The sequence below is a fragment of the Janthinobacterium sp. JF4 genome (assembly GCF_059617925.1).
In genome coordinates, this window is sequence record NZ_JCAQAV010000001.1 from 57,672 (window position 1) to 115,342 (window position 57,671).

The window sequence follows — 57,671 nt, forward strand, 5'->3', positions numbered from 1 at the left end:
GCGAGCGGCAGGACTTGCGCAGCATCTTCCAGGTGGTGGTGCGCAGCCTGGAAGACCAGCTGCCCATCGATTTCAGCTGCATCTGCCTGTACGAGCCGTCCCAGCACGCGCTGCAGGTGACGTGCGTGGGCGTGCGCAGCGAGGCGCTGGCGCAGTCGTTCATGATGAGCGAACACGCGCACATTCCCATCGACGAGAATGGCCTGTCGAGCTGCGTGCGGGGCAAGCTCGTCTATGAAGCCGACATCGCCGAGGTGGCGTTTCCGTTTCCGCGGCGATTGGCGCAAGGGGGGCTGCGCGCCCTCGTCATGGCGCCGCTGCTGGCCGAAAACACGGTCTTCGGCATCCTCATCGTGGCGCGCCGCGCCGCGCGCAGCTTCACCAGCGGCGAGTGCGAATTCCTCAGCCAGCTGAGCGAGCACGTGGCGCTGGCCGCCAAGCAGGTGCAGCTCTACGGCGCGCTGCAGCGCGCGTATGACGATTTGCGCCAGACGCAGCAGTCGGTGATGCAGCAGGAGCGCCTGCGCGCGCTGGGGCAGATGGCCAGCGGCATCGCGCACGACATCAATAACGCCATTTCCCCCGTCGCCCTGTATACCGAGTCCTTGCTGGAAACGGAAACCAACCTGAGCCCGCAGGGCCGGCATTGCCTGGAAGTGATCGAGCGCGCCATCGACGACGTGGCCGCCACCGTGGCGCGCATGCGCGAATTCTACCGCCAGCGCGAACCGCAGCTGGCGCTGTCGCCCATCAACGCCAACCTGGTGGTGCAGCAGGTGCTGGACCTGACGCGCGCGCGCTGGAGCGACATGCCGCAGCAGCGCGGCATCGTCATCGCCCTGCGCACGGAGCTGGCGGATGCGCTGCCCATGCTGCCCGGCAGCGTGGGCGAACTGCGTGAAGCGTTGACCAACCTGGTCTTCAACGCCGTCGACGCCATGCCGGAAGGCGGCATCCTGACCGTGCGCACGGCCAGCACCGGCGCACCGGGGGGGCGGCAGGTGCGGATCGAAGTGGGCGACACGGGCGTCGGCATGGACGAGAACACGCGCCGCCGCTGCCTGGAACCGTTTTTTACCACCAAGGGCGAGCGCGGCACGGGCCTGGGCCTGGCCATGGTGTACGGCATGATGGAGCGCCACGGCGCCAGCATCGACATCGTCACGGCGCCGGGGCAGGGCACGGCGGTGCGCCTGGATTTTCCCGCCTGCGCGGTGGGCGAGGGCGAGCCAACGCCCGACACGGCCCACGCCGTGCCGCCGCGCCTGCGCATCCTGGTGGTGGACGACGACCCGATGGTGCTCAGGTCGCTGCGCGACATCCTGGAAATCGATGGCCACGAGGTGGTTTCCGCGGATGGCGGCCAGGCCGGCATCGATTGCTTCCTGGCCGCGCACGCCAGCCACGCGCCGTTCGCGGTGGTCATCACGGACCTGGGCATGCCCCACGTGGACGGGCGCAAGGTGGCCGGCGCCGTGCGCCAGTGTTCGCCGGCCACGCCCATCATCATGCTCACGGGCTGGGGCCAGCGCCTGGCGGCCGACAGCGACTATCCCGAACACGTCGACTGCGTGCTGGGCAAGCCGCCCCGGCTGAAGGAATTGCGGCGCGCCTTGAATGCGGTCATATCGACGGGCTAGGGCTGCGTATCGTCAGAACCGGTACGTCAATGTCCCACTGACGCTGCGCGGCGCGCCATATGTGCCTTGCGCATAGGTATTGATGTTGATGTTGATGTTGATGTACTTCTTGTCGAGCACATTTTCCACGTTCAGCTGGGCTGTCAGCTGGCGCGACCACTGGTGCGTGGCCGTCGCAGGTCCCTCATAAATACGAATGGTTCTCATTTTGCATTGGCGTGCCTGAATGTCAATGCGGCAGCTGCGTTGGCAGGACAATCATGGCCTTTCCGCTATACTGGCCGCCCGGCATTGCCGCCATCCTCCGAAAATCACCATGGACCTGAGTACCCACGCCGCCGTCGTCAATTGCGAAGCCTATCGCGATGGCAGGAAGATCGCCCATTTCGACATCGACAAGGTGGGCGACTTCCTCGGCGACCCCGATTGTTTCGTCTGGATCGGCATGGCCAGCCCCGACGTCACGGCGATGCAGGCGCTGCAGTCGGCGTTTGGCTTGCATGAACTGGCCGTCGAGGACGCGCAGGGTGCGCACGAGCGGCCCAAGCTGGAAGAGTACGGCGACACCCTGTTCATGGTGATGCACACGGCGACCCTGGACGGCGAGGCCATCGTCTACGGCGAAACCCACGTCTTTCTCGGCCCCCGCTTCATCATCACGGTGCGCCACGGCGCCTCGGCCGGCTATGCAAAGTTGCGCGAACGCAAGGAAAGCGTGCCCGAGAAACTGGCCAGCGGCCCCGGTTACGTGCTCTATTCCATCATCGACTTCATCGTCGACCAGTACCAGCCCTGCATCGACCATTTGCAGGCCCGCTTCCAGCACCATGAACTGCAGCTGTTCAAGCCGAGTCTCTCCGAAGACAAGCTGCAGGATTTCTACCAGCTCAAGACGGAGCTGCTCAAGCTTGACGCGGCCGTCAATCCCCTGCATGACATCTGCACCCAGCTGATCCGTTTTCATGGCGACATCGTGCCGAAGGAAAACCGCATCTATTACCGCGACATTCTCGACCACGTCAAACGGGTCACGCACACGGCGGGGCAGATGCGCGAACTGGTCAATTCGGCCATGCAGGTGGCGCTGGGGCAGATTTCGATCCGCCAGAACGAGGTGGTCAAGCGCCTGGCCGCCTGGGCCGCCATCCTGGCCGTGCCGACCATGGTCTTCAGCCTGTATGGCATGAACTTTGAATTCATGCCGGAGCTGAAGTGGCGCGGCAGCTATCCGGCCGTGATCGTTGCCATTATCGCCGGCTGCTACTGGCTGCACCGGCGCCTGAAGCGCGAGGGCTGGCTGTAGGCAGCCGGCTGACGCGCCGGCGCTGAACGGCAGGCTGAACGGCGGTGCGCGCTACAGCATGCGCTGGAAGACGCCGTCCTTGTCCAGCAGCAGATGCTTGAGACCCGCCAGCACGTGCAGCACGATCAGGCCGGCCAGGGTCCAGGCGCCCAGTTCATGCAATTCGAAGCACTGTTCGGCCAGCGCATGGCTGGGCGCGAACCAGCGTGGCAGGGCCAGGCCGAAGAAGGCCACGCCGCTCTTGCTCAGCAGCGCGCCCGCCAGGCCGGTCGCCGGCACCAGCAGCATGCCTGCGTACAGCAGGGCGTGGCCCAGGCGCGACAGGCGCGCCTGCCACGGCGCCACGGACAGGGGCAGGCTTGCCGGCCTGTGGCCCAGGCGCCAGGCGGCGCGCGCGGCGAGCAACAGCAGGAGCAGCAGGCCCAGCGATTTATGCAGATTGAAATACACCTCGCTGCAGGGCTCATCCTCGACCTCCATCATGGTCCAGCCCAGGGCCAGCATGGCGGGGATCAGCACGGCCATCAGCCAGTGCAGCAGGCGTGCCGGCGCCGCATAGCGCCAGCCTTGCGTCGTCAATTTCTTGGTGTTCATGCTGTTTCCTTCTCGGTCAGTCGCGTGGATGAATCGTGTTGGCGCCGCCTCAGTCGATGGACCAGATGGCGTGCGCGTCGAGCTGCAGGCGCGCCTGGGCCGCCAGCGCCTCGATCTGCGCCGTCTGCGCCGTCAGTGCCGCGTCGAGCGCCTGCCGCCTGCCGGCCAGCGCTACGGCCAGCGTGCATTCGCCCGCCTGGTAGGCGTGTTGCATCAGCTCGGCCTGGCGGATGGTTTGTTGTTGCACCTCTTGCAATGTCGTCCATATCGCGTGGCTATGCACGCTGTCGCTGGCGGCACGCCGGGCCGCCAGGGCGACGCGCAGCTGCGTCTGCGCCACCCGTTCGCGCGCCATCGAGGCTTTGATGGCCGCCGCCGACCTGTCCGCCGCGCGTCCGGCGCCGGGCAGGGGAAACGACAGGCTGACGCCGAATACCCGTTCCTGGCCATCGCGCTCGCGCGCGGCGCGCAGGGCCAGCGTCGGGTCGGGCATGGCGTCGCTGGCCAGTCGGCTGGCGCGCATGGCGTACAGATCCGCTTCCGCCTGGGCCAGCTGCAGTTCGTGGTTGTCGTGCACGATGCGCTCGGTCCAGCTCGATACGCTCTCGCCATCGGCCTGCGGCAGGGGCAGCGAGTCGGCCTGCGGACGCGGCAAGCCGGGGTAGCTGATGGCCAGCAGCGCGAGTGTCTGGTCGCTGCGCTGGCGTGCCTGTTGCAGCAGGGCCAGCACGCGCCGCTGTTCCGTGTCGGCCTGCAGCAAGTCGAGCGCGGCGCCGTCGCCGGCCTGCACGCGGCGCGCGGCAATCGCTTGCAGGCGCTGCGTCACGGCCAGTTGCTCTTCCAGCCGCGCCACGCCGGCCAGGTCGCGCAGCGCGTCGAACCAGTCGCGCAGCAGGGCGCGCCCCGCCTCGTGCCAGGCGTCGCCATGCAGCGCACGCGCGACAGTCATGCCTTGCTCGCCCAGCGCCTGGTCCAGGCTGGCCTTGCCGAACCAGCGCAGGGGCCGCTCCAGCGCCACTTCCTGTTCCAGGTAGCGTTCCGCGCCGGGCGCGGTGCGCCGGCTGGCGCCCGCGCGCACCGTCCACTCATAGGGGCCGGTGGCCAGCTTGTCGCGTTCGGCGCCGGCCAGTTGCGTATTGAGCACACCCTGGCGCAGCGCCGGCAGGCTGGCCAGCACGCGCCGCACCTCGGCGTCGGGCGGCAGCGCGGACGGCGTACCAGGCGCCGCCTGCGCTCCTGCCGCGAGGAGCAGCAGCACCACGGCGCGCGCCCTCATGCCAGCCTCCCGTGGCACAGCACGGGGCTGATCCAGTAGGCGATGTCGGGCTTGGGCAGCTGTGCCGCCAGTGCCTGCACGAGCAGGCGCAAGTCGGCGTCGATGCCGGCGATCAGCACCAGCTTGCGCCGCCCCCGTCCCCGCACTTGCTCCAGGCTGGAGGGGTAGGCGGCGCCCGGTCCCATGCCTTGCGCCTCGAGCACGGAAAAACCGGCCGCCCAGGCCGGGTGCAGCAGCAGGAAATCGAGGACGTCCTCTTCGAGGGCAGCAGGAATGGCCAGCGTCAGCATGGCGTCGCAGGGAGAGTGGTCAGGGTGCTGCATGGTGGGCTCCAGTCAGGGCAATGGCAGGGACAGATGGCTGCGCCACGCCGTAGCGGCGGAACAGCAGGGGCAACAGCACGAGGGTCAGCACGGTGGCGCTGAGCAGGCCGCCGATGACGACGATGGCCAGCGGCTTCTGGATTTCCGAGCCGGGACCCGTGGCCAGCAACAGCGGCACCAGGCCCAGGCCCGTGATGCAGGCCGTCATCATGACGGGGCGGAATCGCCGCACGGCGCCTTGCAGCACCAGTGCGCCGACCGGCACGCCGCGCGCATGCAGGTCGTTGAAACAGGTGATCATCACCAGGCCATTGAGCACGGCGATACCCATCAGCGCGATGAAGCCCACCGAGGCGGGCACGGACAGGTATTCGCCCGTCAGGGCCAGCGCATACACGCCGCCCGTCAGCGCGAACGGGATGTTGACCAGCACCAGCAGGGTTTGCCGGATGCTGCGCAAGGTCGTATACAGCAGCAGGAAGATCAGCGCCAGCGCGATGGGCACGACCAGCGCCAGGCGGGCGGCGGCGCGCTGCTGGTTCTCGAACTGGCCGCCCCAGGCGATGCGGTAGCCGGGCGGCAGGGGCACCTGGCGCGCCACCAGGGCCTTCGCTTCGTCGACGAAGCCGACCAGGTCGCGCCCGCGCACAGTGGCGCGCACCACCACCAGGCGAGCCGCGTTTTCCCGTTCCACCTTGACGGGGCCGTCGACCGTGCGCAGGCTGGCCACCTGGCTCAAGGCGATGGCGGGGCCGTCGGCCATGGGCAGGCGCAGCTGGCCGAACAGATCGGCCGACAGCTGCAGCTGTTCGCCGCCGCGCAGCAGCAGGGGCAGCCGCTTGCCGCCTTCGATGACGATGCCCGCCTGGCGCCCTTCGATGAGGGTGCGCAAATCGCCCTGGATCTGTTCCACGGAGAGGCCCAGGCGGGCGGCCGCCACGCGGTCGATATCGACTTGCAGGTATTGCACGCCGGAGTTTTGCGTCGTCAGCACATCCTCGCTGCCGGCCAGCATTTGCAGCTGGGTCACGATGCGCGCGGCCAGCGCGCCCAGCGTCTTGTTGTCCGGGCCGTAGATCTTGACGGCCACATCGCCGCGCACGCCGGACAGCATCTCCGAGGTACGCATCTCGATGGGCTGGGTAAAGCTGATGTTGACGCCTGGAAAGCTTGCCGTGGCGGCCCGCAAGGCATCGACCAGCGCTTCCTTGTCCGCGCTGCGCCATTGCGCGCGCGGCTTGAGCACGAGGAAGGAGTCCGTTTCGTTCAGGCCCATGGGATCGAGTCCCAGTTCATCCGACCCCAGGCGCGCCACGATGCGCTGCACCTCGGGCACCTGTTCCAGGATGCGGCGCTGGATGGCCTGGTCCAGACGCGCCGATTCCTGCAGGTTCACGGAAGGCAGTTTTTCAATCTGCATGATGATGTCGCCTTCATCCAGCGTGGGCATGAACGATTTGCCCACGTGCAAGAAGACGCCGGCGGCCAGCAGCAGGGCCGCCACGGCCACGCCGCCGACCAGGCGCTCGCGGCGCAGGGCGCTTCCGAGCAGGGCCAGGTAGGCCGCTTCCATCTTTTGCACCAGGCGCGGCGTGCCAGCGTGGCGCTCGGACAGCAGCAGCGAGGCGAGCACGGGGATGACGGTCAGCGACAGCAGCAGCGAGGCGGCCAGCGCGAAGAGGATGGTCAGCGCCACGGGGGCGAACAGCTTGCCTTCCAGGCCCTGCAGGGTCAGCAGGGGCAGGAAGACGATCATGATCACCAGCATGCCGGCGCTGACGGGCAGGGCAACTTCGCGCACGGCCCGGTAGATGCGGTGCAGGCGCGGCACGCCCGGCTGGGCGTGGGCGCCATGGGCTTCGATATTTTCCACCACCACGACGGCTGCATCGACCAGCATGCCGATGGCGATGGCCAGGCCGCCCAGCGACATCAGGTTGGCGCTCAGGCCATATGCCTGCATCAGCAGGAAGGTGCCGAGCGCCGCCAGCGGCAGGATGCAGGCGACCACCAGCGCCGAGCGCAGCTTGCCCAGAAAGACAGTCAGCAGCACGATCACCAGCACGGTGGCTTCGGCCAGCGCGCCCGTGACGCTGGCCACGGCCCGCTCCACCAGCTTGCCGCGGTCGTAGAAGGTGCTGATGCGGGTGCCTTTGGGCAGGCTGGGGCCCAGCGCGTCGAGGCGCGCGCGTACCTGCTGCACCACTTGCTGCGCATTCGCGCCACGCATGGCCAGCACCAGCGCCTGCACGGCTTCGCCACGCCCGTCCTGGGTGACGGCGCCATAGCGCGTCAGCTGGCCGATGCGCACCGTCGCCACCTGGCCCACGTTCACGGCCATGTCGCCGCGCCGCGCGATGCCGATGGCGCGCACGTCGGCCAGCGTGCGGATGCCCGCGTCGCTGCGGATCAGCAGCGCCTCCTCGCCGCTGCCCAGGCGGCCCGCGCCGTCGCTGCGGTTGTTCGCTTCCAGCGCCTGCTGCAATTGGGCCAGCGACAGGCCGCGCGCGGCCAGGGCGGCCAAATCGGGCACCACTTCGAAGCTGCGCACCATGCCGCCGAGCGAATTGACGTCGGCCACGCCGGCGATGTTGCGCAGCTGGGGGCGGATGGTCCATTCGAGCAGCGTGCGTTTTTCCATCAGGCTCAAGGGCCCTTCGATGGTGAACATGAAGATTTCACCGAGCGGCGTGGTGATGGGCGCCAGGCCGCCGCTGACGGAGGCGGGCAAGTCCTTGAGCACGCCGGCCAGCCGTTCGCTCACCTGCTGGCGCGCCCAGAAGACGTCGGTGCCTTCCTGGAAGTCCAGCGTGATGTCGGCGATCGCATATTTGGACTGCGAGCGCAGCACGGCCTGGCGCGGGATGCCCAGCAGTTCCTGCTCGATGGGGGCGACGATGCGTGCCTCGACTTCTTCCGGCGTCATGCCGGGCGCCTTCAGGATCAGCTTGACCTGGGTACCGGAGACATCGGGGAAGGCGTCGATGGGCAGCGTGCGGAACGCCTGCACGCCGGCCGCCGCCATCAGCGCGGCCAGCACCAGCACCATCAGGCGCTGCGACAGCGACAGGGCGATCAAACGGGCCAGCATCACTTGCCTCCCTGGGGGCGCGCGTCTGCAGCCGGTCCCAGGCCGCTCCAACTGCCCTTCAGCGCCGCCTGGCCGCGCACGGCCACTGCATCACCTGCGGATAGTGCGCCGCGCACCCAGGCCATGCCGCCGCCGGCCGGCGTGGCTTGCACGGGAATGGCCACGAAGCCCCTGGCATTGGCGACAAAGACATAGTCCTGCCGCGCCTCGCCCGTGCCGCGCACCAGCGCCACGGCCGGTACGGCCACGCCGCCCGCCGCACCCGCCTGCTGTGTCGGGCGCAGCAGGCGCGCTTCGACAAAGGCGTTCACCTTCAGGCACGGGTCCTGGCCCACTTGCTGCGCACGCAGCTGCGCGCTTTGCGTGGCGGCGTCGACGACGGGAGAGATGGCCGCCACGCGCAGCTTGGCGCAGCCGTCTACCTGCAGCAGGTCGCCCACGCGCAGCAGCGGCAGTTGCGCGCGCGTCGCCTGCAGCTGCACCCACAGGGGGCCGCTGGCGGCCATGCGGGCCAGCGGCGCGCCCGCTTCGACGTGCTGCCCCGCTTCAACCGGCAAGGCCAGCACGGTCCCGGCCCGGCTGGCGCGCACCGTCAGCAGGGGCGACAGCGTGCGTTGCTGGCGCAGGCGCCGCAGCGCCACGCCATCGAGGCCGGCGCTGCGCAGCGCCTGTTCGTGTTCGCTGGCCGCCAGCGTGGCCAGCTGCGCCGCATCGCGGCTTTCATCGAGACGGGCGCGGGCGATGATGCCGTCACCGTACAGCCCTTCGTCGCGCGCCAGTCTGGCTTGGGCCAGGCGCGCCGCGCTGGTCTTTTCCAGGTAGGCGCGCTGCCACTCCAGCCAGCCCTGGCTGTACAGGGTCAGCAGCGGCATGCCGGCGCGCACCTGCTGCAGCGGCGTCACGTGCACCTGCTGTACCACGCCGTCGAGCAATGCGCTGGCCACGGCGCCCGAGCCGGGCGGCGCCACCACGGTGCCCGACAGGACCAGGTCGTTGCCCGCCGGCGCAGCGTTGCCGGCCAGCGTGGCGACGGCCGGCGTGGTGGCGATGCCGGCACGGCTGATTTGTTGCGGACTGAGCAGCAGTTGCTGCGGCGCGGCGGCCGACAGCAGCGGCCAGCCGAGCAAGGCCAGTATTGGCCAGCAAGGCTGGCAGCGGTTAAGATGGGGGGAAGCGGGCATGGGAGGCAGCCGGAAGTGGACGATGGACGGATGGTCGCCAGCAGATGTTAAGAAGTTCTTAATGTCCGGCGCCTACGCTGCGGGCATGAAATCAGGACAGGACTAGCCACGATGCGCATATTGCTGACAGAAGACGACCCCCAGCTGGGGCGCGCCACGCAGATGGGGCTGGAGCAGGCCGGCTATGCGGTCGACTGGGTGCAGTCGGCTGAACGCGCGCACATGGCCGTACGCCTGCACCGCTATGGCTGCCTGTTGCTCGACCTGGCCCTGCCGGGCGAGGATGGCATGCAGGCGCTGGCAACCTTGCGCCGCGGCGGCTATGACGGGGCGATCCTGATCGTCACGGCGCGCGATCAGATCGTCGACCGCGTGGCCGGCCTGGATGCGGGCGCGGACGACTTCATCGTCAAGCCATTCGACCTCGATGAGCTGGCGGCGCGCATGCGCAGCGCCTGCCGCCGCGCGGCCGGGCGCACGCGCGAAGAACTCGTGCATGGCGATATCGTCATCGATGTCGCCGCGCGCCAGGTGCGGCAGGCCGGCGTGGCAGTGCCCTTGACGGGCAAGGAATTCAGCATCCTGCTGATGTTGGTCGAACAGCGCGGGCGCATCCTGAGCCGCGTGCAGCTGGAAGAGGGCGTCTACAGCTGGGGCGAGGAAGTCGACAGCAACGCGCTGCAGGTGCATATCCACCATTTGCGGCGCAAGCTGGGCAAGGCGCTGATCCGCACCGTGCATGCGATCGGCTACAGCATCGACAGGCTTGATACGCAGGCGCGTCCATGACGGCGCCCGCCCCGCGCGCCTGGTCGCTGCGGCGCACCTTGCTGGCCGTCCTGCTGGGACTGACGTTCACGCTATGGGGCTTCAGCGCGGCCATCGTGTATCTGGAAGCGGGCCGCGAAAGCCAGGAGCTGTTCGACCAGTCGCTGGCCGAGACGGGGCATTTGCTGCTCTCCCTGGCGGAACACGAAGTGCAGGAGCATGGCGCGAGCGCGTCTCTGGTGATGCCGGTGGCGCAGAACCGCAACCACCGCCAGTATCTGCTGTTCCAGGTGTGGGATGCGCAGCGGCGCCTGCTGTACAAGAACGCCGGCGCGCCGGACCAGGCGTTCGCCGCGCCGGCCGCTGTCGGCTACAGCTGGCGCGACAACGATGGCCGCCTGTGGCGCATCTACACGAGCTGGAATCACGACGCGCAGCTGCAGATCCAGGTGGCGGAACCGGCCAGCCACCGCCAGGAAATCAGCAGCCGGTTTGCCCTCAAGCTGCTGGCCATCGGCTTGCCGATGGCGGCCCTGGCGGCGCTGGCCATCTGGTGGAGCATCAACCGCGTGTTTCGCGCCCTGCGCCGTAGTGCCGATGAAGTGGCGCTGCGCACGCCCGACGATCTGGCCAGTGTCAGCGTGACGGGCGCGCCCGTGGAAGTGCAGCCGCTGCTGCAGGCCATCAACCGCCTGTTCGTGCGCGTGCGCCAGACGCGCGAGCAGGAGCAGCGCTTCACGGCCGATGCCGCGCATGAATTGCGCACGCCGCTGGCGGCCATCAAGACCAACCTGCAGGTGTTGCAGCGCGCCCGCAGCGATGCGGAACGCAGCGAGTCCGTGACGGGCCTGGGCCTGAGCGTGGACCGCGCCACGCGGCTGGTAGGACAGTTGCTGACCTTGTCCCGGCTCGACCCGCAGTCGCAGCCGCCGCCCGACCTGCCCGTGCTGGACCTGGCCGCCGTGCTGGCCGAACAGCTGCCCGCCTGGATGGCGCAGGCCCAGCGCCAGGATCTGCAACTGCAGGCCGACCTGGCCACGGCGCCGTGCCGCCTGCAGGCGGATCATGTGCTGATCCTGGCGCGCAACCTGATGGACAATGCCATGCGCTACACCCCGTCCGGCGGCACCTTGGCGCTGGCCTGCCGCACCGAGGCCGATGGCGTGCTGCTGCGCGTGAGCGATACGGGGCCCGGCATTGCCGAGCCCTTGCGCGAGCGCGTATTCGAACGCTTTTTCCGCGCCGCCGGCGCGCACCAGCCAGGCAGCGGCCTGGGTTTGTCGATCGTGCGGCGCATCGCCGAAACGCACGGCGCCAGCGTGCAGCTGGCCGCCGGGCCGGATGGTGCTGGCCTGGTGGTGACGGTGCGCTTTCCCACACCCTCCAGTCCGTCCATTCATGCATAAAGGAGTCTGACCATGCCATTGCGACACCGCGAGTTTCACCGGATGGACAATGTGGGCTGGCTGCGTGCCGCCGTGCTGGGCGCCAATGACGGCATCGTCTCGACGGCCAGCCTGGTGCTGGGCGTGGTCGCGGCCCATGCCACGCACGACAGCATCCTGGTCGCCGGCGTGGCGGGCCTGGTGGCGGGCGCCATGTCGATGGCCACGGGCGAATATGTCTCGGTGCAGTCGCAGGCTGATACGGAGCAGGCAGCGCTGGAGCGCGAGGGCGGCGAGCTGCTCGACGATCCCAAGGGGGAGCTGCGCGAGTTGACGCACATTTATGTCGAGCGCGGCCTGGCGCCAGCCCTGGCCGTACAGGTGGCCACTGCGCTAATGGCGCATGACGCCATCGGCGCGCATGCGCGCGATGAACTGGGCATCACGGAGAGCATGCGCGCGCGCCCGCTGCAGGCGGCACTGGCTTCGGCGCTCAGCTTTGCCATCGGCGCGGCCCTGCCACTGCTGGTGGTGCTGCTGGCGCCCCTGGCCATGCTGGCGCCGGCCATCGTGGTTACCTCGCTGCTGTTCCTGGCACTGCTCGGCGGCCTGGCGGCCAGGACGGGCGGCGCGCGCGTGGGCCGGGGCGTGCTGCGCGTGGTGTTCTGGAGCGCGCTGTCAATGGCGGCGGCGTCGGGCATCGGCGCCCTGTTTGGCACCACGGTGGGCTAAGTCTGTCAGTGCGACACCAGCACCGGCAACGTCATCTCCTGCAGCACCGTGCGCGTGACGCCGCCCAGCAGGGCTTCGCGCAGGCGCATGTGGCCGTAGCAGCCCATTACGACCAGGTCGCAGTGCCGCTGGGCCGCCATGGCCAGCAGGGCCGTGCCCACGTCCTGGCCCGGCGGCGTGTCGTGCTGCAGCACCTCGACGTTGACGCCATGGCGCGCCAGGTACAGGGCCAGGTCGGCGCCCGGCTGCTCGCCGTGCGCGGCCGGCTGGGCGTGCGAATTGACGACGGCCAGGGTAACCTGCCGCGCGCGCTGCAGCAGCGGCAGCGCATCGGTGATGGCGCGCAGCGCTTCGGCGCTGCCATTCCAGGCCAGCAGCGGATGCTGCGCGGCGCCCGCTGGCGCGGCGAAAGGCGCGTGCGGCACCATCAGCACGGGGCGGCCGCAATGGAGCATCAGGTATTCGGCCGTGCCGGCGATGACGCGCGACGGCGTATCCTGCGCGTCCGTCTGCCCCAGGATCAGCAAGTCGCAATAGCGCGCCTGCAGCAGCAGCGCGCCTTGCGCGTCGTCGTCGACGAAGCGCGTTTCGTAGGTGCCCAGGCCTTCTTCGCGGGCGATGCGCTCGAAGTCGTGCAAGGCCTCGCTGGCCTGGGTGCGCAGCGCCTGCATCTGCGCCGGCGCGAATTGCAGCGCGTTGACGCCGCCGCCATACGCGTAGCGCGAGATGCCGCTCATGGCCGAGCCGATCAGGTGCGCCCCTTCGGCGAGGGCCAGGCGCACGGCCAGGCGGATGCGCTGGGCACAGTGGCGGGAATTGTCGACGTGGACTAGCAGGGTAGTGTAGGGCATGGCGTTTTCCTCGGTTGTCGGTGGTCAGGTTTGCAGCACGTAGCTGCCCGGCGCGTCGCCCAAGGCAGCCCCCATGGCGGGCGGCGCCACTTGCGCGCCCGCGCGTTCTATGAGCCAGGCTTGCCAGGCGGGCCACCACGAACCGTCATGGTGCGGCACGTCGCGCTGCCAGCTGTCCGCGTCGATGTAGGGCGCTTCGTGGCGCTGCGTGGCCAGCTGGTAGCTGCGGCGCGGCTGGCCCGGTGGCGAGACCACGCCCGCATTGTGGCCGCCCGAGGTGAGCAGGAAGGTGACGTCCGTGTCGGTCAGCAGCTGCAGTTTGTATACGGAGCGCCACGGCGCCACGTGGTCCGTCAGGGTGCCGACGGCAAAGAGGGGTGCGTCGATGTCGGACAGGGCGATGTGGCGGCCCGCCGTGCGGTAGCGGCCTTCGGCCAGGTCGTTGTGCAGGAACAAACGGCGCAGGTATTCCGAGTGCATGCGGCAGGGCATGCGCGTGGCGTCGCCGTTCCAGGCCATCAGGTCGCTGCCCTGCTCGTCTTCGCCCAGCAGGTAATGGCGCAGCCGGCGCGACCAGATCAGATCGTTCGAACGCAGCAGCTGGAAGGCGCCCGCCATCTGCTTCGTATCGAGATAGCCCTGCTTCCACATGGCCGCTTCCAGGAAGCTGACCTGGCTTTCGTCGATGAACAGCGACAGTTCGCCCGGCTCCTTGAAATCGACCTGCGAGGCCAGCATGGTGAGGCTGGCCAGGCGCGCATCGCCATCGCGCGCCATGCTTGCGGCGGCGATCGCCAGCAGGGTACCGCCCAGGCAGTAGCCAGTCGCGTGCACCTGCGGCGCGCCCGTGATGCGGGCAACGGCGTCGAGCGCGTCCATCACGCCCAGCTGGCGGTAGTCTTCCAGCGACAACTCGCGGTCTTCTTCCTGCGGGTTTTTCCAGGAAATCATGAACACCGTGTGGCCCTGGTCCACCAGGTAGCGCACCAGCGAATTGTGCGGCGACAGGTCGAGAATGTAGAACTTCATGATCCAGGCGGGCACGAACAGCAGCGGCGTCGCATGCACCTTGGCTGTGGTGGGCGCGTACTGTATCAATTCGATCAAGTCATTGCGGTAGACCACCTTGCCCGGCGTGACGGCCAGGTTCACGCCCACCTTGAACGCTGCTTCGCCGGTCGCGCCAGTTCCCAGGGCGGCGCGCTGCCAGTCGCCGGCCGCGTGGGCCATGCCGCGCGCCAGGCTGGCGCCGCCGCTCTCGAGGGCCGCCTGCTGCACCACGGGGTTGGTCAGCAGGAAGTTCGACGGCGCCAGCATGTCCAGCCATTGGCGCACGGTGAACGTGACGACATCCTCGTGGTGCGGCGAGACGCCGCGCACGCCCGTGGTGGCGCGGTGCCACCATTGCTGCTGCAGCAGGAAACCCTGGTAGACGAGGTTGTACGGCCAGCGCCGCCAGGCCGGGTCCTCGAAGCGCCGGTCCTGCGGCAGCGGCGCGATGCACGGCGGCTCGGTGGCGCCGCCGGTCAGGGCCGACTGCATCGCGTAATGTTGCCAGCGGCCGATCTTCTTCCACGCTTCCTGCAGCAGGGTTTGCTGCTTCGATGGCGCCAGCGCCAGATGGCTGAGCCAGTCGGCATAGGCGTTGCCCAGCGCGGCCGGCGAAATGCCGCCCGTGAACTTGCCCAGCCAGGCGTGCAGCAGCAAGTCCAGGCTGGCGCCTTCCGGCGCGCTCTCCGGATAACCGTGCGCCGGCGCGCCTTGCCAGGCGCTGCCCAGGCGCTCATGTTCCACTTGTTGCTCAGCATTGTTCATCCAGGGCTCCTGTCATTTTTTTACAGGATAGCAAGAGCTTGTTCAAAAAATTATGATCTACATCAAGTTTGCCCGGATGCGTGCAGCATGGCGCACGTCGCCTCAATGGACGGGCCCGTTTCGCGCACAAACAGCCGCAACTGCGCTTCCAGCGCATCTTGCCGGGCCAGCAACGCGCCCTGCGGGGCCTCGGCCGCTTCGCGCTCGATGGCGGCGGCGATGGCGACGGCGGGCACGGCATGGAAATTGGCCAGCAAGCCGGCCAGGGTATGCGCCTGCCGGCCCGCGCCGGGCCGGTCGCCCGCCTGCAGGGCCGCGCGCAGGGCGGCCAGCTGCGCCGGCAAGCCGGCCAGGAAGGATGCGCCGATGATGGCGATCACGTCGGCATCGGCATCGGCCAGCGCGGCGGCGTAGTCGAAGCGCGGCGCCAGGGTGGGCGGCTGCTTGTTTATTTGCAACACATGCTGCTCGATCAGGCTGTGGAAGGCGGCGGTGCGGAACGGCTTGGACAGGTAGTCGTCCATGCCGCTGGCGATGCAGCGTTCGCGGTCGCCTTCGAAGGCGCTGGCCGTCATGGCGATGATGACGCTCTTCGGCATGCCCTGCGCTTCGCGCGCGCGTATCTGCGCGGTGGCTTCGAAACCGCCCATTTCCGGCATTTGCAAGTCCATCAGGATCATGTCGAAATGGGTGGCCGCCTGGCAATCGAGGGCGATGCGGCCGTTTGCCGCATGCGTGACGCGGTGCCCCGCATTCGACAGCAGCACGGTGGCCAGTTCGCGGTTCATGGCGTTGTCCTCGACCAGCAGGATGTCCAGGCCGGGTATGCCTTCGCGCACGGCATGGCGCGTTACGACGGGCGCGGCGCCGGGCAGGCCGCGGCACGTGCCCAGCACGCTCATGGTGATGGCCAGTAATTCCTCGGGACTGGCCGGCTTGAGCAGGTAGCCATCGATGCCCAGTTCGCGGCAGCGCGCCGCATCGCCCAGGCTGCCGCTGGAAGACAGCATGACGATGGGCACCTGGCTCCAGTGGGGCAGGGCGGCCAGGGCCGATGCCGTGTCGAAGCCATTCATGCCGGGCATGGCGAAGTCCATGATGATGCAGTCGGCCGGCAGGGCGGTGCGGCAGTGCTCCAGCGTCGTCTCGCCCGACTCGCAGGCGGTGACGGCGGCGCCGCTGTGCTCGAAGATCTTGCGCAGGATGGTCAGGCTGCTGGAATTGTCGTCGACCAGCAGGATGCTGCGTCCCGCCAGTGTCGCGCCGGGCGGCGGCAGCAACGGTTGCTGCTCGCCGATGGGCAGGGCCAGGTCGACGGTGAAGCTGCTGCCCTTGCCCAGTTCGCTCGTCAGGCCGATGCTGCCGCCCATCATGGTCACCAGGCGGCGCGTGATCGACAGGCCCAGTCCCGTGCCGCCGAAGCGCCGCGTGGTCGAGCCGTCTTCCTGCTGGAAGGCGTCGAAGACGGCCTCCTGCATGTCGGCGGCGATGCCGATGCCGGTGTCGCGCACGCACAGGCGTACCTGGGCCATGCCGTCGCCGCTGGCGCGCAGCCGGGCGCTGACGGCGACTTCGCCGCGCGGCGTGAACTTGATGGCGTTGCCCGCCAGGTTGGTCAGCACCTGGCGCAGCCGGCCTGGGTCGCCCAGCAAGGTGTGCGGCAGCGCGGGATCGACGTCGAGCACCAGTTCCAGTCCGCTGGACTGGGCCCGCGTGGCGTGGGCGCGCATGCTTTCCTGCATCAGCTGGCGCAGGTCGAAGGGGATGCTTTCCAGTGTCAGCATGCCCGCCTCGATCTTCGAGAAGTCGAGGATGTCGTCGATGATGCACAGCAGGGCGTCGGCCGAGGCCTTGACGACTTCCAGGTACTTGCGCTGGTGGGCGTCGAGGTCGGAATCGAGCACCAGGTCCGTCATGCCCAGGATGCCGTTCATCGGCGTGCGGATTTCGTGGCTCATGTTGGCCAGGAATTCGCTCTTCGAGCGGCTGGCCGACTCCGCCACTTCCTTGGCCAGCAGCAGCGCGCGCTCGGCCGCCTTCTGGCTGGAAATGTCGACGATGGTGCCGACCAGTCCGTGCAGGCTGCCGTCAGACTTCAGCAGGGCCGCCTTGCTGAGCAGGACATCGACTTGCCGCGCGCCGACCGTCAGGCGGTCTTCATAGGTCTGGTTGCCACGGTCCTGCAGCAGGAGCAGATCGTGCTGCAGCACTTGCTGCGCCTCTTGCCGCGGCAGGATGTCGGCCGCCGTCAGGCCCAGGATGCGCGCCGGGTCGAGATGGAAAAAGGCGCAAAAGGCGCGGTTGGCGCGCAGGTAGCGCCCCTGCACGTCCTTCAGGTACAGGGGGATCGGGATGGTCTCGATCAGCGCGTCGACGAAGTTGAGGTTGTGCCGCAGCTCGCGCGCCGCCAGGCGCCGCTCCGTGATGTCGGTCAGGCTGCCGGTGATGCCGGCCAGCCGCCCCAGGCCATCGCGCTCGGCGCGCGCACACACGTCGATCCAGCGCACGTTGCCGTCGCGGGTGACGTAGCGCGCTTCATGGCGCATGCTGTCGACCCGGCCATCGAGCAGCTGGGCCAGGCCGGCGGCGGCGCGCTCGCGGTCGCGCGCATCGATGAATTGCAGGACGCTCTTGCCCAGGCTGTCGGCGGCGCCGAAGCCGGTGATGGTGTGCCAGGCGGGATTGAGGAAAGTCCATGCGCCGTGCACGTCCGTGCGAAAGACCACTTCATTGAGGCTGTTGACGACGTTGCGGTATTCGCGCTCGCTTTTCGCGATGGTTGCGGCCATGCGCTTGCTGTCGCTGATTTCCGTGCGGATGGCGATGTATTGATAGGGCTTGCCGGCCGCGTCAAGGAAGGGCACGATGGTGGCGTCGACCCAGTATTGCCCGCCATCCTTGGCGTGGTTGCAGATTTCCCCGTGCCACACCTGGCCGGCCGTGATGGTTTGCCACATCTGCGCAAAGAAGGCGTCCGGGTGCGCGTGCGAATTGATCAGGCGATGCGTCTGGCCGACCAGCTCTTCGCGCGCGAAGCCGCTGATGGCGCAGAACTTGTCGTTGACGTAGATGATGACGCCGGCCGTATCGGTGATGCTGATAATGGCGTGCTGGTCCATCGCAAAACGCTGGTTCTGCAGCTCGATGCGGCGCAGTTCCTGCTGCGCCACCAGTTCTGCCAGCAGCAGCGACAGGCCCTCGATATCGCCTTCCTCGGGCAGGCGCAGGCCGGAATCGTCGTTGTCGAGCAGGCGCACGGCCGCCACGCGCAGCGACTGGATCACGCGGTTGCGGCTGGCCAGTTCCGTGCGCAGCAGGTCATTCGTGATGCTCAGTTCATTCGAACTCAGCTCCAGGCTGCGCGAGCGCAGGTCCAGGTCGCGTTCCGACTGGTCATAGGCGCTGTCGACGCGCAGCAGCAGGGCCGGCAGGCCGGCCAGGAACGCGGCCAGTTCGGGCGGCGTGCCCGCCTGCGCGCACAGTGCCTGGGCCTGTTCCAGCAAGGCGATGCAGGCGCTTTCCGAGTCGATATTGCAGACGCGGTTCAATTGGCGGGCCAGGGTGCGGTTCATGCTTCGCTCAGTACAGTCACGGTCATCGTCTGGTTATGCAGCTGGCATGCGCCATGCGGCTGGGCGATGCCGATTTCGCCGTTCGAGTAAAAACCGGCGATGCAGGTGGCGCCGCTGCCCAGTATGTCGGCCACCGCTTCGACTTCTTCCTCGACCCGGTCGCCCATGACCAGCTTGCGGCCCACGCAGCTGACCAGCAGGGCCAGCTGGTCGCCCGCCGCATCGGCGTGGGGCTGAACGCCGCGCGCGGCCGTCTCGGCCCCGTCGATCAGCCGGTTGGTGCTGGAATGCATCAATCTCAGGTAGCCATCGGCGAGGATGTCGCCGGCCAGGGTCAGCGAGCCCTGTTCTTCGTCGACGGCGAGGATGGTGCGGAAGACATGGCTTTTTTCGTGCGCCGCCGTGAGCATTTCAAACGGGAACAGCAGTCCCGAGGCGGGCAGGCCGCGTGCATGGTCGCCCAGGTACAGCTTGTAGATGTCCAGCGCGCGCGCGCCGTCCAGGCCATACAGCACGTTGCCGACGCAGCGCGTCACCTTGCGCGCCGGGCCGAACGCTTCCCAGCCCGCATGGCTGCCGTAGCCGAGGCGGATATGTTCGCCGTACAGGCCGATGGCGACGACGGTATTGTCGGCCGCGCCGCGCGGACCCAGGGTCCAGGTCTGGCGAAAAGCGCCGCCGTCCGCCGCCAGCCCGCCCGATACCGTCACGCCCGGCGGCAGGTTCGCCTGCAGGCCGGCGATCAGGGCGCTGCCATTGATGGCCACGCCCGTGCCCAGCATGAAGACGGCCGTCAGGCCGTCCTGCGGCAGCGCTTGCGCCAGGCGTTCGCCCGTGTCGCGCGAGTCCGCCATGTCGCAGATGATGGCGTCGGCGATGGCCACCTCCGTGTGGGCAAAGCGGATGGCCGTGATGACGCAGCTGTCGTCGTAGACGCGCTTGCCGGCGATTTCGCCGGCCGTGGAGCAGCCGGCGATGACGGCGCCGGGCAGCTGGCGGCGCAGCGCCGCGCTCAAGCCGGGCGTGGCAAAGTAGGCGCAGGCGCCAAACACCAGCACCAGGTCGGGCGCCATGGCAGCCAGGGGCGCCAGGACGGCATCGATGCCGGCACTGTTTTTCAGGATCAGTTGTTGCACGCGCATGGCAGGCTCCTCGCTTACAGTGGGTGGGCGTGATGAGGGACGGGGTCGGGCAGGCTGTCGCGGATGGCGAGCACCTCATCCCAGGCGCCCAGGAAGGCGTCGATGCAGCGCGGGCAGAAATGGCTGCCCTTGTTCTGTTGCAGGTACAAGCGCGCCTGTTCCACTGGCCAGGCCGGCTTGTACGGGCGTTCCGAACTGAGCGCATCGAAGACGTCGGCCACGGCCACGATGCGCGCCGACAGCGGTATCTGTTCGCAAGCCAGGCCGCGCGGGTAGCCGCTGCCGTCATACTTTTCGTGGTGGCCGCAGGCGATTTCCTCGGCCAGGCGGATCAGCGGCGAATCGCTGCCGGCGAGGATCTGGCCGCCGATTTCCGCATGCTGGCGCATGATGGCCATTTCCTCGGGGTCCAGCCGCCCCGGCTTGAGCAGGATATGGTCGGGCGTGGCCAGCTTGCCCACGTCATGCATGGGGGCCGCCTTGAGCAGCAGCTCCTGCCACGGCGCGTCGAGCCCCAGCTCCCTGGCGATCAGCGCCGAGTAGCGGGCCATGCGCATGATGTGGCCGCCCGTTTCCGGGTCGCGGAATTCGGCCGCCCGCGCCAGGCGCGTGACCAGTTCCATTTCCCTGGCCGTGACGTTGGCGATGGCCCGGGCCACTTCGTGTTCGAGCAGCCTGGCGCGGTCGGCCAGCATGGTTTGCGCCGTGCGCAGCGCCAGCAGGTTGCGCACGCGCAGACTGAACTCGATGGTATCGACGGGCTTGGTGAGGAATTCCGTCACGCCCAGCGAAAACGCCTGCTTGCGCACGGCGCGGTCGTTTTCGGTGGTCACCATGATGATGGGGATGTCGGCCATGCCCGGCATCTTGCGGAAAATGCTGAGGAATTCATTGCCTGACAGGCTGGGCATCCGGTAGTCGAGCAAGACCAGGTCCGGCACATGCGACTCGCACCAGTACAGCGCATCGATGGGGTCGTTCATGCAGACGGGGTCGATGCAGCTGGCCTTGCGGGCCAGGGTCGATAGCAGGCTCAGGTTGGTGTCGTTGTCATCGACGATCAGGATGCCCATGGTGTCTCCGGATGGCGGTCAGGTGGCGGGCGCGATGGCGATGGCTGCCTCATGCCGCCAGCTCGCCCGCGGCGTGCATGCCCAGGCCCGCCAGCAGGCTATCGATGTCGAGCACGATCAGCATGCGTTCGTCCACGGTGCCGATGGCCGTCACGTGGCCGGCAACGACCGAGCCGTGCAGTTGCGGCGGGGGCTTGAGCTGCGCCGGCGCCAGCGGCACCACGTCGGCCACGCGGTCGACGACGATGCCGGTGGCGCCATGCGCGAAAATGAGGATGATCACCACCGTCGAGGTATCGTATGCGGGTTCAGCCTGGCCCAGCGCGATGCGCAGGTCGAGCAGCGGCACGATGCTGCCGCGCAGGTGGATGAAGCCCTTGAGGAAGGCGGGCGCATTGGCGATGCGGGTTACGGCGCCATAGCCGCGGATTTCCTGCACCAGGCCGATGTCGATCGCGTACTCCTCCTGGCCCAGTCCAAAGACCAGCAATTCCCGGGCGCCCGCTTGCGCCAGTTGGCCCGTTGCCGGGGCATGTGTCGTGGTGGTTTCCATGTGCTTGCTCCTGTCAGGTGCTGCTTGATGCATGAAACTGCGAGGGTGACCGGGTGCTGCTCAGGCCTGCTCGATGCGGTTGCGGCCCTTGTTCTTGGCCTGGTACAGCGCGGCGTCGGCTTGCATGAAGCCGGCCTTCCAGTCGCCGTTATGGGGCAGCGGCGCCAGGCCGATGCTGATCGTCACCGTGATGGGCGCCTGTTCGAAGTGGACGCACGTTGCGGCCACGGCGAGGCGGATGCGTTCGGCCACGCCATGCGCCGCGGCCATGTCCGTATGCGGGAACAGCAGGCCGAATTCCTCGCCACCCACGCGGGCGACGACATCGGACGCCCGCGCCTGGGACTGGAGCACGGCCGCGATGGCTTGCAGCACGGCGTCGCCAGCCGCGTGGCCATACCGGTCGTTGACGTGCTTGAAGAAATCGATGTCGACGATGCCGATGGTCATTGGATTGCCGGCCCGCCTGTCCCGCGCGGCCGCGCGCACGGCTTCGGTCTCGAAGGCGCGGCGGTTCGGCAGGAGGGTCAGGGGATCGCTCAGGGCGATGCGCTGCAGCTGCTGCCAGCGGGCCGCATTCTGCTGTTCGATGGCGCGTTCGTGGCGCTGGTCGATGAAAAAGGCGCCCAGGAAGCTTTCATCGTCCAGCTTGCCCAGGTCCATGGCCTTGAGCACGATGGGCAGCGTCGAGCCGTCGCGGTGGCGTATGGCGAAGTGGCGCTTGTGCCCGAGTACCGTGGATTTCTTTTCGCCGGCCAGATAGGCGCCGATCTGCGCGCCATGGCGTTCGCGCACCGAGTCGGGCAGCAGCGCCTCGATCTGCTGGCCCGCCAGGCTGCCTGCGGCATAGCCGCTCAGCGCATACATGGCGCCGTTCGCATAGCGGATGCACGAGTCCGCATCGATGATGACGGCGGCGTCTTCTGCGGCGTCGAGCAGGCGCAAGGCCAGGATTTGGTTCATGTGCTTGTCCCCTGGAAAGAAGGCGGAGATAAAGGACGGTCGCGGCAAAGAGGGCTGCCACATCGCCTTGCGTTCTCCTTTGAACTCATCATACATCAAATAAAAATGATTTCAACGAATATTGTGATTTCAATGATTTTATTTCGATTTTTTGCACAGTCAAGCTGGGGCTTGGACGGCGAAGGAACGCCTGTCACGCGATTCTTTTCCCTATGGTATGGCAAATTTTCCCCGCCGTTCATCGTGCAGGCGGACAGGAAAAATCATTTTTACGTGGATTTATTTATTGTATTTGATAAATTTATGCAGCAAAATGCAGTAAAGCAAGATCAGTGACGGTGGATAGAGGAGACGGACATGCATACGAAGATGTCGGCAAGCAGCAGTAAAGAGGCGGGCCAGGGCTATCCACGCGGAGCCGGCGCGGGCGTCCGCAATGCTTCCGTACGGCGCCTGAAGACGGTCGGCTACCTGGCACTGTTGTTGGCCGTGGTGCCCGTCGCGACCTGCATCGCCATGGGGCGCGCCGGCGTGCCGGCGCCGTTCAGCGCAGCCTGCGGCGTGGTGTCGTGCGTGGCCGCGGGTCATGCGCTCTAGCGCGTGGTCTGCGCTTCCTCACAGATCCATGCCATGAACGCCTGCACGGCGGGGCGCGTGGCCGCGTCCGGCCGCGCCACCAGGTAGTAGGCAAAGCGCGCGGGCCAGGGTAAGTCCAGCACTTGCACCAGGCGCCCGGCGGCGATTTCCTCCTGCGCGTACAGCTGCGGCACCAGGGCCAGGCCCTGGCCCGCCTCGGCCGCGCGGATTAACAGAAAATCATCTTCGAAGGCCGAGCCGCGCAGCGCCCGCGCCGCATCCGCGCTGCCGTCCGGGGCGCCATGCGCGGCCAGCCATAATGGCCAGTCGGCGCGGTCCGTGTCGTGCAGCAGCGGGTAGCGCAGGCAGTCGGCCGGCGTGGCGATGGGCGGCTGGCCCGCCATCAGGGCGGGGCTGGCGACGGGCACCAGCACGGGCGCCATCAATCGCGTCACCTGCAAGCCCGGATAGTCGCCCAGGCCGTGGCGCAAGGCCACGTCGACGCGGTCGCGGCGCAGGTCGACCAGCGCCGAGGTCGCTTCCACGCGCACCTCGATATGCGGATGGCGCTGGTTGAAGCGGCCCAGGCGCGGCACCAGCCAGGCGGCGGCAAAGGTGGCGACCGTGCTGACGGTGAGCGTCTGGCGGGCGCCCAGGTCTTCCAGCGCCTGGCTGGCGCCGGCGATCTGCGCGAAAGCGCCCAGCAGGGCAGGGTGGACCATGGCGCCCGCCTCGGTCAGGCGCAAGCCCTGGCGCTCGCGGGTAAACAGCGGCATGCCGACCCGTTCTTCCAGTAGGCGGATTTGCTGGCTGACGGCGCCCGACGTCACGTGCAGCGCGGCGGCCGCCGCCTTGATGCTGCCGCGCTGGCCCACTTCGACAAAGGCGCGCAGCGCCTGGAGCGGTAAAGGATGCTTCATAGATATAGTTTTTCTATAGTCAGGCGCGAAAAAACATCGTTTCAGTTTCGCTCTTAAAGTACGCATTATAGGTGAATGCGGCGTTCTTTTGACGTCGAGTAAAACTATACCGATAGGATCTCCATGCTACTTTCACATCGGCAACTTTGCCTGGTGTTGCTGTGCACCACGCAATTCGTTGCCTTGCTCGATTTTTCCATCACCATGATTCCCTTGCCGCAAATCCAGCACAGCCTGGGCTTTACGCCTGGCGGCCTGCAGTGGGTGATCAATGCGTACGGCGTGGCCATCGCCGGCTTCCTGCTGCTGGGCGGGCGCGCGGCCGACCTGTTCGGCCGCCGCCGCGTCTTCATCGCGGGGCTGCTGCTGTTCACTGCCGCCTCGCTGCTGGGCGGTTTTTCGCACAGCCCGGCCATGCTGGTGGCCACGCGCGCGCTGCAGGGCTTCGGCGCCGCCATGTTTTCGCCGGCTGCATTCTCCCTGCTGCTGGCCGTGTTTCCCGAGCCGGCGCAGCGCAACCGGGCGCTCGGTGCCTGGACGGCCGTGGCGGCCAGCGGCTTTGTCGCGGGCCTGATCCTCGGTGGCTTCATCACGGACCTGCTGGGCTGGCGCTGGGTGCTGTGGATCAATGTGCCCGTCGGCCTGCTGGTGCTGGCCCTGTCGCCGGCCTTGCCCCTGGGCCGGCCCGATGCCGCCGCCGATACCGCTGCGGCTGGCGGCACGCTCGACGTGTGGGGCGCGCTGCTGGTGGCGTCGGGCGCGGCGACGCTGGTGTTTGCCTTTGCCAATAGCGAGCATGTGGGACTGGCGCATCCGCTCACGTTTGCCCTGGTCTGGCTGGCGCTGGCCTTGCTGGCGCTGTTCGTGTGGGTGGAGGGACGCGTTGCCGCCCCGCTGATGCCGCTGGCCGTCTTCCGGCGCCGCTCCACGGGCGGCGCGAATATCGTCTCGCTGCTGGCCAATACGGCCCTCGGTCCCACCTTTGTCGTCGTGGCGCTGGCCATGCAGGAAGTGCTGGCGTTTTCCGCCACGCGCACGGGGCTGGGCTTGCTGCCGATGGCCGTCGCCTTTACGCTGGCCAGCGCGTGGGCCGGTCCGGCGCTGATCGCGCGCTGCGGCACCAAGCCCGTCATCGTCGGCGGCATGCTGCTGTTCATCGGCGGCCTGGCCATGCTGGGCGCGTCGCTGGCCACGCTGTCTGCCTGGGCCGTCTCCATCCTGCCAGGCACCGTGCTGGCCGGCATCGGCTATGGGCTGGCGTTTCCCGCCTGGACCGTGGCCGGCATCGATGGCGTGCCGGAAGCGGACCACGGGCTGGCGGGCGGCATGTTGACGACCACGCAGGAAGTCGGCTCGGCCGTCGGCCTGGCCGTGGGCGTGGCGGTCAGCATCGCCGTGCTGGCCGGTGGCGGCACGGCCGCGCAAGGCTACAGTAGCGCCATCCTCGTTTCCGCCTGCCTGGTGGCGGCGGGCCTGGCGTGCGCCGTCGCCATCCTGCCCGGCAGCTGCCGCCTGAACTGCGCCAAGGAGACAACATGAGCATCGACACCACACAGACAGCGGGCGCTTCATCGCACGCGTTTGCCCGCCATGCCGGCTACCGCCGCATGTTCGCGCCCGGCGCGCTGACCCTCGGCATTTACCTGCCGCTGCGCTTTTACCAGGGCGACATGCAGGCGCTGGCCGGCCAGGCCGAGCTGGTCGCCGCCATGGACAGGCAGGGCTTTGCCGCCGCCTGGGTGCGCGACATTCCCCTGTTCGACCCGCGCTTCGGCGATGCGGGCCAGCTGTTCGACCCGTGGACCTACCTGGCGTATCTGGCGGCGCGCACGGACTCGCTGGCCCTGGCCACGGGCAGCGCCATCTTTACCCTGCGCCATCCCGTCGACCTGGCCAAGGCGGCCGCCAGCATCGACCAGCTGTCGGGCGGGCGCCTGGTGCTGGGCACGGCCTCGGGCGACCGCGCCAGCGAATTTCCCGCGTATGGCGTGCCATTCGCCACGCGCGGCGAGCGCTATGCGCAGGCCGTGCACATGTTCCGCCAGTTGCTGCTGGCCGGCCCAGCGCATCTCGCCGGCCCGTTGGGCAGCCTGGCCGGCCTCGAACTGCTGCCCAAGCCCGTGGCCGGCGCCATTCCGCTGGTCGTCACCAGTTCCTCGGGCCAGCCTTTGGCATGGATAGGGCGCCACGCGGACGGCTGGCTCACGTATCCGGAAGCGACGGATACGCCGGACGGGCCGCGCCGGCTGGCGGAAAAGATCCGCGCCTGGCGCGCCTGCATACCGGATGGCGGCTTTCGCCCGCACATGTGCAACGAGTGGCTGGACCTGGTGGACAACCCCGATTACCCGCGCACGCCCGTGCGCAGCGGCTATGTGCTGCGCACGGGACGCAAGGGCTTGATCGACCTGCTCGGTGAATGGCGGGAAGCTGGCGTCAACCATGCGGCGCTGGGCATCCAGCATGGCCAGCGTCCGGCCGCGGAGGTGCTGCAGGAACTGGCGCAGGAAGTGCTGCCGCATTTTCCCTCGCATGCGACGCTGCCCGGCACCGTGCCGCGCTGGTGATGGCTGCCTAAAGCAGCTGGGTAGCTGTATAAATCAGCAAGCCGGCCAGGCCGCCCACGATGGTGCCGTTGATGCGGATGAATTGCAGGTCGCGTCCGATGGCCAGTTCGATGCGCTCGCTCATTTCGTCCTTGCTCCACAGGTCCAGGCGGGCGGCGATGAAGGCGCCCACTTCGCCCCGGTAGCGGCGCACCAGCGAGCCGCTGCCGGCGACGATGGCGCCGTTCAGCCATTCCCGCGCAGCTTTGTCCTCACCCAGCACCTTGCCCGTGTTGCGCGCCAGGCTGGCGATGGCTTGCGCCAGCACGGGCCGGTCGGCGTGCAGGTCGGCCTGCAGGCGCGTGCTGATGTTGGTCCAGAGGTCGCCCAGCATGGCTTGCACCGTATCGCTGGCGACCAGCTGCAACTGGTAGCGCCGCACCGTGGCCTGCCACTGCGGGTCGGCCTTCAGGTGCAAGGCGCTGTCGGCGATCCAGCCGGCGATGCGCTGGCGCAGCGGGTGCTGCGGATCGATGCGCACGGCGAGGGCGAATTTTTGCAGCGAGGCGATCATGCGCGGCTCGTACGCCTTCACGGCTTTTTTCACCAGCGCGTTCTCGATCTGGAAGGCGCCCAGCACGAAGTCGCCGATGGCCGCGTGGTGCGCCTCGTCGTCCAGGTAGGCGGCGCTGCGGTCGAGCAGGAAGTCCAGCAGTTCCTGCGGCTTGCCGTCGGCGATCAGCGCATCGATGCAGTCCGCCGCCACGTCCGACAGATTCAATTGTCCAAGATAGCCGCTGGCCTGATCACGCAGCAGGCGGCCAAGCTTATCGTGATCGGCCATCGCCAGCAGCTGTTTCGCCACGCCGGCGCCGGCCATGCCCAACTGCCGCGCGTGGACCTCGTCAGCGAGCCAGGTGCCCAGGCGCGCGGCGGGGTCGGCCTGCACGATGCGCTCGGCGATGCCTTGCTCGGTAATGAAATGGTTTTCCACGAAGGCGCCCAGGCTGCGGCCGATGTCCGCCTTGCTGTTCGGGATGATGGCCGTATGCCACAGGGGGATGCCCAGCGGGTGGCGGAACAGGGCGACGACGGCGAACCAGTCGGCAATCGCCCCCACCATGGACGCTTCGGCGAACGCTTCCACATAGCCCCAGGCGGGGTGGCCGCCCCGCTGCGAGCGGGCCACGGCGAAGACCAGCGCGGCCAGCAGCAGCAAGCCGGCGGCCAGCCACTGCATGTTGCGCAGGCGCGCGCGCTTGAGCTGGTCCGTGCTCTGGTCCAGCTGTGCGATGAGGTCGGGGGAAGGTTGCATGGATGGCGGCCTGCAGGGTTGCGAGACCGCCATCTTACTGCGATGGCGCAGGGGCGCGATTACTGTTGCGGATGCAGCAGCGAACGGCGGCGCGCGTAGCCGAAGTAGATGACCAGGCCGATCACCAGCCAGATGGAAAAGGCCACCCAGGTGACCCAGCTGAGGAAGGTCATCAGGCCCACGCACAGGATCACGGCCAGCGCCGGCACGTACGGCACGCCGGGGCAGCGGAAGGCGCGCGGCAGGTCGGGACGCTTCTTGCGCAGCACCACCACGGCAATCGACACCATGGTGAAGGCGGCCAGGGTGCCGATGTTGATCAGCTCGGCGAGGATGTTGAGCGGGATCACGGCGGCGATCAGGCCGAACACGATGCCGACCAGCCAGGTGGCGAAGAACGGCGTGTGGAAGCGCGGGTGCACGGTCGACAGGCGCTTGGGCAGCAAGCCGTCGCGCGACATGGCGAAGATGATGCGCGTCTGGCCGAAGGCCATCACGAGGATCACGGTGGTCATGCCGAGGATGGCGCCCAGGTCAACGAAGCCGGCGATCCAGTTTTCGCCCGCATACTGCAGGGCCAGCGAGACGGGATGGTCGACGCCGAGGAATTTTTGATACGGCACGATGCCCGTCATGATGGCCGAGACCACCACGTACAGCACGGCGCATACGGCCAGCGAGCCGATGATCCCGATCGGCAAATCGCGCGACGGCTTCTTGACTTCTTCTGCGGCCGAGGTGACGGCGTCAAAACCGATGAAGGCGAAGAAGACGAGGGCGGCGGCGCTCAGCATGCCGTGGTAGCCGAATGGCATGTAAGGCTGCCAGTTGGCCGGCTGCACGTGGCGCGCGCCGAAGATGATGAACAGCAGCACCACGCCCACCTTGATGGCCACCATGATGTTGTTCAGGCGCGCCGACTCGCGCACGCCCCATCCCAGCATGGCCGTCAGCAGCAGCATGATGACGAGGGCCGGCAGGTTGATGAAGGTGGTCACGCCGGGCAGCGCGCCCGGCGCGGCCGTCAGGGCCACGGGCAGCGCGATGCCAAAGCCCGACAGCAGCGACTGGAAGTAGCCGGACCAGCCGACGGAGACGGCGGCAGCGGCCAGGCCGTACTCGAGCAGCAAATCCCAGCCTATCATCCAGGCGGCCAGCTCGCCCAGGGTGGCATAGCTGTAGGTGTAGATGGAGCCGGCCACCGGCACGGTGGAGGCGAATTCCGCGTAGCACAGGGCGGCGAAGCAGCAGGCGACGGCCGCCACGACAAACGACAGCGACAGGGCGGGGCCGGCCGTCAGCGCGCCCGTGCCGGTGAGCACGAAAATGCCCGTGCCGACGATGGCGCCGATGCCCATGAGGACAAGGTCGAAGGGCCCCAGCACCTTGGCCAGTCCTCCTGGCTTCTTGCTGTGGGCAATCATGTCATCCAAATTCTTGGTTCTAAATAAGCTCACTGTGTCTCCTGGTGGTTTTTGTCATGGCGCCATTGCCGCCTCGTGAGTAGCACGACGCAGGCAGATTCTAGCCCAGGCGCCCGTGATTCCTGAAGGAAAACCGTACGGTGCCGTGCGCGCCAGCCCCGCAAACTTGCTTGGCAGGCAAAAAAAAAGCCCCGGGATGATGGACCGGGGCCGTAAAGGAGAATGCTACAGTTGGTTACTTGGCAAAGTGCGCTTCGATCTCTTCCAGCGTCTTGCCCTTGGTCTCGGGCAGCAGGAAGGCGGCTGCCAGGAAGTACAGCACGGTGCAGCCGGCGCCGAAGAAGAACAGGGTCGAATAGCCATGCAAGCCCACCGTTGGCAGGAAGATGGCGGCGATCACCGTCGAGACGAACTGGTTCACCAGCAGGGCGATGCTCATGCCGTTCGAGCGGATGCGCGTCGGCATCAGCTCGGACAGGGCCAGCCACACGCATACGCCCGGTCCCACGGCGAAGCTGGAAACGAACACGCAGATGGCAATCGCCACCAGCCAGCCATGCGTGGACGAGGGCACGGGGCCCAGGCTGGCTTTTTCGATGCGCAGCGGCGCCTCGCGCCCGGCGGCCGGGTCGGCGAACGGGTTCAGGTGCAGCTTGCGGAAGAACACGCCGATCACGCTGTCGGCCTGCACGGCGTCGTCGCGCGCGATGCTGACCTGGCGCAGCACGGGGTCGTCGCTGCGCAGGCTTTTCACATTGGTGAACGGGCCGTAGGCGTAGGCGATGGTCAGCTGCTGCGGCGTGCCGCCGGCCGCCGCGCCGAGGGCCGTCAAGGTGGGCGCATCGAGCTGCAAGGCCAGGCCGTCCGCCTGCACCTGGGCGGCGATGGCGGGGCGCACGTCGGCCAGGTGCGCTTCGGCGCCGCGGAACAGCAAACCGGCCGCCAGCAGCGAGACGACGATGCCGCCCGTGCCCAGCATCAGCAGGAATTTGCGGCCCTTGCGGTCAACCAGCAGCACGGCCACCACCGTCATCACGGCATTGAGCACTTTCAATAACACGTCGGCCATGTTGGCCGAGGCGCCCGACAGGCCCGCCTGGTTGAGGATATTGACGACATAGGCGAGGATGGAATTGATGCCCGTCGCCTGCGTGCAGGCGAGGATCAGGCAAGCGAGCAGGAAGGGCAGCACGTAGCGGCGGCTCAGCAGCGGGTCCTTGGCCTTGCCGCTTGCCTTGGCCGCATTTTCCGGCGTATCTTGCATCTCGCGCAGCTCCAGCTCGGCGGCAGCGGGCAAACGCGTGCGCAGCAGCGACTGGCGCGCCTGCGCGATGCGGCCCCGTTGCGCCAGCCAGCGCGGCGATTCGGCCAGCAGCAGGGCGCCGACGCTAAATACGAGGCCTGGCGTCAGGCAAACCCAGAAGATGCTGCGCCAGGCCTGGTCCTTGGCCGTGAAGATGGCGGCGCTGCGGCCCGCTTCCGGCAACGCTTGCGCCGCCTGCGTGGCCGTTTCCACCGTCTGCGCCTGCAGCAGGCCGATCAGGGCGGCGGCCACCAGGCCGATGGTCAGCAGCAGCTGGAACAGGGCGGCGCCCCGTCCACGCTGTTGCGCGGGCAGGCATTCGGCCAGGTACAGGGGCACGACGACGCCGATCAAGCCGCCGCTGATGCCTTGCAGCAGGCGGCCCAGCAGCAGTGGCGTGTAGCCGTCGGCGAGGGCGATCAGCGGGATGCTGGCGCTGAACAGGGCGCCGGCCAGGAACATCACCCAGCGCCGGCCGATAATATCGGCCAGGGCGCCGGCGAACAGCGAGGAGAGGACTGAACCCAAGAGCACGGCGGCGACGATAAAGCTCAGCTGCTGGGCCGTCAATTTCCAGGCCACCGAGGCCGTCGATTCCAGGTAGGGCAGGGCGCCGGCGATGATGCCGATGTCTATGCCGTACAGCAATCCCCCCATGCCGGCAATAAATAGCAGGTAGCGCATGGCCCACACGGGGGCCTTGTGTGACGTGTCGTGCATGAAAACTCCGGGACGGGGTTGAGGTTGGGGGCTGGGTCTAGAGACGGAATCTAGCGGGTGGAAAGATCGATGGCCGCGCCTTCGACGAAGACGGACACTGGCTGTAATGTGGAATCGAGGACGACGATGTCGGCCCAGGCGCCGGGCGCCAGGCGGCCCCGTTCGGATTCGCCCAGGTAGTCGGCCGGGTACAGCGACAAGCGGTTCGAGGCGTCGGCCAGGTCCAGGCCCAGGTCGACGAAATTGCGCATGGCCTGATCCATGGTCAGCACGCTGCCGGCCAGGGAACCCGTGGCCAGGCGCACGCAGCCCAGGCATTTGTAGACGCGCTGCGTGCCCAGGCCGTACTCGCCATCGGGCATGCCGGTGGCCGAGGTGGCGTCCGTCACGCCGTACAGGCGCGGGATGGCGCGCAGGGCCGCGCGCAGGGCGCCCTTGGCCACGTGCTGCAGGTCGGGGATGATTTCCGCGTATTCGGCGTGCGCCAGCGCGGCGCCCACCATGCCCGGGTCGTAGTGCGTCATGCCCGTCATGCCGTTGTACAGGTGGGTAAAACCGGAGACGCCGGCCTGCAGCGCCGCCACGCCTTCGTCATACGTGCCGGCGCTGTGGCCGATCTGCACGCGGATGCCCATGGCCGCCAGTTGCGGGATCAATTCCAGGTGGCCGGGGATTTCCGGCGCCATGGTCAGCACCTTGATGGGCGCGATGGCGTGGAAGCGCTGCACCAGCGCCAGGCTCGCCTGCACGACGTCGGGCGGCTGCGCGCCCAGGCGGTGCAAATTCAAGAACGGGCCTTCCAGGTGCACGCCCAGCATGCGCGCGCCGTTGGCCGGGCGCTCGGCGATGACGCCGGCCAGGCCTTGCAGGGCGCGCAGGATCGACGGCTCCTTGGCCGTCAGGGTGGTGCCCAGGAGGGCCGTGGTGCCGTGGCGCGCATGCACCTGCGCCACGGTGGCGCCCGCGTCTCCGCCTTCCATGATGTCGACGCCGGCCGCGCCGTGCACGTGCAGGTCGATGAAGCCGGGCAGGATGGTCAGCGCGCTGTCGGCGGCAGGGTCTTCTTGTATCTGGACGATGCGCTGGTCAAAGGTGATGGTGCCCGTGATCCAGCCAGATGGGGTAAGGATTCTGCCGCTCAGCATGTGTTATTCCGCTATAAAAAGTTCGATGCCCAGCTTTTGCAGCCCTTCGCGGTACTCCTGGCTGATGCTGGCATCGGTGATGACGGTATCGACCCGGTCCAGCTGCACGATGCGGTGCAGGCTGACGCGGCCGAACTTCGAGGCGTCCGTGAGGACGATGATTTTCTTGGCCCGTTCCACCATCTTGTGGTTCAGGCTTGCTTCCGCTTCGTGGTGGGTGGTGACGCCAAACTGCAGGTCGAAGCCGTCCACGCCCAGGAACAGCTTGTCGAAGCTGTACGCCTGCAAACAGGTCTCGGCCTGGCTGCCCTGGATCGACAGCGACTGCTTGCGCAGCAGGCCGCCCGTCAGGATCAGGTCCACGCCGGGCGCGTCGGCCAGTTCCCATGCGATGTTCAGGCCATTCGTCGCCACCGTCACGCCCGTGGCGTCGCGCAGATGGCGCGCCAGCGAGATGGTGGTGGTGCCCGAGTCGATGATGATGTTGTCGCCCGGTTCCACCAGACGCGCAGCGTAGGCGCCGATGCGCTCCTTCTGCTCGTGGTTGATGGCATCCTTCTGGCGTATCGTATGTTCGGGCGGCGGCGTGCGCGTCAGGGTCGCGCCGCCGTGGCTGCGCGTGGCCATGCCTTGCGCTTCCAGCGCATTCAAGTCGCTGCGGATGGTGACCGCGGACACGCCGAGCTTTTCCACCAGATCGGTCACCTGCACCGAGCCCTGCTGGGCAAGCATGTGGAGGATGGATTCACGGCGTTGGCTGGTATTTCGCATGGTGGCGGGCTCAGTAAAAAATGAAAATACCGAGCTTAACAGATTGCCGCTTCGGCAATGACGGCCACCGCCGCATTGCGGTTACAGGCGCGCGCATATTGCGCCAGCAAGCTGCCGATCTTGTGCTCGATCAAGGCCGGCGCCTGCGCCGGCAGGCTGCCTTGCACCACAGCCAGGTACTGTTCCGGCAAATGCTGGCTCAACAGCGGCAGCGGAATGGCCACGGCGTCCAGGTTGGCCAGCAGCTTGGCGACGGCGGCCGCCACTTCCGGCTCGCCCCAGTAATAGCGGCAACGGTCGCTCAAGCCGTAGCGGCGCATCAGGCGCTGCTCTTCCGGCGTGCCCAGGTAATGCTTGATCCAGTTCTTCGGCTTGGCCACCATCACGTCGTCGAGCACCTGCATCAGCTGCGAGGTGGCGTGCGCCGGCAGCAGTTCTTCCTCGATCTGGCACAGGGCGAACAGCGCCTCGCGCAGGGCGAAGGTGGCGGCCGGGCCCACTTTCAGGATGGCGAAATGGTCGCGCACCATGGCGTGCAGGGCGGACTCGCGCTGGTAGTCGGTCGAATGGGCTTCGAACACGAGACCAGGCTGCTCGGCGACAAAGGCCGACAGCTCGGTGGCGGCTTGCGCATCGTAATGCTGGATGCTGCTCTGGTCGAAATCAACGCCCGGCTGCACCACCATGGCGATGACGCGGCGCCAGGCGCCATGCAGGTCGTTGTCGAGGAAGGCGCGGCGGTGCACGTCGAGGGTGCGGCGCGCCGCTTGCGGGCTGGTGACGGCGCCCGCCTGCGCCAGTGACGCTTCGCCACCTGGAATCGGCACTTCCGTGCCGATCACGTAGACGGGCGGGGCGAAGCCGGCGGCGGCCGCCGCCGCTTCGGCGACGATGCACAGGCGCGCGGAACGGGCGGCCACGGTTTCATCGTCGAGCTGCAAGGGATCGTCGGCACAGCGCATGCTGCAATCGAGGTGGATTTTATGGAAACCGGCTGCCGCATACGCGGCGATCAGGGTTTCGGCGTGGTCCATCGCGGTGGCCGCATCGAGGTGCTGCCAGGCGTTCGGGCCCAGATGGTCGCCGCCCAGTACCAGGCGGCTGGCGGGAAAACCCTGTTCGCGGGCCAGTGCCAGCATGCTGTCGCGGAAGACGTTTGGCGTCATGCCCGTGTAGCCGCCGAACTGGTCGACCTGGTTCGACGTCGCTTCGACCAGCAGCACGGTGTCGTACTCGCTGGCCACGCGCATGGCGGCGCGCAGCACGCTCGGTTGGCTGCAGCAGACGGCGTACAGTCCCACGCGTTCGCCGCGGCGGTGCGCCTTGATCACTTGCTGGATCGGGGACAGGGTAAAAGTCGGGTTTTCCGCTTGCTTCATCATGTTGACGCCTTTGTATGTTGTCGTATCAAAAGGGCCGCGCCGCGCGCGCCGCCGGCGTCGCCAAAGCGGGGCGGCAAGATGGGCGGCACGTGCACGCCGGGGAACAGGTGGCGCTTGACGGCGGCCGGCAGCTTGTCGTACAGGTGCGGCAGCTTGGACAGGCCGCCACCGAGCACGATGACGTGCGGGTCGTAGGCCAGCACCAGGCCGGCCAGCGCGTGGCCCAGCAAGTCGAGGTGCACGGCCACCGTGCGTTCGGCCACGGCGTCGCCCATGTTGGCGCGCGCGACGATGGCCAGCGTGGCCAGCGGCTCTGTGCCTTCGCCGCCGAAATGCGCATATAACTTGCTCATGGCGGGGCCGGAGACATAGCGCTCCAGGCAGCCCGCCTTGCCGCACGGGCAGGCGTAGTCCATCAAGCCGTGCTGCGCCAGCAGGGTGGCGGGCAGGCTCCAGTGGCCCCACTCGCCGGCCACGCCGTTAAAGCCGCGCAGCAGCTGGCCGCCCACGCAGTAGCCGCCGCCGGCGCCCGTGCCGAGGATGGCGCCGAACATGCTGGCGGCATGCTCGGCCGCGCCGCCCTGCGCTTCCGACAGGGCGAAGCACTGGCAATCGTTGCCGATGGCGACAGGGCGCTGCAAGGCCTGCTGCAGCGTTTGCGCCACCAGGCGGCCGTTCAGGGCCGGCACGTTGGAACTCAGTTGCCGGCCGCTGGCGCTGTCGATCACGCCTGGCAAGCCGATGCCGACGGGCGCCGTCGTGCCGAGGGCCGCGTCGCCGCGCGCCACCAGGCCGACGATGGTTTGCACGAAGGCGGCAAAATCGTCGCCCGGCGTGGCCACCCGTTCGCGGAACACCTCGGCCAGCGCGCCGTCGCGGTCGGCAAAGGCGACCAGCTCCATCTTGCTGCCGCCGATGTCGATGCCGTGGTAGCCGGCTGTGTGATTAGAATTGGTCATGGCCATAGATGGTGACGCCTTGCACGACACGGTTGACGATGCCGCCGGCGAATGGGTTGTCGGGGCGCAGTTGCAGCAGCGCGGACTGGTGCAGCGCATATTGCTGCGCCATCAGCAGCCACAATGGCGCCAGCCAGGCGTCGGGCCAGGCCGGCGCGTCGGCCGCCAAGTTGGCAGATAAGTTGGCAGACAAGTCGCCGCCGATGCCCACCGTCAGGCAGCGCTGCGCCACGCTGTCGCGCTGCAGTTCTTTCAGTAAATCGTCCTCGTACTGGCGTGCCAATGGCTTGCTGCTGCGCAGCAGGATCACCAGCGACTCCGTGGTGACGGCCGATTTCGGGCCGTGGCGGAAGCCCAGCGGGGTATTCGCCATCGCCATCACGCGGCCGCCCGTCAATTCCAGGATCTTTAATGCCGCTTCCTTGGCCAGCGCTTCCAGCGGGCCGCTGCCCAGGTAGACGACGCGCTGCACGGGTGTTGAGCCCAGGTCCGCCACGGGCGCCGACCAGTCGCGCAGGGCTTGCTCGCCCAGCTGCGCCAAGGTGTCCAGGCGGGCCAGATTCGTGTCCTTGCCCAGTACCGACAGGGCCGCCAGCAGCATGCTGGTAAAGCTGCTGGTCATGGCGAAGCCGCGGTCGCAGCTGCCTTCCGGCATCAGCAGGTTATACGTGTTGCTGTCGTTGGCGCCTTGGCGCGCCAGCTTGCCGTCCGCGTTGCAGGTGATGTTCAGGAAGCGCGCGCCGGGCACGACCTGGCGCAGCAGCTCCACGGCGGCCAGGCTTTCCGGGCTGTCGCCGCTGCGGGCAAACGAGACGAGCAGGGTGGGTGCGTCCGCTTCCAGGTACAGCTCATGATGCGTCAGCAAAGTCGTGGTGGCGATGGCGCGGATGTTCGCCGGCCAGGCCGCATTCAGGGTATCGGCGACGATTTCGCCCACATAGGCCGAGCTGCCGGCGCCCGTCAGGATGACGCGTTGTGCGGGATTGGACAGCGCGTCGCCCAGGAAGGCGGCCAGGCTGGCCTGTTCCTTGCGCAAGATGCCGGCCAGAGCGCGCCAGATGGCCGGCTGGTGGGCGATTTCCTCGGCCGTGTGCAGGCCGCCGATGTCGCGCCAGGTTTGAATGTCACGCTGAAGAAGGGTAGTCATGGAGTGTCAGTAAAGTGTTTGTTGGAGAAAGCATAAATACTAAATTTCGAAAAGTCAAATACGAAAGTAAAACGAAAGTAAATAGTTTGATGACTTGCGAAATAATGTCATTTTATTGGGCCTGAATCATGTTGCGGTGCCGCATGAAAGACAGCGTTGCTGCCGCTTGTCGCTGAAATGCGACGATAACGAAAGTATGTTTTGTGACTTTTTGGTGAAACGTAAGAAAAATGCGCCAACTCTGGGCATTTTATTAATAAATTGCCGCTTTAACTTTCTTTTGATTGACGATATTTATTTTTCTTCTTAAAGTATTTCCATCACTTCGATTTTCTGAAAGCCGCCTGATGAAATCTCTCCCGCTTCCCCGCCGCGCCCTGGCCGCCTGTGTCCTCGCCGCCCTCGCCACATTGGCCGCGCCGGGCGTGCAGGCCGCGCCTATCGGCAATCTGCAGTCGCTCTCCGCCGTGCACGCGGCCGACGTGGCCAAGGGCGAGGCCCTGGGCTGGGAGGTGCGCAGCGACACGGGCATGCAGCTGCGTATCAGCCTGCCGCAGGCGGACGTCCTGCGCATCCAGGCGGGCGGCAAGGCGGGTTTGACGGGGCCGGGCGACAAGGCCGCGCCCATCGTCGTGGGCCAGCCTGCCGCGCAGGTGGCCTATACCCTGAGCGAACAGGCCGGGCATATCCTGATCAGTACCGCAGCCCTGAGCCTGCGCATCGACCGCAAACCGCTGCGCTTTACCTTGTATCGCAAGGGCGACACGATGCCCCTGTGGCGCGAGGTGCAGCCGCTGTCGCTCGACGACAAGCAGGGCGTGCAGGTGCTATCGAGCCTGCCGGGCGAGCGTTACTTTGGCGGCGGCCAGCAGAATGGCCGCTTCGAGTTCAAGGGCAAGCAGGTGCCCGTGTCGTATTCGGGCGGCTGGGAAGAGGGCGACCGGCCGAATCCCGCGCCATTCCTGATGAGTTCACGGGGCTGGGGCATGCTGCGCAATACCTGGGCCGATGGCAATTACGACTTGCGCGACCAGGAGCAGATCTCGCTGCAGCACGCGGAAGGCCGCTTCGATGCGTATTTCTTCGTCGGCAAGGACCTGCGCGACGTCGTCGCCCGCTACACGGAATTGACGGGCCGCGCGCGCATGCTGCCCCGCTGGGCGCTGGAATACGGCGACGCCGATTGCTACAACGACGGCGACAACGTGAAAAAGCCCGGCTCCGTGCCGAAAGGCTGGACGGATGGCCCCACGGGCAAGACGCCGGACGTGGTGGAAACGGTGGCGCGAAAGTACCGCGAACACGACATGCCGGGCGGCTGGATCCTGCCCAATGACGGCTATGGCTGCGGCTACACGAACTTGCCGGAAACGGTGAACGGCCTGGCAGGCTATGGCTTCCGTACGGGCCTGTGGACGGAAAACGGCGTCGACAAGATCGCCTGGGAAGTGGGCCAGGCGGGCAGCCGCGTGCAAAAGCTGGACGTGGCGTGGACGGGCAAGGGTTACCAGTTCGCCATGGATGCAAACAAGTCCGCCTATGACGGCATCCTGAACAATTCCGACAGCCGTCCCTTCCTGTGGACGGTGATGGGCTGGGCCGGCATCCAGCGCTACGCCGTGGCGTGGACGGGCGACCAGAGCGCCAGCTGGGACTACATCCGCTGGCACATTCCGACCCTGATCGGCTCGGGCCTGTCCGGCCAGGCGTATGCATCGGGCGACGTGGACGCCATCTTCGGCGGCAGCTCGGAAACCTATCTGCGCGACCTGCAGTGGAAAAGCTTTACGCCCGTCCTGATGGGCATGTCCGGCTGGGCCGCGGCCGAGCGCAAGCATCCGTGGTGGTTCGACGCGCCTTACCGCGACATCAACCGCCGCTATCTGAAACTCAAGATGCGCCTGACGCCCTACATGTATACCCTCGTGCGCGAAGCGGAGCAATCGGGCGCGCCGCTGGTGCGCGGCCTGATGTGGGATTATCCGCAAGACCCGGCCGCCTACACGGAAGCCTACAAATATCAATTCCTGCTGGGGCGTGACGTGCTGGTGGCGCCCGTCTACCGCAGCCAGGCCGTCAGCGGCGGCTGGCGCAAGGGCATCCACCTGCCGCAGGGCACGTGGTACGACTACTGGGATGGCCGCCAGGCCACGGCGGACGCGAAGGGGCGCGACCTCGATATGCAGGTGACGCTCGACAAGCTGCCCGTGTTCGTGCGCGCCGGCGCCATCCTGCCCATGTATCCGGAAATGCTGTACGACGGCCAGAAACCGAAGGATCAGCTCACGCTGGACATCTACCCGCACGGCGATTCCGACTACACGCTGTATGAAGACGACGGCAGCACGCGCCAGTACCAGGGCGGCGCCTTCAGCCAGCAAGTCATCCGCATGCGCCAGACGGGCGGCGACGTGCGGGTCGACATCGGCGCCGTCGACGGCAAGTACCAGGGCCAGGAAGCGCGCCGCGGCTATGCGCTGCGCATGCTGGCGGGCCAGGCCCCGGCCGCCGTGCGCGCCGGCGAACGCCTGATCGCTCAATCCGCCGACCGCTCCGCCTATGACAAGGCGTTGGACGGCTGGTTCTTCGATCCTGCCGATCGCCAGGGCACCCTGCATGTGAAGGTGGCGGCGCAGGACATCCGCCAGCCCTTGACCATGCGGGTCGACGGCGCGCTGGCCGTGGCGAGAATCGACGCCGACTTCCCGGCCGCCCCCGTGCCGGGCCGCGCCCTGCCGGCCGACGCCATGCAGGTGGTGGCGCGTCCTGCGGAAGAAAGCGGCTACCCGCTGGAAAACGCCTTCGATGGCAAGCCGGAGACGTGGTTCCGCACCGTGCGCAGCCCGTCCGTGAAGAGCGGTCCGCACGAATGGGTGATCGGCTTTACGGAACGGCGCCTGGTGGACGGCATCGAACTGGCGCCGCGCAACGACCAGCACTGGAAGCATGGCCAGGTGCGCGATTACGAGATCTACATCGGCGACAACAATGGCGAGTGGGGCGCGCCGCTTGCGCGGGGCACCCTCAAGCTGGAACAGGGTACGCAGACGGTCAACTTCCCCGCCACGGCCGGGCGCCTGCTGCGCTTCCGCGTGATGAGCACGCAAAATCCGGAAGGCGATGGTGCGGCGTCCCTGGACCCGATGGTGACGGCGGCGCAAGGCGCGCCGGTGGCGCGCGCGTTCGATGCGGCGCTGGCCACCGACGTGGCGCCCGTCACCTTGTCCGAGTTCCGCGTGCTCGAGCATCGCGTGGCCGAAGGCGAGGAGGTGCAGCGCTATCTGTCGGACCTGGCGCTGCCGAAGAGCATCGCGAGAGACCGGCCGGCAGGCAAGGCGGCCGAGATGCGCATGAACGGGCTGTGGTTCCGCAAGGGCCTCGGCGTGGGACCGGCCAGCCGCATCGACTTGCAGCTGGCGGGCAACTGGAATCTGCTGCGCGCCGACCTGGGCGTGGACGATAGCTGCCGCAGCGCAGGCGGCTTGCAATTCCAGGTCTGGAGCGGTGAGCGGCTGCTGTACGACAGCGGCCTGGTCACGGCTCCCGGGGTGGTCAAACCCGAAATCGACGTGCGCGGCCTGAGCCAGCTCAGTTTGCGCACCCTGGGCGCGCGCGGCTCCCAGGCGGCCCAGGTCTGCGGCAACTGGGCCAACGCCGTGTTGACCGGCACGCAAGGCGCGACAGTCAAGCCGCGCTAAGCAATCAATCATTTCACTAAAAAAGAGCCCCTCTCCGGACCGGGGAGGGATTCTTGCAGCCTTGCGAAAACAAATCACTTATAAAAGGAGTTGGGAATGCACTTGAAAAAACTGATGGCCGCCATGGTGGCGGTGGGGCTGGCTTCAACGGCACTGGCGGCCGAGGAGGAGAAACTGCAGCGTGTCGAAGTGACGGGATCGAGCCTGAAGCGCATCAACGCGGAAACGGCGTCGCCGGTACAGGTGATCAACGCCAAGCAGATCGAAAACATGGGCGCGCTCACCTTGCTGCAGGTGCTCGACAACCTGCCCGCCGCCCGTCCGGCGCAGCAGGATTTCCGTTCCATGTTTACGGGTTCCGATGGCGGCTCGCAAGCGAACTTGCGCGGCCTCGGTGCGCAGGGCACCCTGGTGCTGCTCAATGGCCGCCGCCTGTCGTTCTATGGCGCGCCGGCCGGCTTCCAGACCATGTTCGTCAATATCGACGCCATCCCGGCCGCCGCCATCGAACGCATGGAAATCCTGACGGACGGCGCGTCGGCCGTGTATGGTTCCGATGCCGTGGCCGGCGTCATCAACGTCATCACCAAGAAGTCGTATCAAGGCCTGGAAGCGCGCGCCAATGGCGAGTTTTCGCCCAGCGTGAAGGCCTTGGGCGAGCGCCAGGCCAGCGTGCTGTATGGCCAGGGCGACCTGGCCAGCGACGGCTATAACATCTACGGTTCCGTGAACGTCTATCAGCGCGACCGCATCGCGCTGGCCGACACGTGGCGCAAGCGTCCTTCGTATTTTTATGCGAACAATCCCAATTTCATCCCGAACATGCGCGTGGGCGTGGGCAGCGAACCGGGCGTGATGAACCCCGGGACCTTCTTTGTCTTCGACAAGGCGAAGAACAATGCGCGCACCCAGCGCGCCGTCAATGGCTGCAACAACAGCATCACCGAAGCATCGGGCACGCGCTGCGTGTGGAATGCGCTGCCCAACCAGCTTGACACGGGTCCGACCTCGGAGCGCGCCACGGCCTACCTGAGCGGCCGCCTGAAACTCGGTGGCGACATGGAAGCGTTCGCGGAAGGCGCCTTCACCCACATCAAGATGCGCGGCGAGAATGGCCCGTCCAGCTTCAATAGCGGCAGCACGAACAACTGGTTCGCGCGCAATACGGGCAATACCCTGAACACCTTCGCCACGCCTTTCCTGAGCCCGAACAATGTCTACCTGAAAGGCAAGCTCGATGCCGACATGGTGGCGAAGATGGGCGGCGCGGCTGGCTTGAATTACCTGCTGCAGGATGCACAAGGCCATTTCGGCCAGAAGAACGTCGATGAAAACTACCGCGCGCTCGTCGGCCTGCGCGGCGGCATTGGCGGCGGCTGGGATTTTGAAACGGCGCTCAGCGTGGCGGGCAGCCATTCCACCCTGTTTCAGACGGCGAACATCAACATCAAGGGTTTCGAGCAGGCGTTCGGGCCGTTCACGAAAGACCCCGTCAGCGGCCGCACGTATATCTCCGACAATCCCGCCTACAAGTTTGGTGAAATCAGCGACGCCAATGCGGCGCTGGTGCGCGCCGCCTACCCGACCTTCGCCATCGAATCGTGGACCAAGCTGATGACGTGGGATGCCAAGCTGGAAGGCACCCTGTTCAAGCTCGGTGAGCGCGAAGTGCGCGCCGCCGTGGGCACCAACATCATGCGCGAGAGTTTTCTCACGCCCGGCAATGCGGATGCGGCCAATGGCCTGATCACGCAGCAGGGCGGCTCCTGGTTCGACGGCCGGCGCACCATCGCCGCCGTGTTTGGCGAAGTGGTGGTGCCGCTTTCCGACACGCTGGAAGTCAATGCGGCCGCGCGCCTGGACAAATATCCGCATTTTTCCGCCAATCTGGCGCCCAAGCTGGGCGTGATCTGGCGCGCGCGGCCCGACCTGATGCTGCGCGGGACGTATTCGGAAGGCTTCCGCGCGCCCAACCTGGCCGAATCGGGCACGGGCGGCGTCTTTGCGCAGGTGGGCGGCATCCGCGACACGGTGCGCTGCGACGAAACGAATGCCATGGCGCGCGCCCTGATGAAATCGAAGGTGGCGACGGATGCGGACCTGGGCAAGAGTTTGCTCAATTCGAACTGCTCCACGACGGTGGGCGGCCTGACGCCGCCGAACCAGAACCTGCGTCCGGAAAAGGCCAAGATTTCCACCGTGGGCCTGGTGCTCCAGCCGGCCAAGGACGTGAGCATCTCCATCGACTACTGGTTCATCAACCGCCGCGACGAAATCGTGCGCCAGGACTTCAACGAGCTGTTTACGGAACTGGTGGACAAATACGGCCCGACCCTGGCCGGCGCCTCGAACGCCATCCGCAACGACCTGACGGATACGGACCGGGGCAACGTGGCAGCGGTGGCCGCCATGTGCGCCAATCCCGCCAATGCCGGCGTGTGCGCGGGCGGCGTGCCCGGCTACTCGGTGGGCAATCTGGGGGGCTTGATCAACTCGTACTCGAACCGGGGTCGCACCCTGATGGATGGCGTGGACATCGATGCGCGCACGCGTTTTGCGCTCGGTGACTGGGGCAAGCTGAGCACGGGCATCGCCGCCACCATCCGCAAGCGCGACACCCACGACAGCGAAGACGGCAGCGATATCAAGGGCAACACCGTCGGCTACTACGATTCGCCGCGCTACCGCGCCACCGTGAATGCCGACTGGAGCTACCGCAACTTCGTCAGCAGCGTGTTCGTCAACTACTCGGGCAAGACGCGCTGGGCATACGGCCCCTGGGACAAGGACAACACGCCGGAAAACTGCACCGCCGCCTCGGTGGCGCTGTCGGCCGGCCAGTGCAAGGGCGCGCCGTCGTACACGACGGTGAACCTGGCGTTCAGCTGGAAGCCGATCAAGCACCTGGACGTGGGCCTGAACGTGAAGAACGCGTTCAACAAGCAGCCGTACTACGACCCGAACGGCTGGGAAGGCTACAACCATAGCCAGGACCTGTTCGGCCGCCAGTTTGCCCTGTCAGCCAGCTACAAGTTCTTTTAATACGTGACCTTGCCCCTGCCCGCCTGTGCGGGCGGGGTATTGCCATGGAAAAGAAAAGACAATATTCTGAAATATGCAATACGAAAGATAAACGTAAGTGAAAGCAGACCATCAGGGCTGCTTTCGCGTTTTTCTCTCCGGATTTTTGGGCCGTTTCACCATTCTCGCTCACCTCCCTGCATACGTGTGTATCTGTCACACCACGATAACGAAAGTTATTGGTCGCGATACTGATTGAATCGAAAGATAAATCGCATTTATTTACCCGATTGAACGATAAATTTGCGTTATAACTTTCTTTTTGTTGACGATACTTATTTTTCTTTTTAAAGTAATCCCAAGAAAACGAAAATCAGCCGATACGGACTGATTTCCCGGAAGGTGCAACTGCCTGGCTCTACCTTCCGACGACCACCATAAAAATTGCATCCCCCCGACTTCGCCCTGGAGCGGGGAGGGCGCGCATAACCCTCGATATAGACGGAGAGACACCATGCATACCACCCGACTCAAATTGCGCGACATCAGCCGCGCCGCCGCGATCGTGATCGCCCTGGCGGCCGGCGTGCCAGGCCAGGCCTGGGCACAGTCGAACGCCACGAGTACCATTTTCGGCGAAGTGAGCGCGCCGGCCGGCGCCACCGTGGTGCTGGAAAACCTGGCGACGGGCGTGCAGCGCAGCCTGACGCCCGATACGGCGGGCCGCTATGTGGCCAACTCCATGCCGCCAGGCCGCTATGCGGTGCGCGTGCTGCGTGCCGGCAGCGTGGAAGCGTCGCAGGAAGTCGAAGCCCTGATCGGCGCCGGCGCGGAAGCGAATTTCGGCCCGGCCAGCGCGGCTGGCCCGGTGGGCCAGGAGCAGACCGTCGTGGTGAAGGCGTCGCGCAATCCGATCGATGTGTCGAACACCAACAATGGCGTGATCTTCACGGCCAAGGAATTGAAAGCGCTGCCGGTTGGCAACGACGTCGCCTCCATCGTGCAGCTGACGCCGGGCGTGTCGCGTGGCACCAACAGCGTGTACGGCAATGCGCCATCGATCGGCGGCTCGGGCCAGTCCGAAAACGCGTTCTACGTCAACGGTTTCCCCATCACGAACATCCTGACCCAGGTGGGCGCGTCGGAGCTGCCGTTTGGCGCGATCTCCAACCTGCAGGTGCTGTCGGGCGGATACGGTTCCGAGTTTGGCCGCTCCACGGGCGGGGTGATCAACATCACCACCAAGAGTGGCGGCAATAAGGTCGAATTCGGCGGCAAGGTGTCCATCATCCCCCGTTCGCTGAAAGGCGAGCCGGAAAACACCTATTACCCGAACACGGGCGCCAATCCGAAGACGGATGGCAATCTGCTGTACTGGAACCGCGACAATGGCAGCACCAGCAAGGTGGTGGGCCTGTATGGCAGCGGTCCCCTGATCAAGAACAAGCTGTTCGCCTTCGTGGCGCTGGAACAGACGCGCACGGACAGCCAGGCCGTTGCGGCCGCCGCCGACTCGGGCACGGCCCTGGCGCGCGGCTGGAGCACCAGCCAGAGCAAGGTGGACCGCATGATGGCCAAACTGGACTACAACCTGACGGACGACCATCACTTCGAATACACCAAGCTGTATGACCGCACGAAGACGGACAGCCAGGCGTATGGCTACAGCTACGCCACGCATGCGAGCAATGGGGTACAGGCAGGCAAGGGCGAGACGACGGTCAACTGCTGCGGTTCATCGGCCGCGCCGGGCGCCAATATCGACATCTTCAAGTACACGGGCTACCTGACGGACAACCTGACCGTGACGGCCATGATGGGCGAATCGCGCACGTCGCACACGCGCACGCCGAATGGCTACAATCCGCTGCTGGCGCAAACGTCGTCGAATGCATCGACCCAGGTGCCTGGACTGACGTACGCCAATCCGCAAACGGTGACGGGCACCCTGGTCGACCCGTCGTCGGAAGACCGCCAGAAAGCCAAGCGTCTGGATCTGGAATACAAGCTGGGCAAGCACTCGCTGCGCGGCGGCATCGACCGCATCGACGTGGAATCGAAAGTGGGCCTGAGCCTGGCCGGCGGCTACCGCTGGAGCTACCAGCGCGCGACCGATCCGAACCGGGCCATCAACGGCGCCTTTGAAACGCCGGCCCAGGGTGGCGGCTATGGCGCGCAGGGCTATTACGTCAGCAAGGACCTGAACGCCAACCTGGCGCGTCCCACCAGCGTGCAATCGGCGCAGTACATCCAGGATCATTACCAGGTCACGGAACGGGTGCTGCTGGACCTGGGACTGCGCCGCGAGCAGTTCACCAACTACAGCACCGATGGCGTGGCCTTCATCTCGCAGCGCAACATGATCGCCCCGCGCGTGGGCGCCACCTGGGATTACCTGGGTGACGGCACCCTGAAATTCTTCGCCAACGGCGGCCGCTACCACCTGCCCGTGCCATCGAACCTGTCGAGCAACATGGCCAGCCCCTTCCTGGCCACCAGCGAGATGTACACCTACACAGGCATCGATCCCGTCACGGGCGCGCCAACGGGCCTGCACGCCATCAGCAAGCCGTATTCGGCCAACAACGCGTACGGCCAGAGCCGCGACGCGCGCGAAGTGACGGCCATCGGCCTGAAACCGCTGTCGCAGGATGAATTCTCGCTCGGTTTCGAACGTGCCCTGAGCAAGAAGCTGGTGGTGGGCGCCAGCTTCCTGTACCGCAAGCTGAACGACACCAACGACGACGTCTGCGACGCGCGTCCACTGCAAGCCTGGGCCACGCGCAACAGCGTCGACACGAGCAACTGGGGCGGCTTCCAGTGCGCCATCATCAACCCGGGCCGCGACAACAGCCTGATGGTGGACTTCGACGACGGCAAGGGCCTGCGCCGCGTGGATATTTCGGCGGCGGAGTGGGGCAATCCGCTGCCATCGCGCACCTACCGCGCCTTGAACCTGTTCGTCGAGCACCCGTACACGAACGGCTGGTACGGCAAGCTGACCTACACCTTGTCCGGCCTGAAGGGCAATATGGAAGGCCAGACGGACAGCATCGGCGGCGGCGACGTGGGCCTGACGGTCAGCGACGACCACAAGGAACTGATGTACAACGCGTATGGCTACCTGCCGGGCGACCATCGCCACGCGTTCAAGGCCTACGGCTTCATGCAGCTCATCCCGGACGTGATGGTCGGCGCCAACCTGTCGCTGACCTCGGGCGCGCCGCGCAACTGCATCGGCGCGCTGCCCGACAACCTGAGGTTCGAGAACGATTACGGCGATTCCTACTTCTACTGCAATGGCAAGCCGGCGCCGCGCGGCAGCCAGGGCCGCCTGCCATGGCAAGCCCAACTGGACATGAATGTGGCCTATACTCCCAGCGCCGTCAAGGGCCTGAGCCTGAAAGTGGACGTCTTCAACGTGTTCAACAGCCAGACCGTGACCCGCTATAACGAGACGCGCGAAGACCATGGCGCCATCGCCCGCAGCTATCTGCAGGTGGCTGGCCGCACGGCGCCGCGTTCGGTGCGCTTCACGGCGGAATACACCTATTAACCTGCAGCCGGCCCGCCGTGCGGCGGGCCGGCGACGATCATTACCAATGGAAGCGAGAAGAGACCAATGACAACACAAATCAATCGACGCAATTTCCTGTCCGCCAGCGCCGCGCTGGCCGGTGGCGCCATGGCCGGCAGCGCATTGCTGCCTGGCGACGCCAGCGCCGCCCCTGCGGCCGGCCGCGACAAGGTCCGCCTGGGCCTGATCGGCACGGGCATGCGCGGCCAGGTGCTGCTGGCTGAACTGGTGCGCCGCGATGACGTGGAAGTGGTTGCCCTGTGCGATATCGAGCCGATCATGCTGAAACACGCGCTGGGCCAGGTGGCCAAAGCGGGCAAGCCCCGTCCGCGCACGTATGGCGAAGACCGCGACCAGAAAGCCTACAAGCGCATGCTGGACGCGGGCGGCCTCGATGGCGTGATCATTGCCACGCCGTGGGAATTCCACGCACCGATGGCGATTGCCGCCATGCAGGCGAAGATACCCGTCGGCTGCGAAGTGGTGGCCGGCATCACTCTGCAAGACCACTGGGACGTCCTGAATACCCAGCTGAAGACCGGCACGCCCTACATGTTGCTGGAAAACGTGTGCTACCGCCGCGACGTGATGGCTGCGCTGCAGATGGTGCGCGCGGGCCTGTTCGGCGAACTGCTGCACCTGCAGGGCGGCTACCAGCATGACCTGCGCGCCGTGAAATTCAACAGCGGCAATCCGGCCAAGCCGTATGGCGGCGGCGTGGAATTCGGCGAAAAGGGTTGGTCGGAAGCCCATTGGCGCACGCAGCATTCGGTCGAGCGCAATGGCGAACTGTATCCGAGCCACGGCATCGGCCCGTGCGCCATGTACACCAACATCAACCGCGGCAACCGTTTTACGCGCATCAACGCCTTTGCCAGCAAGGCGCGTGGCTTGCACGACTACATCGTCAAGCAGCCGGGCGGCGCGCAGCATGCGAACGCCAAGGTGAAGTTCAAGCTGGGCGACATCGTCACCACCACGCTGGCGTGCGAGAACGGTGAAACCATCATCCTGCAGCACGATACCAGCCTGCCGCGTCCGTACTCGCTGGGCTTCCGCGTGCAAGGCACGGACGGCCTGTGGATGGACTTGAACAATTCGATTCATATCGAAGGCGTCAGCAAGCCGCACCAATGGGATGACTTCAAGGCTTACCAGGACAAGTATGAGCACCCTGTCTGGCGCAAATATGCGGCCCAGGCCGAGGGCGCGGGCCATGGCGGCATGGACTTCTTCGTCATCCACGCCTTTGTCGAAGCGCTCAAGGCCAATGCGCCGATGCCGATCGATATCTACGATGCCGTGACGTGGAGCGCCATCACGCCGTTGTCCGAGCAGTCGATCGCCGCCAACTTCCAGACCCTGGACTTCCCCGACTTCACGGGCGGCCAGTGGAAATCGCGCAAGCCGATCTTCGCTCTCGACGGCAAGTACTAAGTTTCAACCGCCCGCTACCGCGCTTGCCGCCGTAGCGGGTTTTTTCTATCCCGATCCGTTTTTCAACCGCGGCGCACGCCGCAGGACTTCTTGCGCCTGCTGCCCGCCGTACCACCAGGAGACGTTGATGAAACACAGAAGTTCATTACTCTATGCCATCCTTCCCGCCATGCCCTTGCTGCTGGCAGCTTGCGGTGGAGCCACCGCCACGGGCAACGGCAATACGGCCTTGCTGGCCTCCAGCGTGGCTGCACCCGCCACGACGGCGACCGTGGAACTGGCCGGCAACGCCTTCATCACCAGCGGGAACGAGGGTGCCGTCATCAACGAGCGTGGCCTGGCCGGCTGGAGCAATCCGGCTGCCGTCGCCAGCACGTATTTCCGCGTGGCCGGCGCGGGCCCCGTCCGGGTGGCGCTGGACGCCAGCCTGGCCGATGGCGGCAACAGCACCATCCGCGTAAAGGTCAACGGCGCGCCGTTCGACGTCAAGCTGGCCGGCAAGGACCGCAAGACCTATGCCGTCGGCACGGTCAATGTGCCGGCGGCCGGCTATGTCAAGGTGGACATGCAGGGACTGTTGCGCGTGAAGGCCACGTTCGGCGACGTTGCGGCGCTGAAGGTGACGTCGAATGCCACGCTCAACTACGCCAACGATCCCGCCAACTACTACTGGTCGCGGCGCGGGCCGTCCGTGCACATGGGCTACACGGTGCCGGCCAGTACCGAGTATTTTTATAACGAGATGACGATACCCAAGGGCCAGGATGCCATCGGCTCCTACTTCATGGCCAATGGCTTCGGCCAGGGTTACATGGGTATCCAGGTGAAATCGACGAGCGAGCGCTGGATCCTGTTTTCCGTGTGGGACGCTGACAATGGCGCCAAGACCACCCTCGTCAGCAAGGGCGCCGGCGTGGTCGACAACGCCTTTGGCGGCGAGGGCACGGGCGGGCAGACCTATCTGTCGTACAACTGGGCGGCCGGCACGACGTACCGCTTCATCACGCGCGCGCGGCCGGACGGCAAGGGCGGCAGCGACTACTCGGCCTGGTTCTTCGCGCCGGAAACGGGCAAGTGGCGCTACATCGCCACGTGGAAGCGGCCGGCCATCAGTACGTATCTGACGGGCGTGCATTCCTTCCTCGAGAACTTCATCGATACCCTGGGCTACACGGAGCGCCGCGTCCAGTTCGGCAACCAGTGGGTGAGGAGCGTTTCCGGCACCTGGTCCGAAGTGACGGCAGGGCGCTTCACGGGCGACGCCACGGCCACCAAGGCGCAGCGCATGGACTATGCGGGCGGGCTGGAAAACGGCAAGTTCTATCTGCGTAACGGCGGCTTCTTCGCCGATGTCGTAAAAACCGGCCAGAACTTCACGCGGCCCGCGACGGGCCAGGCGCCCGCCGTCGATGTGAACGCCTTGCCGATGCAATAGGCGTGGGTTCTCAGAACGGCCGCTTGCCCACCATCGCTTCGATGCCGCGATAATAGGTGAGCGGCCGGCGTATCGTCACGTCCATCAATGCCGCCGCCTGGATGATGTCGTCCGTGTCGCGCCGGTACACCACCAGCGCATCCATTTCGTCGCCGCCGTTGCCGTCGATCTGGATCAGCTCATAGCCGCCGTCTTCCACGGCGCGCTGCGCCAGTTCCGTATCCAGCCACTCGAAATAGGGCAGCACGTTGCCACCACTTTCCTTGAGCAGGTCGTACGGAAAGTCGGGGAATTCGTCGAACATCTCCTGTATCTGTTCATGCAACTCATCGATCTTGTCGCTCGACGCCATATAGCCGGCCAGGTGCGAGAGGATCGCCACCGCATAGGCCTGCGCATCGCTGTCGATCCATTCGTCGCACGGCGCGGAGGGCGCCTCGGTGATGGCGGCGACGGCTGCGTCGAGTTCTTCGCCTTCCAGGTCACCGCGGGTCAGCTTGGTCAGCAGTTCAGATAAGAGCATGTTTGCCTTTCAGGGTAGGGCTCGGCCAGGGGGCATGTGCAGGATGTTGCAAATACTATCATTTCTGCGCGCCACGCGGCGGTTGCGCCAGACTTGTTATGCCAGTTAGAATACGAATCATTATTATTTGCATATAGAGATTTTCCGTGCCGCCTTCCCAATCCGGCGTTCACCAGGAGGTGGGCTGCCTGTATCACGAACACCACCGCTGGCTGCAAGGCTGGCTCAGGCACCAGCTGGGCAACGCATTTGACGCGGCCGACGTGGCGCACGATACCTTCGTGCGCCTGCTGAACCGTGACGAGGCCATCGCCGCGCGCGAGCCGCGGGCTTTCCTGACGGCCGTGGCCAAGGGGGGGCTGGGCAATCTGTACCGCCGACGCGACCTGGAAGCGGCCTACCTGGAGACCCTGGCGAACCTGCCGCCGCGGCATGCGCCCGATCCCGAGGCGCAAGCCATCCTGCTCGAAGCCTTGTTCGACATCGACCGCCGCCTCGACGGCCTGGCGCCGGCCGTGCGCCGCGCCTTTCTGCTGTCGCAGCTCGATGGCATGCCGCAGGCGGCCATCGCGCTGGAACTGAATGTGTCGCTGGCCACCGTGCAGCGCCACCTGGTCAAAGCCATGCACCAGTGCTTCTTTTCCCCGCTGGCGCCGTGATGGGTACCCTTACACCGGGAGCGGCCAGCTTGCAAGCCGTCGAATGGCTGGTGCGCCTGCAGGCCGGCGATTGCGCGCCCGAGGTGGAGCAGGCGTGGCGCGCCTGGCGCGGCAGCGCCCCGGAAAACGAGCAAGCCTGGCAGCATGTGGAAGACTGCGTGGCGCGCATGCGTGCCTTGCCCGCGCCGCTGGCGCACGGCACGCTGGCCCGCAAGCCGCTGCACGCGCAGGCGAATGCGGCGCGCCGGCAGTCGCTCAAGCTGCTGGCGCTGCTGGCCGTGGGCGGCGGCGGCTGGCTGGCGGGCGGCGATGAGCAGGCGCGATACTGGCTGGCCGATTACCGCACCGGCACCGGCGAATTGCGCCACGTCGTGCTGGCGGACGGCACGCGCATTGCGCTTAATACGGCCACCTCCATCGACGTGCGCTACGATGCGGGCCAGCGCCTGGTGACGTTACTCAAAGGCGAGATCATGGTCGCCACGGCGCGCGATGCGGCGGGCCGGCCCTTTGTCGTGCGCACGGCCCAGGGCCGCTTGCAGCCCGTGGGCACGCGCTTTGCCGTGCGCGCGGAAGGGGGGCGCACGCGCCTGGGCGTGTTCGCGGGTGCCGTCGATATTGTGCCGGCACAAGCGCCCGATGCGGCGCGCATGCTGCAGGCCGGCAAGCAAGCGACGTTTACTGCGGGGCGCATCGGGCCCGTCGAGGCCTTGCCTGCCGGCGCCGGTGCCTGGACGGCCGGCATGCTGGTGGTGCACGACATGCCGCTGGCCGATTTTGTCGGTGAGCTGGCCCGCTACCGCCATGGGCGCCTGGCCTGCGATCCGGCCGTCGCCCACCTGCGCGTGTCGGGCATCTATCCGCTAGCCGATACGGGGCAAGTACTCGACATGCTGACGCGCACCTTGCCCGTCGACGTGCGCGAGAGCACGCGCTTCTGGGTGACCGTGGTGCCGCAGCGGCAGCATCCATAATTATTTTCTGAAAAGTGAGGGGTTTGCGATTTTCGCGTGACATAGCGAGTGAACCCTTCATTCACTTTCAGGAAAACAGTCCGCATGCTCAGCACAACACCTATGTACGCTTCTTCCGCTTCCGCTTCCACCGTATGCCGCCGCAGCGTGGCGGCGCTGGCCGTCAGCCAGGCCCTGTGGCTGCTCGCCGCCAGCGGCGCCTTGGCTGCCGCACCTATTGCACAGGCAGCCAATGCGGCTCGCATCGAACTGGCGATACCCGGCGGCACCCTGGAACAGGTGCTGGTGCGCTTCGGCCAGGAGACTGGCACCATGATTTCCTACCAGGCCGCCGCGCTGGCGGGCAAGCGCAGCGTCGGCCTGACGGGCAGCTACAGCGTGCCCGAGGCACTGGGCGCCATCGTCGCCGGCTCGGGCTTGCGCGCCGTGCCGCAGGCAAATGGCGGTTATGTGCTTGACGTGGCAGCGGCCGATGGCGGCCAGACCATGCCCGAAATGAAGGTCAGCGCCAGCTTTGATGCGAACGGCGCGACGGAAGGCAGCGGCTCGTATACGACGCAGAGCATGCGCTCAGCCACGCGTCTGGGCCTGTCCGTGCGCGAGACGCCGCAGGCCGTCAGCGTGATCACGCGCCAGCAGATGGATGACCAGAATCTGCAGACGGTGGAAGAGGTGCTGCAAAACGCGGCCGGCGTGGCCATCAACCGCTACGACAGCGACCGTACCTCATTCTTCGCGCGGGGCTTCTCCATCGCCAGCTATCAGTACGACGGCATTCCCACCACGGTCGACAACGCCTACAACGTAGGCGACAGCACTCTGGACATGACGGCCTACGACAGGGTCGAGATCGTGCGCGGCGCCACGGGTCTGCTGACGGGCGCCGGCGAGCCATCGGCCACCATCAACCTGGTGCGCAAGCGCGCGTCGTCGAGGCAGCCGGCCGGCGCGGCGGCCCTGAGCCTGGGTTCATGGAACAATGCGCGCGCCAGCGCGGACCTGTCCACGCCTTTGACTGCGGACGGCAAGGTGCGCGGGCGGGTCGTGGCCAGCTACCAGGACAGCGAATCGTATGTGCATCTGTATCATGGCAAGAAGGCCATGGCCTACGCCACCGTGGAAGCGGACCTGGCGCCCGGCAGCGTGCTGATTGCCGGCTATGAATACCAGGATAACCGTCCGCGCGGCGGCATGTATGGCGGCTTGCCGCTGTGGTATGCGGACGGCGAACGCGCCACGCTTTCCCGCTCCGCCACCACGGCGACCACCTGGAGCCGCTGGTTCAGCACCAGCCAGACGGCCTTCTTGCGCCTGGAACAAAGCCTGGGCAGCGGCTGGAACCTGACGGCCATGCTGAATCACGGCTGGGGCGATTATTCGGCGGCCGAGCTCTTCGCCAATACCTGGCCGGACAAGGCCACGGGTCAGGGCGTGACGGGCTACGCCGGGTTTTACTCGGGCACGCGGCGCCAGGACAGCGTCGACGCCTATGTGCAAGGGCCGCTGCAGCTGCTGGGGCGCACGCACGACCTGGCGTTCGGCGTCTCGGGCAGCAACCAGTTCTCCAGCAATCCGGGGATTGCCGGCAGCAGCGTCGATTACGGCAATTTCCATCAGTGGCGGGGCGTGACGCCGGAGCCAGACTGGAATGACCCGAATTTTTCGCGCTGGAAGCTGCTCGATACGGTGCAGCAGCGCGGCATCTACGGCACGGCGCGCTTTTCGCTGGCCGACCCCTTGAAACTGATCGTCGGCGCGCGCTACAGCCGCTACAAGGCCGACCATGTTGACGACTGGGGCGGCAGCTACGCGTATGCCAAGCATGCGGTCACGCCGTATGCGGGCCTGGTATGGGATATCGATGCGCAGCATGCGCTCTACACCAGCTACAGCAAGATATTCAAGCCGCAGGGCTACCAGGACCGGTTCGGCCGCTACCTCGACCCCGTACAGGGCAAGAATCTGGAAGCGGGCGTGAAGGGCGAGTATTTTGGCGGGCGGTTGAACGCGGCGCTGGCCGTGTTCCGCATCGCGCAAGATGGCCTGGCGCAGGAAGACACTGGCCATTTTGTCGGCAATTCGCTGACGCAGGCGTATTTCGCGGCATCGGGCACCACCAGCAAGGGCGTGGAACTGGACGTATCGGGCGAGCTGGCGCAGGGCTGGAACGTATCTGCCAGCATGTCGCACGCGGCGGCCGAGGACAACACGGGCGCGCGCTTGAACAGCTATGTGCCGCAAACACTGGCGCGCGTGTTTTCCACCTGGCAGCTGCACGGCGACTGGCGCGCCTTGTCCGTGGGCGGCGGCGTGAACTGGCAGAGCGGCGCCCACCGCGACGCCACGGGGCCGACGGGGCCGACGGGCACGCAGCGCGTGGAGCAGGGCGGCTATGCCGTGGCCAGCCTGATGGCGAAATACGCGCTGTCGCGCCAGCTGTCGCTGCAGGCGAACATCAACAACCTGTTCGACAAGCATTACTACAGCCAGCTTGGCATGTACAACCAGGGTTACTGGGGGGGCGCCGCGCAACGCCAGCGTCACCCTGCGCTACCTCTTCTGATGCCTCACAGTGGCCAGGCCTGCTTGGTCACAGCCACCGCGACGATGTAGGCGAATACCAGCACGGCGAGCGCGAAGGCGGTGCCGCGCACGGCTGGCGTCTTGCCCCGTTTGAGTGCGATGGTGCCCAGCACGATGTAGGCCACCAGCGCGCACAGCTTGGCGGCCAGCCAGGGCTGGCTGCCCGGCGACTGGCCGCTCCACACGGCCAGGGCGATGGCGCTGGCCAGCAGGGCCGTGTCGACCAGGTGCGGCAGGATTTTTACCCAGCGCTGCTGCAAGGCGGGCGAGGCGCGCAGCATCCAGGCGCCGCGCAAGAGGAAAAGACAGCCGCTGGCGGCGGCGCAACCCATGTGGAAGTGCTTGAGACTCAGGTAATCCATGCGGTGACTTTACAGGCGTTGACAATGGCGCCAGCATAGCCGCCTTTGGCGCGCCGCGCCATATGCCGTCGGGAGGACGCGCAATCAGCGGCACCATTTCACGTACACCAGCTCCGGATCGCCTTCATCTAGATGCTCGATCCGGCCGCTGCGCACGAAGCCCGCGCTGGCGAACAGCCGTTGCGCGGCGCCGTTGGACTGGTTCGTCGAGGTGAACAGTTTCTCTGTCCGGCATGCGTCTGCGGCGGCGGCCAGCAGGCGCAGTCCCACGCCGCGCCGCTGCTGGCCGGGAGCGACCACCACCAGCGAGACAAAACCGTAGCAGAAGAAGTCCTCGTGCGTGAGCACATAGCCGGCCACCTGGCCGGCGCGGATGGCCACCTGGCTGTGCCCCTTGCCCACGGCGGCGCGCACGGCATCGCCACGCTCCGGGTGCGCCTGTGCATACGCGTCGCAAGCCAGCATGGCGTCCATATCGCCAGCCTGGGCCACGCGGGTGACGATTTCATCTGCCTCCGTTCTGTTCTCCATGCCGCTCCCTGTTGTGCCGGTGCCGAGTGTGCCAAAAATATATCCGTTTGTAAAACACCCGCCATCCAGCCTAGGTCCGCGTGCCTGTATCTAGTCACTTTTGCCGATGCGGCTATCCAGATTGCCTTTCCAGAATCACCCTGTGGCCGATAGTGCCTTTCCCCGCTGCCACGTAAGCTGGTCGGGACGGCTGGCCAGACGGCCAGTGCATTCATGGAGAAACATCGTGGCTACCCTAGATGGCACTAAGAACAACAGTAGTAACAAGGCAGTCGAACCCGGCATGCGGCGCAAGCAGTTTTCCGTATTGGTCAGCAGTACCTTCGCATTTACCATCTGCTTTGCAGTCTGGATGATGTTTGCCGTGCTGGGCATCCCCATCAAGACCAGCCTGGGTTTGACTGAAACACAATTCGGCCTGCTGGCCGCCATGCCCGTGCTGACTGGCTCCCTCGTGCGCGTGCCATTGGGCATCTGGACGGACAAATACGGCGGACGCCGCGTCTTCTTCTGGCTGATGCTGGCCAGCGTGGTGCCGATCTACCTGATCTCCTACGCCACCGCCTACTGGCATTTCCTCGTGCTGGGCATGTTCGTGGGTCTGGCGGGCGGTTCGTTTTCCGTAGGCACGCCCTACGTGGCGCGTTGGTACGAGAAGGAGCGCCGCGGCCTGGCGATGGGCATCTTCGGCGCCGGCAACTCCGGTTCCGCGCTGACCAAGTTCGTCGCGCCGGGCATCGTCGCCGCCTTCGGCTGGCAAATGCTGCCGAAGGTGTATGCGGTGGCCATGCTGGCCACGGCCATTATCTTCTGGCTGTTTTCGTACACGGACAAATCGCACCTGGCGCCATCGGGCGAAAGTTTTTCGGCGCAGATGAAGGTGCTGAAGGACCCGCGCGTGTGGCGCTACTGCCAGTACTACTCGGTGGTGTTCGGCGGCTACGTGGCGCTGGCGCTATGGATGACGAAGTACTACGTGGCCGAATACGGCTTTGACCTGAAGCATGCGGCGCTGCTGGCCGCCTGCTTCTCGCTGCCGGGCGGCGTGCTGCGCGCGTTTGGCGGCTGGATCTCCGACAAATACGGTGCGGCGAAGGTCACCTGGGCCGTGATGTGGGTGTGCTGGGTGTGCTTCTTCCTGCTGTCGTATCCGCAAACGCAGATGGTGATCGAGACCGTGACGGGGCCGCTGGCTATCCACATCGGCCTGTCGCCGCTGTGGTTCACCGTGCTGCTGTTCATCGTCGGCATCGCCATGGCCGTGGGCAAGGCGTCCGTCTTCAAGTTCATCGGCGATGATTTTTCCGACAACATCGGCGCCGTTTCGGGCGTAGTCGGCCTGGCCGGCGGCCTCGGCGGCTTCATCCTGCCCGTGATGTTCGGTGCCCTGGTGGACTTCACCGGCGTGCGTTCGAGCTCCTTCATGCTCCTGTACGGCACCGTCTGCGTTTCCCTCGTCTGGATGTATTTCTCGTTCAAGCCGCTGCGCGCGGCACCTACCAACCAACTCGCAGGAGCTAAAGCATGAGCCGCTACATGATCGATACGTGGGAGCCGGAAACCCCGAGCTTCTGGCAAAAGACGGGCAAGGCCACGGCCGCGCGCAATCTGTGGATTTCGATTCCCGCGCTGCTGCTGGCGTTCGCCGTGTGGATGGTGTGGAGCGTGGTGGTGGTCAACCTGCCCAACATCGGTTTTACCTACAGCAATAACCAGCTATTCTGGCTGACGGCCTTGCCGGGCCTGTCCGGCGCCACCTTGCGCATCTTTTATTCGTTCATGGTGCCGATCTTCGGCGGCCGGCGCTGGACGGCCATTTCCACCGGCTCCCTGCTGATTCCCGCCATCGGCATCGGCCTGGCCGTGCAGGACGTGAACACCGGCTATCCGACCATGCTGATCCTGGCGCTGCTGTGCGGCTTCGGCGGCGGCAATTTCGCCTCGTCGATGGCCAACATCAGCTTTTTCTATCCGAAGGCAAGCAAGGGCTTCGCGTTGGGCATGAATGCGGGCCTGGGTAACCTGGGCGTGTCGGTGGTGCAGTTCGTCGTGCCGCTGGTGATCACCTTCGCCGTCTTCGGCGCCTGGGGCGGCGATTCGCTCACCTGGGTCAAGAATGGCGTGAGCAAGGACATGTGGCTGCAAAACGCGGGCTTCATCTGGGTGCCGTTCATCGCCTTGTCCACGTTGCTGGCCTGGTTCGGCATGAATGACCTGGCGTCGGCGAAAGCATCGTTTTCCGAGCAGGCCGTGATCTTCAAGCGCAAGCACAACTGGCTCATGTGCTGGCTGTACACGGGCACCTTCGGTTCCTTCATCGGTTATTCGGCCGCGTTTCCGCTGCTGATCAAGATCCAGTTCCCCGACGTGAACCCGCTCGATTACGCCTTCCTCGGCCCCC

The 57,671-nt window shown here is 66.5% G+C and carries 44 protein-coding genes (2 of these 44 cut by a window edge); 19 read left to right on the forward strand and 25 right to left on the reverse strand.

Annotation, left to right across the window (positions count from 1 at the left end):
* Window positions 1–1,640: the 3' portion of a hybrid sensor histidine kinase/response regulator gene (locus AC54AF_RS00230; RefSeq protein WP_496634427.1), read on the forward strand. 871 nt of this gene lie to the left of the window's left edge; 1,640 of the gene's 2,511 nt are visible here — the last part of the coding sequence; the start codon falls outside the window, past its left edge; the stop codon is at window positions 1,638–1,640.
* Between the two features lie 12 nt (window positions 1,641–1,652).
* Here AC54AF_RS00230 and AC54AF_RS00235 read toward each other — a convergent pair whose 3' ends face one another.
* Window positions 1,653–1,847 (reverse strand): hypothetical protein, encoded by a 195-nt coding sequence (locus AC54AF_RS00235; RefSeq protein ID WP_496634429.1) that lies wholly within the window; start codon window positions 1,845–1,847, stop codon window positions 1,653–1,655.
* Window positions 1,848–1,956: 109 nt separating this feature from the next.
* Between AC54AF_RS00235 and AC54AF_RS00240 the strand changes: the two genes are divergently transcribed.
* On the forward strand, window positions 1,957–2,943 hold the full coding sequence (locus tag AC54AF_RS00240) for a magnesium and cobalt transport protein CorA (protein WP_496634431.1): 987 nt from the start codon (window positions 1,957–1,959) through the stop codon (window positions 2,941–2,943).
* A gap of 51 nt (window positions 2,944–2,994) precedes the next feature.
* On the opposite strand, the gene AC54AF_RS00245 is transcribed toward AC54AF_RS00240, so the two are convergent.
* From AC54AF_RS00245 to AC54AF_RS00265, 5 genes are read right to left on the reverse strand one after another with little or no spacing between them, the layout of a single operon-like run.
* Window positions 2,995–3,537, reverse strand: coding sequence for a cytochrome b (locus tag AC54AF_RS00245; RefSeq protein WP_496634433.1), 543 nt, complete (start codon window positions 3,535–3,537; stop codon window positions 2,995–2,997).
* Window positions 3,538–3,586: 49 nt separating this feature from the next.
* The gene (locus AC54AF_RS00250) at window positions 3,587–4,813 is read right to left on the reverse strand and encodes a TolC family protein (RefSeq protein ID WP_496634434.1); all 1,227 of its coding nucleotides are present in this window, start codon (window positions 4,811–4,813) and stop codon (window positions 3,587–3,589) included.
* Complete coding sequence (locus AC54AF_RS00255; protein WP_131387602.1) at window positions 4,810–5,136, reverse strand: DUF3240 family protein; 327 nt, start codon at window positions 5,134–5,136, stop codon at window positions 4,810–4,812. Before AC54AF_RS00255 ends, AC54AF_RS00250 begins: the two co-directional genes overlap by 4 nt.
* On the reverse strand, window positions 5,123–8,227 hold the full coding sequence (locus AC54AF_RS00260; protein ID WP_496634436.1) for an efflux RND transporter permease subunit: 3,105 nt from the start codon (window positions 8,225–8,227) through the stop codon (window positions 5,123–5,125). The genes AC54AF_RS00255 and AC54AF_RS00260 overlap by 14 nt, the downstream gene beginning before the upstream one ends.
* Window positions 8,227–9,408 carry an efflux RND transporter periplasmic adaptor subunit gene (locus AC54AF_RS00265; RefSeq protein WP_496634438.1) on the reverse strand — a complete coding sequence of 394 codons (1,182 nt, stop codon included), beginning with the start codon at window positions 9,406–9,408 and terminating at the stop codon, window positions 8,227–8,229. The genes AC54AF_RS00260 and AC54AF_RS00265 overlap by 1 nt, the downstream gene beginning before the upstream one ends.
* A gap of 111 nt (window positions 9,409–9,519) precedes the next feature.
* Here AC54AF_RS00265 and AC54AF_RS00270 point away from each other — a divergent pair, with 111 nt between their 5' ends.
* Genes AC54AF_RS00270 through AC54AF_RS00280 form a run of 3 tightly spaced genes read left to right on the forward strand, consistent with a single transcriptional unit; the run spans window position 9,520 to window position 12,293 of the window.
* A complete protein-coding gene (locus AC54AF_RS00270) occupies window positions 9,520–10,197 on the forward strand; it encodes a response regulator (RefSeq protein WP_496634440.1) in 678 nt (225 codons plus the stop codon).
* On the forward strand, window positions 10,194–11,582 hold the full coding sequence (locus AC54AF_RS00275; RefSeq protein ID WP_496634442.1) for an ATP-binding protein: 1,389 nt from the start codon (window positions 10,194–10,196) through the stop codon (window positions 11,580–11,582). The genes AC54AF_RS00270 and AC54AF_RS00275 overlap by 4 nt, the downstream gene beginning before the upstream one ends.
* Before the next feature lie 12 nt (window positions 11,583–11,594).
* Window positions 11,595–12,293: a VIT1/CCC1 transporter family protein gene (locus tag AC54AF_RS00280; RefSeq protein WP_131686195.1), complete on the forward strand. Its 699-nt coding sequence runs from the start codon at window positions 11,595–11,597 to the stop codon at window positions 12,291–12,293.
* A gap of 5 nt (window positions 12,294–12,298) precedes the next feature.
* Here AC54AF_RS00280 and AC54AF_RS00285 read toward each other — a convergent pair whose 3' ends face one another.
* From AC54AF_RS00285 to AC54AF_RS00315, 7 genes are all read right to left on the reverse strand, one after another.
* Window positions 12,299–13,144 (reverse strand): universal stress protein, encoded by an 846-nt coding sequence (locus AC54AF_RS00285; protein WP_131686194.1) that lies wholly within the window; start codon window positions 13,142–13,144, stop codon window positions 12,299–12,301.
* Between the two features lie 24 nt (window positions 13,145–13,168).
* The gene (locus AC54AF_RS00290; RefSeq protein WP_496634445.1) at window positions 13,169–14,959 is read right to left on the reverse strand and encodes a PHA/PHB synthase family protein; all 1,791 of its coding nucleotides are present in this window, start codon (window positions 14,957–14,959) and stop codon (window positions 13,169–13,171) included.
* A gap of 62 nt (window positions 14,960–15,021) precedes the next feature.
* On the reverse strand, window positions 15,022–18,531 hold the full coding sequence (locus AC54AF_RS00295; protein WP_496634447.1) for a PAS domain S-box protein: 3,510 nt from the start codon (window positions 18,529–18,531) through the stop codon (window positions 15,022–15,024).
* Entirely contained in the window at window positions 18,528–19,673 is a 1,146-nt protein-coding gene (locus AC54AF_RS00300) for an FIST signal transduction protein (protein ID WP_496634449.1), read from the reverse strand. The genes AC54AF_RS00295 and AC54AF_RS00300 overlap by 4 nt, the downstream gene beginning before the upstream one ends.
* 14 nt (window positions 19,674–19,687) lie before the next feature.
* A complete protein-coding gene (locus AC54AF_RS00305; protein ID WP_496634451.1) occupies window positions 19,688–20,746 on the reverse strand; it encodes an HD domain-containing phosphohydrolase in 1,059 nt (352 codons plus the stop codon).
* Window positions 20,747–20,795: 49 nt separating this feature from the next.
* Window positions 20,796–21,299, reverse strand: coding sequence for a chemotaxis protein CheW (locus AC54AF_RS00310; RefSeq protein WP_496634453.1), 504 nt, complete (start codon window positions 21,297–21,299; stop codon window positions 20,796–20,798).
* A 60-nt stretch (window positions 21,300–21,359) separates the two neighbouring features.
* Window positions 21,360–22,262, reverse strand: coding sequence for a GGDEF domain-containing protein (locus AC54AF_RS00315; protein ID WP_496634455.1), 903 nt, complete (start codon window positions 22,260–22,262; stop codon window positions 21,360–21,362).
* Here AC54AF_RS00315 and AC54AF_RS00320 point away from each other — a divergent pair, their 5' ends adjacent.
* Window positions 22,263–22,598, forward strand: coding sequence for a hypothetical protein (locus AC54AF_RS00320; RefSeq protein ID WP_496634456.1), 336 nt, complete (start codon window positions 22,263–22,265; stop codon window positions 22,596–22,598).
* Window positions 22,599–22,619: 21 nt separating this feature from the next.
* The gene (locus AC54AF_RS00325; RefSeq protein WP_496634458.1) at window positions 22,620–22,859 is read left to right on the forward strand and encodes a hypothetical protein; all 240 of its coding nucleotides are present in this window, start codon (window positions 22,620–22,622) and stop codon (window positions 22,857–22,859) included.
* On the opposite strand, the gene AC54AF_RS00330 is transcribed toward AC54AF_RS00325, so the two are convergent.
* Window positions 22,856–23,758: a LysR substrate-binding domain-containing protein gene (locus tag AC54AF_RS00330; protein WP_496634460.1), complete on the reverse strand. Its 903-nt coding sequence runs from the start codon at window positions 23,756–23,758 to the stop codon at window positions 22,856–22,858. The two genes, AC54AF_RS00325 and AC54AF_RS00330, sit on opposite strands and share 4 nt — an antisense overlap.
* A gap of 123 nt (window positions 23,759–23,881) precedes the next feature.
* On the opposite strand from AC54AF_RS00330, the gene AC54AF_RS00335 reads away from it, so the two are divergent.
* Entirely contained in the window at window positions 23,882–25,297 is a 1,416-nt protein-coding gene (locus AC54AF_RS00335; RefSeq protein ID WP_496634461.1) for an MFS transporter, read from the forward strand.
* Window positions 25,294–26,325 (forward strand): LLM class oxidoreductase, encoded by a 1,032-nt coding sequence (locus AC54AF_RS00340; RefSeq protein ID WP_496634463.1) that lies wholly within the window; start codon window positions 25,294–25,296, stop codon window positions 26,323–26,325. The genes AC54AF_RS00335 and AC54AF_RS00340 overlap by 4 nt, the downstream gene beginning before the upstream one ends.
* Window positions 26,326–26,332: 7 nt before the next feature.
* Here the strand turns inward: AC54AF_RS00340 and AC54AF_RS00345 are convergent, their stop codons facing one another.
* The 8 genes from AC54AF_RS00345 to AC54AF_RS00380 form a co-directional block, all read right to left on the reverse strand.
* The gene (locus tag AC54AF_RS00345; protein ID WP_496634465.1) at window positions 26,333–27,619 is read right to left on the reverse strand and encodes a DUF445 domain-containing protein; all 1,287 of its coding nucleotides are present in this window, start codon (window positions 27,617–27,619) and stop codon (window positions 26,333–26,335) included.
* A gap of 59 nt (window positions 27,620–27,678) precedes the next feature.
* Window positions 27,679–29,076 (reverse strand): branched-chain amino acid transporter BcaP, encoded by a 1,398-nt coding sequence (gene bcaP, locus AC54AF_RS00350; protein WP_496634467.1) that lies wholly within the window; start codon window positions 29,074–29,076, stop codon window positions 27,679–27,681.
* Between the two features lie 202 nt (window positions 29,077–29,278).
* Window positions 29,279–31,066: an MFS transporter gene (locus AC54AF_RS00355; RefSeq protein WP_496634469.1), complete on the reverse strand. Its 1,788-nt coding sequence runs from the start codon at window positions 31,064–31,066 to the stop codon at window positions 29,279–29,281.
* Between the two features lie 50 nt (window positions 31,067–31,116).
* Window positions 31,117–32,211, reverse strand: a complete 1,095-nt coding sequence (locus AC54AF_RS00360) for an N-acetylglucosamine-6-phosphate deacetylase (protein WP_496634471.1) — start codon at window positions 32,209–32,211, stop codon at window positions 31,117–31,119.
* A 3-nt stretch (window positions 32,212–32,214) separates the two neighbouring features.
* On the reverse strand, window positions 32,215–32,982 hold the full coding sequence (locus AC54AF_RS00365) for a DeoR family transcriptional regulator (protein WP_131686180.1): 768 nt from the start codon (window positions 32,980–32,982) through the stop codon (window positions 32,215–32,217).
* Between the two features lie 35 nt (window positions 32,983–33,017).
* Window positions 33,018–34,361: a D-tagatose-bisphosphate aldolase, class II, non-catalytic subunit gene (locus AC54AF_RS00370; RefSeq protein WP_496634948.1), complete on the reverse strand. Its 1,344-nt coding sequence runs from the start codon at window positions 34,359–34,361 to the stop codon at window positions 33,018–33,020.
* Window positions 34,361–35,323: an ROK family protein gene (locus AC54AF_RS00375; RefSeq protein ID WP_496634473.1), complete on the reverse strand. Its 963-nt coding sequence runs from the start codon at window positions 35,321–35,323 to the stop codon at window positions 34,361–34,363. The genes AC54AF_RS00370 and AC54AF_RS00375 overlap by 1 nt, the downstream gene beginning before the upstream one ends.
* Complete coding sequence (locus AC54AF_RS00380) at window positions 35,310–36,470, reverse strand: SIS domain-containing protein (protein ID WP_496634475.1); 1,161 nt, start codon at window positions 36,468–36,470, stop codon at window positions 35,310–35,312. Before AC54AF_RS00380 ends, AC54AF_RS00375 begins: the two co-directional genes overlap by 14 nt.
* 347 nt (window positions 36,471–36,817) lie before the next feature.
* Here AC54AF_RS00380 and AC54AF_RS00385 point away from each other — a divergent pair, with 347 nt between their 5' ends.
* From AC54AF_RS00385 to AC54AF_RS00405, 5 genes are all read left to right on the forward strand, one after another.
* On the forward strand, window positions 36,818–40,168 hold the full coding sequence (locus AC54AF_RS00385; protein ID WP_496634477.1) for a TIM-barrel domain-containing protein: 3,351 nt from the start codon (window positions 36,818–36,820) through the stop codon (window positions 40,166–40,168).
* 96 nt (window positions 40,169–40,264) lie between these two features.
* Window positions 40,265–43,210, forward strand: a complete 2,946-nt coding sequence (locus AC54AF_RS00390; RefSeq protein ID WP_496634478.1) for a TonB-dependent receptor plug domain-containing protein — start codon at window positions 40,265–40,267, stop codon at window positions 43,208–43,210.
* A gap of 493 nt (window positions 43,211–43,703) precedes the next feature.
* Window positions 43,704–46,745, forward strand: coding sequence for a TonB-dependent receptor (locus tag AC54AF_RS00395; protein ID WP_496634480.1), 3,042 nt, complete (start codon window positions 43,704–43,706; stop codon window positions 46,743–46,745).
* Window positions 46,746–46,811: 66 nt separating this feature from the next.
* Window positions 46,812–48,203, forward strand: a complete 1,392-nt coding sequence (locus AC54AF_RS00400; protein ID WP_496634482.1) for a Gfo/Idh/MocA family protein — start codon at window positions 46,812–46,814, stop codon at window positions 48,201–48,203.
* Window positions 48,204–48,330: 127 nt separating this feature from the next.
* Window positions 48,331–49,638, forward strand: coding sequence for a DUF3472 domain-containing protein (locus AC54AF_RS00405; protein ID WP_496634484.1), 1,308 nt, complete (start codon window positions 48,331–48,333; stop codon window positions 49,636–49,638).
* A 10-nt stretch (window positions 49,639–49,648) separates the two neighbouring features.
* Here AC54AF_RS00405 and AC54AF_RS00410 read toward each other — a convergent pair whose 3' ends face one another.
* Complete coding sequence (locus AC54AF_RS00410) at window positions 49,649–50,161, reverse strand: hypothetical protein (protein WP_496634485.1); 513 nt, start codon at window positions 50,159–50,161, stop codon at window positions 49,649–49,651.
* A gap of 146 nt (window positions 50,162–50,307) precedes the next feature.
* On the opposite strand from AC54AF_RS00410, the gene AC54AF_RS00415 reads away from it, so the two are divergent.
* The 3 genes from AC54AF_RS00415 (at window position 50,308) to AC54AF_RS00425 (ending at window position 54,407) form a co-directional block, all read left to right on the forward strand.
* Complete coding sequence (locus tag AC54AF_RS00415; RefSeq protein ID WP_496634487.1) at window positions 50,308–50,820, forward strand: sigma-70 family RNA polymerase sigma factor; 513 nt, start codon at window positions 50,308–50,310, stop codon at window positions 50,818–50,820.
* Window positions 50,820–51,794 (forward strand): FecR domain-containing protein, encoded by a 975-nt coding sequence (locus AC54AF_RS00420; RefSeq protein WP_496634488.1) that lies wholly within the window; start codon window positions 50,820–50,822, stop codon window positions 51,792–51,794. Before AC54AF_RS00415 ends, AC54AF_RS00420 begins: the two co-directional genes overlap by 1 nt.
* A gap of 102 nt (window positions 51,795–51,896) precedes the next feature.
* Window positions 51,897–54,407 carry a TonB-dependent siderophore receptor gene (locus AC54AF_RS00425; protein WP_496634490.1) on the forward strand — a complete coding sequence of 837 codons (2,511 nt, stop codon included), beginning with the start codon at window positions 51,897–51,899 and terminating at the stop codon, window positions 54,405–54,407.
* Here the strand turns inward: AC54AF_RS00425 and AC54AF_RS00430 are convergent.
* Together AC54AF_RS00430 and AC54AF_RS00435 are read right to left on the reverse strand one after the other, a co-directional pair.
* Window positions 54,362–54,739 (reverse strand): SirB2 family protein, encoded by a 378-nt coding sequence (locus tag AC54AF_RS00430; RefSeq protein WP_496634492.1) that lies wholly within the window; start codon window positions 54,737–54,739, stop codon window positions 54,362–54,364. The two genes, AC54AF_RS00425 and AC54AF_RS00430, sit on opposite strands and share 46 nt — an antisense overlap.
* Before the next feature lie 84 nt (window positions 54,740–54,823).
* Entirely contained in the window at window positions 54,824–55,270 is a 447-nt protein-coding gene (locus tag AC54AF_RS00435; RefSeq protein WP_496634494.1) for a GNAT family N-acetyltransferase, read from the reverse strand.
* A 283-nt stretch (window positions 55,271–55,553) separates the two neighbouring features.
* On the opposite strand from AC54AF_RS00435, the gene AC54AF_RS00440 reads away from it, so the two are divergent.
* A complete protein-coding gene (locus AC54AF_RS00440; RefSeq protein WP_496634950.1) occupies window positions 55,554–56,798 on the forward strand; it encodes an MFS transporter in 1,245 nt (414 codons plus the stop codon).
* A protein-coding gene (locus tag AC54AF_RS00445) for a NarK family nitrate/nitrite MFS transporter (protein WP_496634496.1) crosses the window boundary here: on the forward strand, window positions 56,795–57,671 show its 5' portion. 509 nt of this gene lie beyond the right edge of the window; only the first 877 of its 1,386 coding nucleotides appear in the window; the start codon lies at window positions 56,795–56,797; the stop codon falls past the right edge of the window. Before AC54AF_RS00440 ends, AC54AF_RS00445 begins: the two co-directional genes overlap by 4 nt.

What these genes read in the sequence shown, in the direction of transcription:
- AC54AF_RS00235 (WP_496634429.1), bottom strand. Translation starts at nt 1,847, where the DNA reads ATGAGAACCATTCGTATTTATGAGGGACCTGCGACGGCCACGCACCAG.
- AC54AF_RS00240 (WP_496634431.1), top strand. Translation starts at nt 1,957, where the DNA reads ATGGACCTGAGTACCCACGCCGCCGTCGTCAATTGCGAAGCCTATCGC.
- AC54AF_RS00245 (WP_496634433.1), bottom strand. Translation starts at nt 3,537, where the DNA reads ATGAACACCAAGAAATTGACGACGCAAGGCTGGCGCTATGCGGCGCCG.
- AC54AF_RS00250 (WP_496634434.1), bottom strand. Translation starts at nt 4,813, where the DNA reads ATGAGGGCGCGCGCCGTGGTGCTGCTGCTCCTCGCGGCAGGAGCGCAG.
- AC54AF_RS00255 (WP_131387602.1), bottom strand. Translation starts at nt 5,136, where the DNA reads ATGCAGCACCCTGACCACTCTCCCTGCGACGCCATGCTGACGCTGGCC.
- AC54AF_RS00260 (WP_496634436.1), bottom strand. Translation starts at nt 8,227, where the DNA reads ATGCTGGCCCGTTTGATCGCCCTGTCGCTGTCGCAGCGCCTGATGGTG.
- AC54AF_RS00265 (WP_496634438.1), bottom strand. Translation starts at nt 9,408, where the DNA reads ATGCCCGCTTCCCCCCATCTTAACCGCTGCCAGCCTTGCTGGCCAATA.
- AC54AF_RS00270 (WP_496634440.1), top strand. Translation starts at nt 9,520, where the DNA reads ATGCGCATATTGCTGACAGAAGACGACCCCCAGCTGGGGCGCGCCACG.
- AC54AF_RS00275 (WP_496634442.1), top strand. Translation starts at nt 10,194, where the DNA reads ATGACGGCGCCCGCCCCGCGCGCCTGGTCGCTGCGGCGCACCTTGCTG.
- AC54AF_RS00280 (WP_131686195.1), top strand. Translation starts at nt 11,595, where the DNA reads ATGCCATTGCGACACCGCGAGTTTCACCGGATGGACAATGTGGGCTGG.
- AC54AF_RS00285 (WP_131686194.1), bottom strand. Translation starts at nt 13,144, where the DNA reads ATGCCCTACACTACCCTGCTAGTCCACGTCGACAATTCCCGCCACTGT.
- AC54AF_RS00290 (WP_496634445.1), bottom strand. Translation starts at nt 14,959, where the DNA reads ATGAACAATGCTGAGCAACAAGTGGAACATGAGCGCCTGGGCAGCGCC.
- AC54AF_RS00295 (WP_496634447.1), bottom strand. Translation starts at nt 18,531, where the DNA reads ATGAACCGCACCCTGGCCCGCCAATTGAACCGCGTCTGCAATATCGAC.
- AC54AF_RS00300 (WP_496634449.1), bottom strand. Translation starts at nt 19,673, where the DNA reads ATGCGCGTGCAACAACTGATCCTGAAAAACAGTGCCGGCATCGATGCC.
- AC54AF_RS00305 (WP_496634451.1), bottom strand. Translation starts at nt 20,746, where the DNA reads ATGGGCATCCTGATCGTCGATGACAACGACACCAACCTGAGCCTGCTA.
- AC54AF_RS00310 (WP_496634453.1), bottom strand. Translation starts at nt 21,299, where the DNA reads ATGGAAACCACCACGACACATGCCCCGGCAACGGGCCAACTGGCGCAA.
- AC54AF_RS00315 (WP_496634455.1), bottom strand. Translation starts at nt 22,262, where the DNA reads ATGAACCAAATCCTGGCCTTGCGCCTGCTCGACGCCGCAGAAGACGCC.
- AC54AF_RS00325 (WP_496634458.1), top strand. Translation starts at nt 22,620, where the DNA reads ATGCATACGAAGATGTCGGCAAGCAGCAGTAAAGAGGCGGGCCAGGGC.
- AC54AF_RS00330 (WP_496634460.1), bottom strand. Translation starts at nt 23,758, where the DNA reads ATGAAGCATCCTTTACCGCTCCAGGCGCTGCGCGCCTTTGTCGAAGTG.
- AC54AF_RS00335 (WP_496634461.1), top strand. Translation starts at nt 23,882, where the DNA reads ATGCTACTTTCACATCGGCAACTTTGCCTGGTGTTGCTGTGCACCACG.
- AC54AF_RS00340 (WP_496634463.1), top strand. Translation starts at nt 25,294, where the DNA reads ATGAGCATCGACACCACACAGACAGCGGGCGCTTCATCGCACGCGTTT.
- AC54AF_RS00345 (WP_496634465.1), bottom strand. Translation starts at nt 27,619, where the DNA reads ATGCAACCTTCCCCCGACCTCATCGCACAGCTGGACCAGAGCACGGAC.
- AC54AF_RS00355 (WP_496634469.1), bottom strand. Translation starts at nt 31,066, where the DNA reads ATGCACGACACGTCACACAAGGCCCCCGTGTGGGCCATGCGCTACCTG.
- AC54AF_RS00360 (WP_496634471.1), bottom strand. Translation starts at nt 32,211, where the DNA reads ATGCTGAGCGGCAGAATCCTTACCCCATCTGGCTGGATCACGGGCACC.
- AC54AF_RS00365 (WP_131686180.1), bottom strand. Translation starts at nt 32,982, where the DNA reads ATGCGAAATACCAGCCAACGCCGTGAATCCATCCTCCACATGCTTGCC.
- AC54AF_RS00370 (WP_496634948.1), bottom strand. Translation starts at nt 34,361, where the DNA reads ATGAAGCAAGCGGAAAACCCGACTTTTACCCTGTCCCCGATCCAGCAA.
- AC54AF_RS00375 (WP_496634473.1), bottom strand. Translation starts at nt 35,323, where the DNA reads ATGACCAATTCTAATCACACAGCCGGCTACCACGGCATCGACATCGGC.
- AC54AF_RS00380 (WP_496634475.1), bottom strand. Translation starts at nt 36,470, where the DNA reads ATGACTACCCTTCTTCAGCGTGACATTCAAACCTGGCGCGACATCGGC.
- AC54AF_RS00385 (WP_496634477.1), top strand. Translation starts at nt 36,818, where the DNA reads ATGAAATCTCTCCCGCTTCCCCGCCGCGCCCTGGCCGCCTGTGTCCTC.
- AC54AF_RS00390 (WP_496634478.1), top strand. Translation starts at nt 40,265, where the DNA reads ATGCACTTGAAAAAACTGATGGCCGCCATGGTGGCGGTGGGGCTGGCT.
- AC54AF_RS00395 (WP_496634480.1), top strand. Translation starts at nt 43,704, where the DNA reads ATGCATACCACCCGACTCAAATTGCGCGACATCAGCCGCGCCGCCGCG.
- AC54AF_RS00400 (WP_496634482.1), top strand. Translation starts at nt 46,812, where the DNA reads ATGACAACACAAATCAATCGACGCAATTTCCTGTCCGCCAGCGCCGCG.
- AC54AF_RS00405 (WP_496634484.1), top strand. Translation starts at nt 48,331, where the DNA reads ATGAAACACAGAAGTTCATTACTCTATGCCATCCTTCCCGCCATGCCC.
- AC54AF_RS00410 (WP_496634485.1), bottom strand. Translation starts at nt 50,161, where the DNA reads ATGCTCTTATCTGAACTGCTGACCAAGCTGACCCGCGGTGACCTGGAA.
- AC54AF_RS00420 (WP_496634488.1), top strand. Translation starts at nt 50,820, where the DNA reads ATGGGTACCCTTACACCGGGAGCGGCCAGCTTGCAAGCCGTCGAATGG.
- AC54AF_RS00425 (WP_496634490.1), top strand. Translation starts at nt 51,897, where the DNA reads ATGTACGCTTCTTCCGCTTCCGCTTCCACCGTATGCCGCCGCAGCGTG.
- AC54AF_RS00430 (WP_496634492.1), bottom strand. Translation starts at nt 54,739, where the DNA reads ATGGATTACCTGAGTCTCAAGCACTTCCACATGGGTTGCGCCGCCGCC.
- AC54AF_RS00435 (WP_496634494.1), bottom strand. Translation starts at nt 55,270, where the DNA reads ATGGAGAACAGAACGGAGGCAGATGAAATCGTCACCCGCGTGGCCCAG.
- AC54AF_RS00440 (WP_496634950.1), top strand. Translation starts at nt 55,554, where the DNA reads ATGCGGCGCAAGCAGTTTTCCGTATTGGTCAGCAGTACCTTCGCATTT.